The 56025-nt window shown below is 69.4% G+C and carries 61 protein-coding genes and 3 pseudogenes; 21 read left to right on the forward strand and 43 right to left on the reverse strand.

The window, feature by feature from the left end; all coding sequences use genetic code 11:
- The 8 genes from VJT49_RS25240 to VJT49_RS25275 form a co-directional block, all read right to left on the reverse strand.
- Window positions 1-537 (reverse strand): sugar nucleotidyltransferase (locus tag VJT49_RS25240; RefSeq protein WP_324167403.1); only part of this gene is annotated, 537 nt, incomplete at its 3' end.
- A 101-nt stretch (window positions 538-638) separates the two neighbouring features.
- Complete coding sequence (locus tag VJT49_RS25245) at window positions 639-2171, reverse strand: bifunctional uroporphyrinogen-III C-methyltransferase/uroporphyrinogen-III synthase (RefSeq protein WP_324167404.1); 1533 nt, start codon at window positions 2169-2171, stop codon at window positions 639-641.
- A 63-nt stretch (window positions 2172-2234) separates the two neighbouring features.
- A complete protein-coding gene (gene hemC / locus VJT49_RS25250) occupies window positions 2235-3200 on the reverse strand; it encodes a hydroxymethylbilane synthase (RefSeq protein WP_324167406.1) in 966 nt (321 codons plus the stop codon).
- Window positions 3197-4516, reverse strand: coding sequence for a glutamyl-tRNA reductase (locus VJT49_RS25255; protein ID WP_324167407.1), 1320 nt, complete (start codon window positions 4514-4516; stop codon window positions 3197-3199). The genes hemC and VJT49_RS25255 overlap by 4 nt, the downstream gene beginning before the upstream one ends.
- A 56-nt stretch (window positions 4517-4572) precedes the next feature.
- Window positions 4573-5334, reverse strand: coding sequence for a redox-sensing transcriptional repressor Rex (locus VJT49_RS25260; RefSeq protein ID WP_324167408.1), 762 nt, complete (start codon window positions 5332-5334; stop codon window positions 4573-4575).
- 350 nt (window positions 5335-5684) lie between these two features.
- Window positions 5685-7223: a molybdopterin-dependent oxidoreductase gene (locus tag VJT49_RS25265; protein ID WP_324167409.1), complete on the reverse strand. Its 1539-nt coding sequence runs from the start codon at window positions 7221-7223 to the stop codon at window positions 5685-5687.
- Window positions 7224-7275: 52 nt separating this feature from the next.
- The gene (locus VJT49_RS25270; RefSeq protein WP_324167410.1) at window positions 7276-7512 is read right to left on the reverse strand and encodes a glutaredoxin family protein; all 237 of its coding nucleotides are present in this window, start codon (window positions 7510-7512) and stop codon (window positions 7276-7278) included.
- Window positions 7513-7534: 22 nt separating this feature from the next.
- Window positions 7535-8983, reverse strand: coding sequence for an AMP-binding protein (locus VJT49_RS25275; protein ID WP_324167411.1), 1449 nt, complete (start codon window positions 8981-8983; stop codon window positions 7535-7537).
- Window positions 8984-9351: 368 nt separating this feature from the next.
- Between VJT49_RS25275 and VJT49_RS25280 the strand changes: the two genes are divergently transcribed.
- The 3 genes from VJT49_RS25280 (at window position 9352) to VJT49_RS25290 (ending at window position 11928) form a co-directional block, all read left to right on the forward strand.
- A complete protein-coding gene (locus tag VJT49_RS25280; protein WP_324167486.1) occupies window positions 9352-9936 on the forward strand; it encodes a sigma-70 family RNA polymerase sigma factor in 585 nt (194 codons plus the stop codon).
- A 77-nt stretch (window positions 9937-10013) separates the two neighbouring features.
- Window positions 10014-10946 carry a DUF5667 domain-containing protein gene (locus VJT49_RS25285; protein ID WP_324167412.1) on the forward strand — a complete coding sequence of 311 codons (933 nt, stop codon included), beginning with the start codon at window positions 10014-10016 and terminating at the stop codon, window positions 10944-10946.
- An 82-nt stretch (window positions 10947-11028) separates the two neighbouring features.
- A complete protein-coding gene (locus VJT49_RS25290) occupies window positions 11029-11928 on the forward strand; it encodes an HAD-IB family hydrolase (protein ID WP_324167413.1) in 900 nt (299 codons plus the stop codon).
- Here the strand turns inward: VJT49_RS25290 and VJT49_RS25295 are convergent.
- From VJT49_RS25295 to VJT49_RS25355, 13 genes are all read right to left on the reverse strand, one after another.
- Entirely contained in the window at window positions 11925-12896 is a 972-nt protein-coding gene (locus VJT49_RS25295) for a lysophospholipid acyltransferase family protein (protein ID WP_324167414.1), read from the reverse strand. The genes VJT49_RS25290 and VJT49_RS25295 overlap by 4 nt on opposite strands.
- 23 nt (window positions 12897-12919) lie before the next feature.
- Window positions 12920-13957, reverse strand: a complete 1038-nt coding sequence (locus VJT49_RS25300; RefSeq protein ID WP_324167415.1) for an NAD-dependent epimerase/dehydratase family protein — start codon at window positions 13955-13957, stop codon at window positions 12920-12922.
- A gap of 197 nt (window positions 13958-14154) precedes the next feature.
- A complete protein-coding gene (locus tag VJT49_RS25305; RefSeq protein ID WP_017986394.1) occupies window positions 14155-14256 on the reverse strand; it encodes a 30S ribosomal protein bS22 in 102 nt (33 codons plus the stop codon).
- 107 nt (window positions 14257-14363) lie between these two features.
- Entirely contained in the window at window positions 14364-14576 is a 213-nt protein-coding gene (locus VJT49_RS25310; RefSeq protein ID WP_324167416.1) for a helix-turn-helix domain-containing protein, read from the reverse strand.
- A gap of 196 nt (window positions 14577-14772) precedes the next feature.
- Window positions 14773-15579, reverse strand: coding sequence for a pyrroline-5-carboxylate reductase (gene proC / locus VJT49_RS25315; RefSeq protein WP_324167417.1), 807 nt, complete (start codon window positions 15577-15579; stop codon window positions 14773-14775).
- 21 nt (window positions 15580-15600) lie between these two features.
- A complete protein-coding gene (locus tag VJT49_RS25320) occupies window positions 15601-16428 on the reverse strand; it encodes a thioesterase family protein (protein ID WP_324167418.1) in 828 nt (275 codons plus the stop codon).
- Window positions 16425-17351: a proline dehydrogenase family protein gene (locus tag VJT49_RS25325; RefSeq protein WP_324167419.1), complete on the reverse strand. Its 927-nt coding sequence runs from the start codon at window positions 17349-17351 to the stop codon at window positions 16425-16427. Before VJT49_RS25325 ends, VJT49_RS25320 begins: the two co-directional genes overlap by 4 nt.
- A gap of 116 nt (window positions 17352-17467) precedes the next feature.
- Entirely contained in the window at window positions 17468-18256 is a 789-nt protein-coding gene (locus VJT49_RS25330) for a sugar phosphate isomerase/epimerase family protein (protein ID WP_324167420.1), read from the reverse strand.
- Window positions 18253-20076 carry a hypothetical protein gene (locus VJT49_RS25335; RefSeq protein ID WP_324167421.1) on the reverse strand — a complete coding sequence of 608 codons (1824 nt, stop codon included), beginning with the start codon at window positions 20074-20076 and terminating at the stop codon, window positions 18253-18255. Before VJT49_RS25335 ends, VJT49_RS25330 begins: the two co-directional genes overlap by 4 nt.
- Window positions 20077-20269: 193 nt before the next feature.
- Entirely contained in the window at window positions 20270-21313 is a 1044-nt protein-coding gene (locus VJT49_RS25340; protein ID WP_324167422.1) for a Ppx/GppA phosphatase family protein, read from the reverse strand.
- A 74-nt stretch (window positions 21314-21387) separates the two neighbouring features.
- Window positions 21388-22077, reverse strand: a complete 690-nt coding sequence (locus tag VJT49_RS25345; RefSeq protein ID WP_324167423.1) for a response regulator transcription factor — start codon at window positions 22075-22077, stop codon at window positions 21388-21390.
- Window positions 22074-23276 (reverse strand): sensor histidine kinase, encoded by a 1203-nt coding sequence (locus tag VJT49_RS25350; RefSeq protein WP_324167424.1) that lies wholly within the window; start codon window positions 23274-23276, stop codon window positions 22074-22076. The genes VJT49_RS25345 and VJT49_RS25350 overlap by 4 nt, the downstream gene beginning before the upstream one ends.
- A gap of 132 nt (window positions 23277-23408) precedes the next feature.
- Entirely contained in the window at window positions 23409-24269 is an 861-nt protein-coding gene (locus tag VJT49_RS25355; protein WP_324167425.1) for an oxidoreductase, read from the reverse strand.
- A gap of 66 nt (window positions 24270-24335) precedes the next feature.
- Between VJT49_RS25355 and VJT49_RS25360 the strand changes: the two genes are divergently transcribed.
- On the forward strand, window positions 24336-24977 hold the full coding sequence (locus VJT49_RS25360) for a DNA-binding response regulator (protein WP_324167426.1): 642 nt from the start codon (window positions 24336-24338) through the stop codon (window positions 24975-24977).
- Between the two features lie 7 nt (window positions 24978-24984).
- Here the strand turns inward: VJT49_RS25360 and VJT49_RS25365 are convergent, their stop codons facing one another.
- The 5 genes from VJT49_RS25365 to VJT49_RS25385 all read right to left on the reverse strand — a co-directional run bounded on the left by VJT49_RS25365 (window position 24985) and on the right by VJT49_RS25385 (window position 30513).
- Window positions 24985-25734 (reverse strand): phosphoglyceromutase, encoded by a 750-nt coding sequence (locus tag VJT49_RS25365; RefSeq protein WP_324167427.1) that lies wholly within the window; start codon window positions 25732-25734, stop codon window positions 24985-24987.
- A gap of 681 nt (window positions 25735-26415) precedes the next feature.
- Window positions 26416-27264, reverse strand: a complete 849-nt coding sequence (locus tag VJT49_RS25370) for a DUF4349 domain-containing protein (protein ID WP_324167428.1) — start codon at window positions 27262-27264, stop codon at window positions 26416-26418.
- Between the two features lie 77 nt (window positions 27265-27341).
- On the reverse strand, window positions 27342-27857 hold the full coding sequence (locus VJT49_RS25375; protein ID WP_324167429.1) for a YbjN domain-containing protein: 516 nt from the start codon (window positions 27855-27857) through the stop codon (window positions 27342-27344).
- A gap of 66 nt (window positions 27858-27923) precedes the next feature.
- Entirely contained in the window at window positions 27924-29228 is a 1305-nt protein-coding gene (gene mshA / locus VJT49_RS25380; RefSeq protein ID WP_324167487.1) for a D-inositol-3-phosphate glycosyltransferase, read from the reverse strand.
- Between the two features lie 112 nt (window positions 29229-29340).
- Complete coding sequence (locus tag VJT49_RS25385) at window positions 29341-30513, reverse strand: L,D-transpeptidase (protein WP_324167430.1); 1173 nt, start codon at window positions 30511-30513, stop codon at window positions 29341-29343.
- Between the two features lie 51 nt (window positions 30514-30564).
- On the opposite strand from VJT49_RS25385, the gene VJT49_RS25390 reads away from it, so the two are divergent.
- Window positions 30565-31296, forward strand: a complete 732-nt coding sequence (locus VJT49_RS25390; protein ID WP_324167431.1) for an SDR family oxidoreductase — start codon at window positions 30565-30567, stop codon at window positions 31294-31296.
- A 1-nt stretch (window position 31297) separates the two neighbouring features.
- Here VJT49_RS25390 and VJT49_RS25395 read toward each other — a convergent pair whose 3' ends face one another.
- Window positions 31298-32314, reverse strand: coding sequence for a UDP-N-acetylmuramate dehydrogenase (locus VJT49_RS25395; RefSeq protein ID WP_324167432.1), 1017 nt, complete (start codon window positions 32312-32314; stop codon window positions 31298-31300).
- Between the two features lie 92 nt (window positions 32315-32406).
- Here VJT49_RS25395 and VJT49_RS25400 point away from each other — a divergent pair, with 92 nt between their 5' ends.
- The 8 genes and pseudogenes from VJT49_RS25400 (at window position 32407) to purU (ending at window position 37420) form a co-directional block, all read left to right on the forward strand.
- The gene (locus VJT49_RS25400) at window positions 32407-32904 is read left to right on the forward strand and encodes a DUF2505 domain-containing protein (RefSeq protein WP_324167433.1); all 498 of its coding nucleotides are present in this window, start codon (window positions 32407-32409) and stop codon (window positions 32902-32904) included.
- Window positions 32901-33689, forward strand: coding sequence for a class I SAM-dependent methyltransferase (locus VJT49_RS25405; RefSeq protein WP_414636091.1), 789 nt, complete (start codon window positions 32901-32903; stop codon window positions 33687-33689). Before VJT49_RS25400 ends, VJT49_RS25405 begins: the two co-directional genes overlap by 4 nt.
- A 175-nt stretch (window positions 33690-33864) precedes the next feature.
- Window positions 33865-34080, forward strand: a pseudogene (locus VJT49_RS25410) (GNAT family N-acetyltransferase); the annotation flags it as partial.
- A gap of 466 nt (window positions 34081-34546) precedes the next feature.
- Window positions 34547-34792, forward strand: coding sequence for a hypothetical protein (locus VJT49_RS25415; protein WP_324167490.1), 246 nt, complete (start codon window positions 34547-34549; stop codon window positions 34790-34792).
- On the forward strand, window positions 34789-35226 hold the full coding sequence (locus VJT49_RS25420; RefSeq protein ID WP_324167436.1) for a 1-acyl-sn-glycerol-3-phosphate acyltransferase: 438 nt from the start codon (window positions 34789-34791) through the stop codon (window positions 35224-35226). The genes VJT49_RS25415 and VJT49_RS25420 overlap by 4 nt, the downstream gene beginning before the upstream one ends.
- On the forward strand, window positions 35219-35893 hold the full coding sequence (locus tag VJT49_RS25425; RefSeq protein ID WP_324167437.1) for a DedA family protein: 675 nt from the start codon (window positions 35219-35221) through the stop codon (window positions 35891-35893). The genes VJT49_RS25420 and VJT49_RS25425 overlap by 8 nt, the downstream gene beginning before the upstream one ends.
- Complete coding sequence (locus VJT49_RS25430) at window positions 35814-36548, forward strand: maleylpyruvate isomerase family mycothiol-dependent enzyme (RefSeq protein ID WP_324167438.1); 735 nt, start codon at window positions 35814-35816, stop codon at window positions 36546-36548. Before VJT49_RS25425 ends, VJT49_RS25430 begins: the two co-directional genes overlap by 80 nt.
- Window positions 36549-36562: 14 nt before the next feature.
- Window positions 36563-37420 (forward strand): formyltetrahydrofolate deformylase, encoded by an 858-nt coding sequence (gene purU, locus VJT49_RS25435; protein WP_324167439.1) that lies wholly within the window; start codon window positions 36563-36565, stop codon window positions 37418-37420.
- 39 nt (window positions 37421-37459) lie between these two features.
- Here the strand turns inward: purU and VJT49_RS25440 are convergent, their stop codons facing one another.
- Window positions 37460-38224, reverse strand: coding sequence for a hypothetical protein (locus tag VJT49_RS25440; protein WP_324167440.1), 765 nt, complete (start codon window positions 38222-38224; stop codon window positions 37460-37462).
- 143 nt (window positions 38225-38367) lie between these two features.
- Here VJT49_RS25440 and VJT49_RS25445 point away from each other — a divergent pair, with 143 nt between their 5' ends.
- On the forward strand, window positions 38368-39384 hold the full coding sequence (locus VJT49_RS25445; RefSeq protein ID WP_324167441.1) for a phosphatidylinositol-specific phospholipase C domain-containing protein: 1017 nt from the start codon (window positions 38368-38370) through the stop codon (window positions 39382-39384).
- 1 nt (window position 39385) lies between these two features.
- On the opposite strand, the gene VJT49_RS25450 is transcribed toward VJT49_RS25445, so the two are convergent.
- The 3 genes from VJT49_RS25450 to VJT49_RS25460 form a co-directional block, all read right to left on the reverse strand.
- The gene (locus VJT49_RS25450) at window positions 39386-40387 is read right to left on the reverse strand and encodes an NADP-dependent oxidoreductase (protein ID WP_324167488.1); all 1002 of its coding nucleotides are present in this window, start codon (window positions 40385-40387) and stop codon (window positions 39386-39388) included.
- A gap of 326 nt (window positions 40388-40713) precedes the next feature.
- The gene (locus VJT49_RS25455) at window positions 40714-41148 is read right to left on the reverse strand and encodes an SRPBCC family protein (protein ID WP_324167442.1); all 435 of its coding nucleotides are present in this window, start codon (window positions 41146-41148) and stop codon (window positions 40714-40716) included.
- A gap of 55 nt (window positions 41149-41203) precedes the next feature.
- Entirely contained in the window at window positions 41204-42121 is a 918-nt protein-coding gene (locus VJT49_RS25460; protein ID WP_324167443.1) for an ABC transporter substrate-binding protein, read from the reverse strand.
- 88 nt (window positions 42122-42209) lie between these two features.
- Between VJT49_RS25460 and VJT49_RS25465 the strand changes: the two genes are divergently transcribed.
- Together VJT49_RS25465 and VJT49_RS25470 are read left to right on the forward strand one after the other, a co-directional pair.
- On the forward strand, window positions 42210-42893 hold the full coding sequence (locus tag VJT49_RS25465; protein ID WP_414636092.1) for an ABC transporter permease: 684 nt from the start codon (window positions 42210-42212) through the stop codon (window positions 42891-42893).
- On the forward strand, window positions 42869-43600 hold the full coding sequence (locus tag VJT49_RS25470; RefSeq protein WP_324167445.1) for an ABC transporter permease: 732 nt from the start codon (window positions 42869-42871) through the stop codon (window positions 43598-43600). The genes VJT49_RS25465 and VJT49_RS25470 overlap by 25 nt, the downstream gene beginning before the upstream one ends.
- Before the next feature lie 16 nt (window positions 43601-43616).
- Here VJT49_RS25470 and VJT49_RS25475 read toward each other — a convergent pair whose 3' ends face one another.
- The 4 genes from VJT49_RS25475 to VJT49_RS25490 all read right to left on the reverse strand — a co-directional run bounded on the left by VJT49_RS25475 (window position 43617) and on the right by VJT49_RS25490 (window position 45646).
- Window positions 43617-44165 carry a YbaK/EbsC family protein gene (locus tag VJT49_RS25475; protein ID WP_324167446.1) on the reverse strand — a complete coding sequence of 183 codons (549 nt, stop codon included), beginning with the start codon at window positions 44163-44165 and terminating at the stop codon, window positions 43617-43619.
- 35 nt (window positions 44166-44200) lie between these two features.
- On the reverse strand, window positions 44201-44503 hold the full coding sequence (locus VJT49_RS25480; RefSeq protein WP_324167447.1) for a DUF2516 family protein: 303 nt from the start codon (window positions 44501-44503) through the stop codon (window positions 44201-44203).
- Between the two features lie 116 nt (window positions 44504-44619).
- Window positions 44620-45267 carry a hypothetical protein gene (locus VJT49_RS25485; RefSeq protein WP_324167448.1) on the reverse strand — a complete coding sequence of 216 codons (648 nt, stop codon included), beginning with the start codon at window positions 45265-45267 and terminating at the stop codon, window positions 44620-44622.
- Window positions 45227-45646, reverse strand: coding sequence for a helix-turn-helix transcriptional regulator (locus VJT49_RS25490; RefSeq protein ID WP_324167489.1), 420 nt, complete (start codon window positions 45644-45646; stop codon window positions 45227-45229). Before VJT49_RS25490 ends, VJT49_RS25485 begins: the two co-directional genes overlap by 41 nt.
- Window positions 45647-45780: 134 nt before the next feature.
- Between VJT49_RS25490 and tgmC the strand changes: the two genes are divergently transcribed.
- A complete protein-coding gene (gene tgmC, locus VJT49_RS25495) occupies window positions 45781-46947 on the forward strand; it encodes an ATP-grasp peptide maturase system methyltransferase (protein WP_324167449.1) in 1167 nt (388 codons plus the stop codon).
- Between the two features lie 136 nt (window positions 46948-47083).
- Here the strand turns inward: tgmC and VJT49_RS25500 are convergent, their stop codons facing one another.
- The 3 genes from VJT49_RS25500 to VJT49_RS25510 form a co-directional block, all read right to left on the reverse strand.
- Window positions 47084-47737: an AAA family ATPase gene (locus tag VJT49_RS25500; protein ID WP_324167450.1), complete on the reverse strand. Its 654-nt coding sequence runs from the start codon at window positions 47735-47737 to the stop codon at window positions 47084-47086.
- Window positions 47738-48073: a zf-TFIIB domain-containing protein gene (locus VJT49_RS25505; protein WP_324167451.1), complete on the reverse strand. Its 336-nt coding sequence runs from the start codon at window positions 48071-48073 to the stop codon at window positions 47738-47740.
- Window positions 48074-48291: 218 nt separating this feature from the next.
- A complete protein-coding gene (locus VJT49_RS25510) occupies window positions 48292-48663 on the reverse strand; it encodes a VOC family protein (protein WP_324167452.1) in 372 nt (123 codons plus the stop codon).
- An 88-nt stretch (window positions 48664-48751) separates the two neighbouring features.
- Between VJT49_RS25510 and VJT49_RS25515 the strand changes: the two are divergent.
- Window positions 48752-49195: pseudogene (locus VJT49_RS25515) on the forward strand (CGNR zinc finger domain-containing protein); the annotation flags it as partial.
- Window positions 49196-49387: 192 nt separating this feature from the next.
- On the opposite strand, the gene VJT49_RS25520 reads toward VJT49_RS25515, so the two are convergent.
- Window positions 49388-50671, reverse strand: a complete 1284-nt coding sequence (locus tag VJT49_RS25520) for a DUF445 domain-containing protein (RefSeq protein ID WP_324167453.1) — start codon at window positions 50669-50671, stop codon at window positions 49388-49390.
- Window positions 50672-50700: 29 nt separating this feature from the next.
- On the opposite strand from VJT49_RS25520, the gene VJT49_RS25525 reads away from it, so the two are divergent.
- A complete protein-coding gene (locus VJT49_RS25525; protein ID WP_324167454.1) occupies window positions 50701-51867 on the forward strand; it encodes a pyridoxal phosphate-dependent aminotransferase in 1167 nt (388 codons plus the stop codon).
- Between the two features lie 158 nt (window positions 51868-52025).
- Here the strand turns inward: VJT49_RS25525 and VJT49_RS25530 are convergent, their stop codons facing one another.
- A complete protein-coding gene (locus VJT49_RS25530; protein WP_324167455.1) occupies window positions 52026-52577 on the reverse strand; it encodes a sigma-70 family RNA polymerase sigma factor in 552 nt (183 codons plus the stop codon).
- Between the two features lie 377 nt (window positions 52578-52954).
- Here VJT49_RS25530 and VJT49_RS25535 point away from each other — a divergent pair, with 377 nt between their 5' ends.
- Window positions 52955-53731 carry a hypothetical protein gene (locus VJT49_RS25535; RefSeq protein ID WP_324167456.1) on the forward strand — a complete coding sequence of 259 codons (777 nt, stop codon included), beginning with the start codon at window positions 52955-52957 and terminating at the stop codon, window positions 53729-53731.
- A 324-nt stretch (window positions 53732-54055) separates the two neighbouring features.
- Here the strand turns inward: VJT49_RS25535 and VJT49_RS25540 are convergent, their stop codons facing one another.
- Complete coding sequence (locus VJT49_RS25540) at window positions 54056-54619, reverse strand: hypothetical protein (protein WP_324167457.1); 564 nt, start codon at window positions 54617-54619, stop codon at window positions 54056-54058.
- Window positions 54620-54960: 341 nt separating this feature from the next.
- On the opposite strand from VJT49_RS25540, the pseudogene VJT49_RS25545 reads away from it, so the two are divergent.
- Window positions 54961-55280: pseudogene (locus VJT49_RS25545) on the forward strand (YczE/YyaS/YitT family protein); the annotation flags it as partial.
- Here VJT49_RS25545 and VJT49_RS25550 read toward each other — a convergent pair.
- Together VJT49_RS25550 and VJT49_RS25555 are read right to left on the reverse strand one after the other, a co-directional pair.
- A complete protein-coding gene (locus VJT49_RS25550; protein WP_324167458.1) occupies window positions 55277-55816 on the reverse strand; it encodes a Clp protease N-terminal domain-containing protein in 540 nt (179 codons plus the stop codon). The pseudogene VJT49_RS25545 and the gene VJT49_RS25550 overlap by 4 nt on opposite strands.
- Window positions 55816-56025, reverse strand: a complete 210-nt coding sequence (locus tag VJT49_RS25555) for a sigma factor-like helix-turn-helix DNA-binding protein (protein ID WP_324167459.1) — start codon at window positions 56023-56025, stop codon at window positions 55816-55818. The genes VJT49_RS25550 and VJT49_RS25555 overlap by 1 nt, the downstream gene beginning before the upstream one ends.

The raw sequence follows: 56025 nt of genomic DNA on the forward strand, positions 1-56025 counted from the left end.
GTCGTTGTCGTAGAAGTACAGCCCCGTGATGGCCCGGTTGGACCGCGGGTTTGCGGGCTTCTCCTCGATCGAGACGAGGTTGCCGTCCTCGTCGGCCACGCCGACGCCGTATCGCTCGGGGTCGGAGACCGGGTACCCGAACAGCACACAGCCCTTGATGTCGTCGGTCTTGCTCTGCAGCAGTCGCGAGAAACCGGGCCCGTGGAAGATGTTGTCGCCGAGAATCAGCGCCGCGGAGTCGTCGCCGATGTGATCGGCTCCGATGCGGAAGGCCTCGGCGAGACCGTTCGGCTCGGGCTGCTCGGCGTAGCTCAGGTTGATGCCGAGCCGGCGCCCGTCGCCGAGCAGCCGCTCGAACGCGGACCGGTCGACGGGTGTCGTGATGATCAGGATGTCGGTGATCCCGGCCAGCATGAGCACCGACAGGGAGTAGTAGATCATCGGCTTGTTGTAGACCGGCACCAGCTGTTTCGACACGGCGAAGGTGACCGGATGCAGCCGGCTGCCACTCCCCCCGGCGAGGACGATTCCCTTCATGCCGCAAGTGTTTCCGAACGCAGGACGCCACGGCAGGAGGTGACCTCCGACATAAAAAAACAGGCCCCGGCACGAAAACCGGGGCCTGCTTTCGAAGAACCTCAGGAACGACGCGTCCGCTTCGCCTTCCGGGGCGGCGGCAGGGCGCCTTCGGCGCGGAGCTTCGCGGCGTGCGCGGCCAGCGCGTCGACCAAACTGGGGATGTCGGCCTTGTCCGGCTGGACGTCCACTCGCAGGCCGAACTCCACCGCCGTCTCCGCGGTCTTCGGACCGATGCACGCTACCAGCGTCCGCGTGTGCGGCTTTCCGGCGATACCGACCAGGTTCCGGACGGTTGACGACGACGTGAAGCACACCGCGTCGAACCCGCCGGTCTTGATCATCTCGCGGGTCTCGGCGGGCGGCGGTGCGGCACGGACGGTCCGGTACGCCGTCACGTCGTCGACCTCCCAGCCCCGGTCCACCAGGCCGGCCGACAGCGTCTCCGTGGCGATGTCGGCGCGCGGCAGCAGGACCCGGTTCACCGGGTCGAGCACGTCGTCATACGGCGGGAACTCCGCCAGCAACCCCTCGCCGGACTGCTCGCCCTTCGGCACCAGCTCCGGGTTGATGCCGAACGCGCGCACGCGTTCCGCGGTCGCCTCGCCGACGCACGCGATCTTCACGCCCGAGAACGCCCGGGCATCCAAGCCGAACTCCTCGAACTTCTCCCACACCGCGCGCACCGCGTTGGCCGAGGTGAACACGATCCACTGGTACCGGCCGTCCACCAGGCCCTTGACCGAACGCTCCATCTGCGCCGGGCTCCGCGGCGGCTCGACGGAGATGGTCGGCACCTCGTGCGAGGTCGCGCCGTGCTGGCGCAGCCGCTCCGCCATCTCCCCGGCCTGTTCCTTGGTCCGCGGCACCAGGACCTTCCAGCCGTACAGCGCCCGCGACTCCCACCAGGACAGCTTCGCGCGCTGCCCGGCCGCCTCACCGACGGTCACCACCAGCGGGCCGACCAGTTCCCCGGCGTCCTGCGCGAGCGTGGCCAGGGTGCTGTCCAGGGTGCGCTGGGTGTTGACGGTGCCGTTCGAGGTCACCGCGACCGGGGTCTGCGGGGTGAGCCCGTGCTCCACCAGCGCTCCGGCGGCCTCGGCGAGATGGCTCGACGTCGCGTGCAGCACGATCGGGCCCGGCGTTCCGGCGAGTCCGGCCCAGTTGACGTCGCCGCGGACGTCCACCTCGACATACGTGCCACCCAGCGCGATACCGGCATAGGCCGGCACGGCGGTGCCGGCACTGACACCGGGCACGATCTCGAACACGGCGTTCGTCCTGGCCACGGCGTGCACCTCGGCCACGGCGGCGGCGCTGGTCAGGGGGTCACCACTGACCAGCCTGAGCACCAGCCGACCGGACTTGGCCTCGCCGGAAAGGTCCCTGGCCACGTCACCGGGTTCGCCGACCGCAGGCCGGACCTCGGCGTCCGCGCTGGCCTGCGCGAGTACCGCGGCCGGCACATCCGGGTCGGTCACCACGACCTCGGCACCGGCCAGCAGTTCCTGGGCACGAACAGTCAACAGTCCCGCGTCGCCGGGGCCGGAGCCCACGAACGCGACGCGCCCAGCGGTTTTCCGCGCGGGGGTCATCGCACTAAGTCTTTCTCTTGTTGTCGATCAGTGTTGTTCACTGGTGCCCACGGGTGCGGGCAGTCAGCGTGTTTTGCCGCCGGGGCCGGAAAGCGCGCCGGCGCCCAGGTCGAGCAGCTCCGCGGCAAGGTCACGACCGAGTCGCTCCGCGTCGCTCTTGTTCGCCACCGCCGAGGCACGAATCAGCACCGGCGCGTTCCCCGGCTCGTCGTCGAACCCCGCGGCGGCGACCCCGCGCAGCGAGACGCGCTCGACGATCGAGCCATCCGCTTCGAGGTCCTCCACCACGTCGGCAAGCGCGCCTACCGGCGCATTGCACCCGGCTTCGAGCGCGGCCAGCATGGCCCGCTCGGCCGTCACCGCGGCCCGGGTGGCTTCATCGTCCACAATGGACCGAAGGAGATGTTCGATGTCCACGTCGTCCACGCGGCACTCCACCGCCAGCGCACCCTGCGCGGGGGCGGGCAGCATCTGGATCGGGTCCAGTGTTTCGGTGATCTCGGCGTCCCGGCCGAGCCGGACCAGCCCGGCCCTGGCGAGCACGACCGCGTCGAGCTCGCCGTTGTGCACCTTGCCCAGGCGAGTGTCGATGTTGCCGCGGATCGGCACCACCTCCAGCCCGAGGCCGAGCGCACGCAGTTGCGCCGACCGGCGCGGCGAACCGGTGCCGACCGTCGAGCCCGGCGGCAGCTCACCGAGGGTCAGCCCGTCCCGCGCGATCAGCGCGTCACGCGGATCCTCCCGCGGCGGCACGGCGGCCAGCACGATGCCCGGCTGCGCGGCCGTCGGCAGGTCCTTGTACGAGTGCACGGCGACATCGACGTGCTTGTCCGCCAGGGCTTCGCGCAGCGCCGAGGTGAACACTCCGACGCCGATCTCGGCGATCGGCGCGCTCGAGCGGTCGCCGGGTGTCGAAACCTCGACGATCTCGACGTCCTGCCCGGCTCGGCGGAGGGCGTCGGCGATCGTCTGAGTCTGTGTCAGGGCGAGAGCGCTACCTCTCGTCCCGATCCTGATGATTCGTGTCACTGAGTTTCACCGTTTGTCTGGGGATTCGGGGTCGGGCTGGAGACCACCACCGGCGACGCCGGATCGAGCCCGAACAGTTCGCGCAGCGCGTTGGCGTAGTCCGTACCCTGGGTTTCCGCCGCGAGCTGTTTCACTCGCACAGTGGGCGCGTGCAGCAACTTGTCGACAACTCGCCGCACCGTGCACGCGAATTCGTCGCGCACGCCCGCGTCGAGCTCGGGCAGCCGGTTGTCCAGCCTCAGGAGTTCGGCTTCGACCACCTCCGCGGCCCGCTTGCGCAGCGCGGTGACGGTCGGGGTCACCGCGGCGCTGCGCTGGGCCGCCAGGTATTCGCGCACCTCGTCGAGCACGATGCCGCTGGCCCGCGCGACCTGCTTGGCGCTGCTGCCGCTGCCGGAGGTTTCCATCCGGCGCTGCACGGTTTCCAGGTCGACCAGGCCGACCGACGGCACCTCGGTCACGGCGGGGTCGACGTCACGCGGCAGGCCGAGGTCACAGATCACCAGGGGGCGCCCTGCCCTCGGCAGCACGTCGTCGGCGGTGAGCACCGCGTTCTTCGCGCCGGTGCAGCAGATCACCACGTCGGCCTCGGCCACCGCGGCGGCGAGGTCACCGAGCGGCACGGCCGTGGCGGGCACGCCCTGCTCACGGATGTTCGCGGCGAGCCGTTCCGCGCGGGCCAGGGTCCGGTTGGTCACCGTGATCCGGCCGACGCCCGCCTTGCGCAACCGGCTCGCGGACAGCGCACCCATCGACCCGGCGCCGAGGACCAGCGCATGCCTGCCGGTCAGTTCACCGGCGGTGGCCAGCGCCTCGGCGACCACGGACGCGCCCAGCTGGTCCAGGCCGGTCTCGGAGTGCACGCGCTTGCCGACACGCAGTGTGGTCTGGATCAGCTCGTGCAACGTGCGGCCGACCGTGCCCGCGTCACGCGCGGCGGCATAGGCGTTGCGGACCTGGCCGAGAATCTGCGTCTCGCCGACGACCATCGAATCCAGGCCCGAGACGACGTTGAAGACGTGCTCGACGGCGGCGCCCGCGTAGTGCACGTACAGGTTGTCGTAGAGCGCTGTCGCCGGGCAGCCGGCCTGGAGGGCCAGCACCTCGGACACGTCGGCCAGACCGCCGTGGAAGGTCTCGACGACCGCGTAGACCTCGATCCGGTTGCACGTGGAGAGCAGCATCACCTCTTGCACGTGCGGGGCCTGCTGCAGCTGGTGCAACACCTTGTCCTGCTCCCCCGCGGGCACGGCGACCCGTTCGAGGGTGCGGAAGTCGGCGGTGCGATGGGACAACCCGACTGCCAAGACGCTCACCTAGCTCCACCTTCCCCGCGCTACGCGTGCGATAACGTGCGGGGCGCGCTCAGTGTTCACCGCACCACCATTCCGTTGCGCCGTGCCACGTAGAACGACAGGATCTGCAGTTCCACCGCAAGGTCCACCTTTCGCACCTCGACGTGGTCCGGGACCTGGAGGACCACGGGGGCGAAGTTCAGGATGCACTGCACCCCACCGGCGACCAGGCGGTCGCAGACCGACTGTGCCGCGGGCGGCGGGGTGGCGATGACGCCGATCGAGATCCCGCGTTCCCGGCACACCTGGGGAATGTCGTCCAGGTGTGAAACCGGGATGCCACCCACCGGGACTCCGATCAGGTCAGGGTCGACGTCGAACAGCGCGTCGACGGGGAACCCTCGCCCCGGGAACCCGCCGTAGTTCGCCAACGCATGTCCCAGGTTACCGATTCCGGCCACGGCCACCTTGTGCTTACGGGTCAGGCCGAGGGTGCGCTCTATCTGCCCGACCAGCACGGCGACTTCGTAGCCGACCCCGCGGGTGCCGTAGGAGCCGAGGTAGGACAGGTCCTTGCGCAGCTTCGCCGAGTTCACCCCGGCGGCCGTCGCGAGCTCCTCGCTGGCAACCGTGGTCGCGCCCTGCTCGGCCATGGCGGAGAGCACCCGCAGGTAGACCGCGAGCCGGGCGACCGCGGCCTCCGGGATGGCGCGCGCGCGAGCCGGGTCGTCGCCGTCGGTGACGGCGGGCATCTCCGCGGTCGGCGCGTTGTCGGCGTCGGGGGTGCGCAGGTTGCGCGCGACGGCGGAGCCGTTTCGCCGGCCACGCTGTACCGCCACCCTGGCCTCCTCGTTCGACACCGTTAATCGTGAATTACCACTTGACCCGGCAAGCCTTCTCCGGTTTGATGCCGGCGCCGCGCGGTGGGTACCGCACTACGGTAGCCATTTGTGAACGCAGGCACAAAGTAGCTGGTCAGCGCGATGACGGAAACCACACACCCAGGATGAGAAAGCCGGCCTGGCGAACTTCGGCACCCGGATCAGCGCTGCCTACGCGCTCGGCCCGCGCGGAGCCTGCGCGGGATCGCTGATCGCCTCGACCGGGGCAGCGGCACCCGGAACAGCCAGCGGTCGGTGCTCACCGAATGACACCCCGAACCTCGGCGGCCGCGACGTAGGCCGAGGGGTCACTGGGTGGTGAAGGTGATGGTGTGCCAGCCGGTCGCGCCGTCCGGGACGACGTCGGCGACCTGGTCGGTCTGGGTGTAGCCGGACCGGTCGGTGGCGCGGACGGTGGCCGTGTGGCTGCCGGGGGTGGCGTCGAACACGGTCCACCACATCCGCCAGGCGTCGTCGGTGACCTCGGCCGACAGGGTGGCCTCCTGCCACGGCCCGTTGTCCAGGCGCGCTTCGACCTTGGCGATCCCGGTGTGCTGGGCCCAGGCGATCCCGGCGACCCGCACCTTGCCCGCGGGCGCCGCGCCACTGGGCGCGTCGATCCGCGACTCGGTCTTGATCGGCGCCTGCTCGGCCCAGCCGCGCTGCAGCCAGTACGCCTTTCGCGCGTCCCAGGTGGTCAGCTCCAGATCGGTCACCCACTTCGTCGCCGAGACGAACCCGTACAGCCCAGGCACCACGAGGCGTGCGGGGAAGCCGTGCTCGACCGGCAACGGCTCGCCGTTCATGCCGATGGCCAGCATCGCGCCCCGGCCGGGGTCGACTACGGCGGGCACCGGGGTGCCCGCGGTGAAGCCGTCCACGCTGGTCGAGAACAGCTGTTCGGCGCCCGGCCGAACCCCGGCCTCGGTGAGCAGGTCCGCGAGGTCCACGCCGATGAACTTCGCGTTCGAGATGTAGGAGCCGCCGACGGGGTTCGATACGCAGCAAAGGGTCAGCACGCGTTCGACCAGCGGCCGGTCGCGGATGTCGGCGTAGGAGTAGGTGACCTCCTTGTCCACCATGCCGTGGATGCGCAGGCTCCAGTCCTCGGCGCGAACCTGCGGGACGACCAGCGCCGTGTCGATCCGGTAGAAGTCCCGGTTGGAGGTGATGAAGGTCGGGGTGCCGAGCCTGGCGAAGTCGGCGTCGGCGGGGATGGCGGGCGCGGTCCGCGCTGGAACGAGCGGGCCGACCGCGCCGCGGGAGCCCTCCACGTCCTTACGGGAACCGAGCAACTGACCACCACCTCCGGCCAGGCCGGCGCCGAGCGCGACACCCGCGAACAGGAACCGCCGCCGGCTCGACGACGGCGCGATGGGCGCGGACGCGGCGCGGTGCAGGGCACGGAACACCAGCACACCGGCGAGCAGGCTCACCACTGGCGCGATCAGCGAGACCTGCCCCAGGTCCGGACGGGTGTAGACGGCGATGATCCCGAACACCCCGAACACGCCGATGAGCAGTTGGCCGGGCATGGGCTTGCTCCGCGAGATCAGCCCGGCGACGATCGCCAGCAACCCCATCACCACGGCCATCCCGGCGAGCAGCACGGTCTTGTCGGCCGTGCCGAAGGTGCCGGCCGCGAAGTCCTTGAGCCAGGTGGGCGTGAGGTCGATCGCCGCGTTGCCCACCGCGAGGTACGGCGAGGCGTTGATGCCCACGAACGCCGCTGCCAGGTGACCAGCGCCCAGTGCCGCGACCAGCGCCAGCACCCCGATCAGCGCGGCGGTCGGCTTGGACGGTTTCGACGGCGCTTCGGCGGGCGCTTCGCTCAGCTCGGTGGTCACGCGTCCATTCTTCGCGCCCAAGGAGTAAGCGGGGCTTACGAGTGGCTTACGCTCAGGACAGCGCTTTCCGGAACCGGTCTTCCTCGACCCTCCAGTACCCGTGCTCGGCGCCGTCGATCAGGATCACCGGGACGTAGTCGCCGTACTCCGCCAGCCACTCCGGGTTGGTGTCCACGTCGGCCGTGGACCACGGCACGCCCAGTTCGCCGCAGATCCGCTCGACCTCCTCCTCCGCCTTGACGCAGAGAGAACAGCCTTGCCTGGTCATCACCAGTACCTCGTGCGCCACCACGGGCCTCCCTTCCCGGGAATTATCCCCTGAGCCGCACCCGCCGCAGCTTGCCCGTGGCCGAATGCGGCAGCGAATCCGCGAACTCCACTGTCCGCGGCACCTTGTAGCCCGCCAGCATCGCGGCGCAGTGCGCGACGACCTGCTCCTCGGACAGCGACGCTCCGGGCGCGGGCACCACGACCGCCTTGACCGCCTCGCCGCTGCGCTCGTCGATCACCCCGACCACGGCGGCTTCGGCAACCTCGGGCAGTTGCGAGACAACCTCCTCCACCTCGTGTGGGAACACGTTGAAGCCGTTGACGATGATCAGATCGTTCGCGCGGTCGACCAGGTGCAGGTCGCCATCCGAGTCGAGGTAGCCGACGTCCCCGGTGCGGAACCAGCCCTCGGCGTCCGGCCCGTGGGCGCCGTCCGGCCAGTACCCGGAGAACAGGTTCCGGCCGCGCACGGCGACCAGGCCGGTGCCACCGTCCTCGTCGAAGGTGTCGACGAGATCGTCCGGATCGAGCGGAACGGGCTCGGCCACGCCGTCCGCGTCGACGAGGCGTATCTCGACGCCCTGCAGCGGGCGGCCGACCGAACCGGGCTTCGGATACCCGGTGACCAGGGTGGAGGTGACGACCGGCGCGGTCTCGGTGAGCCCGTACCCCTCGAACACACCGAGCCCCGTCTTCTCCCGGATCGCGGCCAGCACCTTGGGATGCAGCGGAGCGGCGCCGGAGTTGAGCAAGCGCACACTGGCCAGCCCCTCCCCCAGTTCGTCCTCCGACAGCGCGACGAGCTCGGTGTACATGGCGGGCACGCCCCCGATGACGGTGACCCGGTGCCGGGCGCAGGCCTCGAGGGCTTCACGAGCGTGGAACCGTTCGGCGAGCACCATGGTCGCGCCGACGGACGCCGACTGCAGCAGCCCGGGACCCAGCCCGTAGACATGGAACAGCGGGATCGCGATGAACAGCCGGTCCCGGTTGGTCAGCGCGGGCGGGTGGATGGCGGCGAGTTGCTCGAGGTTCGCCAGCAGAGCGCGGTGCGACAGCATCACCCCGCGGGCGGGTCCGGTGGTGCCGGAGGTATACGACAGCACGGCGATGTCCTCACCGTCACCGACGCTGGTCACCGGCGCGCCCGGCTCGATCTCGCCCAAGGAGTCGATAGCGACCTTGGCGCCACTGTGCTCGAGGACGATGTTCAACTCGTTGTCGGGAGCCAGCGGCGAAACCGGCACGGCGACCGCGCCGGCCCGGGCCACCGCGAACAGCGCGATCGCGAAGTTCGCGGAAGTCGGCAGCCGCAGCAGCACCCGGTCCCCTGGCGCCACCCCCTGCCCCGTGAGGTTCCGCACCTGGCCGTTGACCAGCGAATCGAGCTGCGACCAGGTGAAGGTGGTGCCCGCGGTGGTATCGATCACGGCGACGGCGCCGGGCCACTGCCCGGCCGCGCTGGCGAGGAGGTCCGCGATGTTGCCCATACCCGCAGTCTCTCAGGACTTCGTGGCCGGCGGGTGCCGTTTCTCCGGGCGACGGCGTCACGAGCGGGGAGGGCGTCCGTTGCACTACCACAACGCCGACACTACCTACTATCGGGTAACTACCCGTATGCTCTTGCGCGTCGGACGAAGGAGTCGCCCATGCCGCCCCTTGGGTCATGCCGCGGCAGCCAAAGTGGCCACACGGCGCGCGTTCGTGCGCTGTCGGAGCGGCAGGGCGCCCATGAGCACGACGTCGCCCGAGCTCGGGGGGAGCGCCTTGTCGACACGATCGCGCCGGCGCGCGAACTCGCGGAGGAACCAAGGTGACCAACTGGCTTGCCGCCCGCCCGCTGGGCCTGCGTGTCAGCATGGCCACAACTGAGCAGTCCGACGCGTGGGACCTGGTCAGCGCCGCACAGAAGGGCGACAGCGCCGCCTTCGGCGAGCTCTACGACCGTTATGTCGACACGGTCTACCGCTACGTCCTGTTCCGGCTCGGCGACCGCGAACTGGCCGAAGACATCACCAGTGAGACCTTCCTGCGCGCACTGCGGCGGATCACCTCGGTCAGCTACCAGGGCCGGGACGTGGGTGCCTGGTTCATCACCATCGCCCGGAACATCGTGCTCGACCACGTGAAGTCCAGCCGCTACAAACTCGAGTTCGTCACCGACGAGGTGTCCGAATCCGGTTCGGCGCCCTTCGTCGGGCAGAGCGACGGGGAGGACGGCCCCGAGCAGCGCGCGCTGGCGGGCGCGACCAGGGCAGCACTGCTCCGCTGCATCGCCGAACTCGGCGACGACCAGCGCGAATGCATCATCCTGCGGTTCATTCAGGGGTTGTCGCTGTCGGAGACCGCGCAGATCATGCGCCGCAACGAGGGCGCGGTGAAGGCGCTCCAGCATCGCGCCGTGCGCAAGCTCGCGCAGCTCCTTCCACCGGCCTGGCGTTGATCATCGGGTCCTGGTTCCGCTGAAAGGCGAACATCGCACGGCGTAACAACAGTCGCATTTCCGTCGTTAATGATGGCGTGGACGTGCCCGAGTGGACGGCGCGCGAGCTGGAGATCGTTTCCGGGTTGCGCGAACTCGGTGACGCCGCGAGACCTGGCGAGGACACGCGGGACCGGATCCGGCGCGAGATCTACCGGCGCCTGACGGAGGAGCCCGCACCGAGCAGGCGGCGGCGGGTGCTGGCGAACGTGCTGGCCGCCGCGGCCGCGCTGGTCGTCGCGCTGGGCGGGCTGGGCATGGTGCTGTCCAGGAACGCGATGCCCGGGGATCCGCTCTACGGCGTCAAACGGGCCGCGGAATCCGCCGAACTCGGGCTCACCTTCGGTGACGCGGCCAAGGCCAGCAAGCACCTGCGGTTCGCCGCGACGCGACTCGACGAGCTCCTCGCGCTGGGCTCCCCGGACGCCCCGCTCGTGGCGGACTTCGAGCGCGAGGCGCGCGCCGGCGCCACCGAGCTGACCACGCTCGGGGTCCGGGGAACCGGGCGGGAACTGCTCGACCTGCGCGCCTGGGTGGCCGAGCAGACCGCGAAGAACATCCCGTTCCCGCAGGTGACCGACCTGCTCAGGCGGATAGACGGCCGGGTGCAGGCGCTCTCGGGCCGGCTCCACTGCTACCGGATCACCAGTTACCAGGCTGACGACCTCGGGCCGCTGCCCGCTGCCGACCCCTGCACACCGGTTCCCGGTGCGGTACCGGAGGTTCCGGGACCGGCAACGCGGGCGCCCAAGCTCACCCAGTCCGGCGCTGCCCGATCGGCGGAATCCCCGTCGACGCCCACCCCCACCGGACCGGTCCCGCCGTCCGGTGGCGGCGTCGCGCCGACCGTGATCAACCCGCCGATCCCCGCCCCGACCAGCACGCCGGCCCCGGCAACCACCTCGGCACCACCGCCGTTGATCTCCATTCCGCCGCTGCTTCCGGGGCTTCCGGGGATCGGAATCGGTTGAAGCACACGTATCCGTTGTTGAACCGCTCCCGAGTCGGGTCGCTACGCTGAGCGGCAGACACTCTGGTGCTGGTCAGGAGGCGGTGTTCGTGTGGCGCGGCAGGAGTAAGGGCTCGGAGCTGGAGCGGCTGGCCGCGCTGGCCGGGGAAGCCTCGGCCGAGGCAGCCGTCGCCATGGAGTCGGTGCCGCTGGACGGGAGCAAACCGGCCCCGCCCGCGCCCCCGGACCTCACCGCGGCGGCGTTCTTCGACGTCGACAACACGATGATGATGGGCGCCTCGATCTTCCATTTCGCCCGCGGGCTGGCCGCGCGCAAGTACTTCACCGCCTCCGACCTGGCCGGGTTCGCGTGGCAGCAGGTGAAGTTCCGGGTCGGCGGCAAGGAGGGCAACGTCAGCTCGATCCGCGAGCAGGGCCTGTCCTTCGTCGCGGGGTACAGCGTCGAGGAGCTGACCAGGGTCGGCGAGGAGATCTACGACGAGCTGATGGCGGACAAGATCTGGTCCGGCACACGCGCGCTCGCCCAGATGCATCTCGACGCGGGCCAGCGGGTCTGGCTGGTCACCGCGACACCGGTCGAGCTGGCGGCGATCATCTCGCGGCGGCTCGGGCTGACCGGCGCGCTCGGCACGGTCGCCGAGCACGTCGACGGGGTCTACACCGGGCGTCTGGTCGGCGACCTGCTGCACGGCCGCGCGAAGGCGCACGCGGTGCGCGCGGTGGCCGCGCGGGAGGGCCTGAACCTGCGCCGCTGCACCGCGTATTCGGACTCCTCGAACGACATTCCGATGCTGTCCGTGTGCGGCACCGCGGTGGCGGTCAACCCCGACACCGGCCTGCGTGAGGTCGCCCGCGCCCGGGGCTGGGAGATCCGCGACTTCCGCACCGGGCGCAAGGCGGCCAAGATCGGCGTTCCGTCGGTGCTCGGCGCCGGTGCCCTCGCGGGCGCCGTCGCCGCCGGCCTGGCCTACCGCCGTCGTTAGGAAAATACGCGTTTTCGCTGTGCGAGCCGGTGATAGAGCGACTGCTGGATGGACTCCCGTACCTGGTCGGTCAGGTTGAACATGACCATGGGGTCGTCGGGGTCCTCGCCCGTGTGTGCGGCGGTGTCGATCGGCTCGCCGAACTCGATGTACCACTTCGTCGGCAGCGGGATCGCGCCCAGCGCGCCGAGCAGCGGGAAGAACGGCGTCACCGGGAAGTAGGGCAGGCCGAGCGATCTGGCCAGCGGCTTGATGTCGCCGATCTTCGGATAGATCTCCTCCGCACCGACGATCGAGCAGGGGATGATCGGCACTCCGGCGCGCAGGGCGGCGGCCACGAACCCGCCGCGCCCGAACCGTTGCAGCTTGTACCGGGCGGAGAACGGTTTTCCGATGCCCTTGTAGCCCTCCGGCCACACGCCGACCAGTTCACCCGAACGCAACAGCCGTTCCGCGTCGGGGTTGGAGGCCAGGGTCTGGCCCGACTTGCGCGCGATCATGCTGAGCAGGGGAGTGCGGAACACGAGGTCCGCGCCCAGCATCCGGAGGTACCGGTGCGCCGGATGCTCATCGTGCACGGCCACCGCGGTCATCACGGCGTCCAGCGGCAGCGTGCCCGAGTGGTTGCACACGATCAGGGCGCCGCCTTCGGCCGGCAGGTGCTCCACGCCGTACGTGCTCACCCGGAACCACTTTTCGTACAGCAACCGCAGCGGCGGCAACAGCAGCGTCTCGGTGAGCTCACGGTCGAAACCGAACTCGTCGACGGTGTAGTCACCGGTGAGCCGGTTGCGCAGGAACATCAACACCTTGCCGAGCAGGCCCGGCTCGGGGACGGGAGGCGCCTGCGGGGTGGGCAGGGACACCACCGGCGCTTCGACCGGCTTCACCGTCACGGGCGGCTTCTCGCGCCCCGGCCGGTGCAGTGGGATGACCTGTGCTTCAACTGTTTCAACGGTCGTCGTCATCAGTTGTCGTCGCTTTCCGCTGGTTATCGGGGCACCTGACCGGTCGCGGACAGCACCTTGCCGGCCAGGCCGGCCACCTGCTCACCATCGAGGACAGGGCGTAGACCACGACCGTGGACGTAGTCGTCGAACGCCGCCTCCGTAGTCCACTGTGGACGGTAACCGAACTCCTCCTTGAGCCGTGTCGTGTCCACGACGCGGCCGAAGTTGAGCAGCCTCACCTGGTCTTCGGAGAAGTCGACCACCCGGGCGCCACGGAGGAACCTCGCCACCGAGGGCACCACGGAACGCGGCACGGGCAACTCGACCCGGCCGGCCCGCCGGATCGCCTGGGACAGCGTCAGCACGCCGTCCGCGCCGACATTGAACACGCCTGGCTTGTCCTCCAGCGTAGCCAACTCCAGCACCGACAGGGCATCGGAAGAATGCAGTAATTGCAGCCGCGCGTCGAACCCGAGCACCGTCGGCACGACCGGCAGCGCGAAGTACCGGGCCAGCACGGTGTCCACGTCGGGACCGATGACATTGGTGAACCGGGCCGTCGTCACCGTGATGTCCGGCCTGCGCCGGGAAAACCTGCGCACGTACTCTTCCATCTCGACCGCGTCCTTGGCATAGCCGCTGGAAGAGGTCGGGATGAGCTCCGAGTCCTCGGTGAAGACCGCGGGCGAGGCGGGCCCGGCACCATAGACGGCGGCCGTGGACTTGACCACGAGCTTGCGCATCCAGGGGGAGCGCTGGCACGCGGCGAGCAGCCGCATGGTGCCGATGACGTTGACTTCCTTGATCGCCATCCGCCGGGCGGGTCCGGCCGGGTGGCAGGTGGTCGAGCAGTGCACCACCGTGTCCACTTTGGCGTCCGCGATCACCTTCGCGATCAAAGGATTGCGGATGTCGGCACGGACGAACTCCGCGTTGCCCAGCTTGCGCGCCACCTTGCGCGGCGCGGTGGTGTCCACGCCGATCACCCGGTCGAGCTCGATGTCGGTGCCGAGCCGCGCGAGCAGCCGCCCGCCGAGCTCACCACCGACTCCGGTTACGAGGACGACCTTGGACGGCATCCGACCCCCTCGCAGGGTTGGGTTGGTTTGCACGGCGGTGCGAATGCTACTCCGGACTGGGTGCCGAGTCAGGGGGCCGACGACTCTGTTTACCGGGGCCGATGACTCTGTTTACCGAGGTCAAGCCATATCACCCAAAAGGGTGCAACCCGCCCGGGATACCGGACGGGTTGCGACACATGCCGTTCGCCTGAGCGTTACTTGCCCTGCTTCCGACGCTGCATCCGGGTGCGGCGCAGCAGCTTACGGTGCTTCTTCTTGGACATGCGCTTGCGGCGCTTCTTGATCACCGAGCCCACAGGTGCTCCTTCACGTTTCGACTCTCAGGCGCTCGAGCCTGCCGCGAGCGCTCGTTGGTCGCCTTGGCGCCGCGGCTTCACTTTCGCGGCAAACTCGACCTCCCAGGTTACCCCACGTCGAAATAAGCACCTTCGAGGTAGGTGTGGACGGCCTTTTCCGGCACCCGGAACGACTTGCCGACCCGAACGGCCGGCAGTTCACCCGAGTGCACCAGGCGGTAGACGGTCATCTTGGAGACCCGCATCAGCGAGGCCACCTCGGCGACCGTCAGAAACTGGACCTGCCCGAGTTCGGGCACGTCCTTGGAGTTCGACGGCATAGGTCACCGTGCCCTTCGACGCGTGCCGTTGCCGCTCGGCTTCCCCACCCGCGGTCCCGGCACACACGTGCTTTTCCCCTGAGGGTAGCGGGACAGGTGGGGCGAATGCGACCACGCGCCGAACTTCCCCCGGCCCGGGCAAGTGCTTGCCTCGCGGAGCGACTCCGTTGAAAGCGGTGGTGGGCGACGGGCTGGGTTATTCGTGGGCCTTGCCGAGCTCCACGGAACGGTCACGCGCGGCCTCGATGGCCGCCAGCAGCGCGGCGCGGACACCGTGCCGCTCCAGCTCGCGGATGGCGTTGATCGTGGTACCCGCCGGTGACGTGACGGCCTCACGGAGGATCACCGGGTGCTCACCGGTTTCGGCAAGCATCTTGGCCGCACCCACCGCCGACTGGATGATCAGCTTCTCCGCCACCGCCCGCGGCAGGCCGAGCAGGATGCCCGCGTCGATCATGGCTTCGACCAGGTAGAAGAAGTACGCGGGCCCGGAGCCCGACAGCGCCGTCACCGCGTCCTGCTGTGACTCGGGCACCTCGATGACCTGCCCGACACAGGAGAGCAGTTCGGTCACCAGCGCCAGATGCACGGCGGTGGCATGGCTGCCCGCGGAGATCGCGCTCATCGCCTCGCCGACCACCATCGGGGTGTTCGGCATGACCCGCACCACCGGCACCCCGTCGGCGAGCCGCTGCTCGAACAGCGAGGTGGGCAGGCCCGCGCACAGCGACACGACCAGCGAGCCAGGCCCGAGCGCCGGCCCCAGTTCGTCCAGCAACGGATCGATGTCCTGCGGCTTGACCGCGACGACCAGCACGTCCGCCCGCTTGGCCGCCTCGGCGATCTCGACCCCGGGGATGCCGTAGCGGGCGGTCAGCTCGGCGGCCCGCTCCGGATGCCGCTCGGTGAACAGCAACTCGTCGGGCTTGCGGCCGCCGTGCAGCAACCCCGACAGCAACGCCTCACCGATCTTGCCCGCGCCCAGCACCGCGATTGTGGTCATGCCCCGAGACTAAAAGATGCCTCAGTGTGCGGGGGCGAGGGCCAGTTGGCGTGCCTGGCACACCAGCCGGCCCGCGGAGTCGATCACTGTCGCGTCCGAGTCGAACCAGGACTCCTGGAACGACCGGCATTCCACGTGCACGCGCAACCAGCCCGGCGCCGGCCTCGCCCGCACGATCGCGGTGAGCTGCGCGGTCGGGCTCCAGCCGGCGCGGCCCAGGTTGAACACCACGGGCGGGTTCACGTCGGCGGCGACCAACGCGAAATACGGGTCGGGCAAGCTGCGCCGGGGCTTGACCCACAACCGGAGCCGCGGTGGGTCCCCGGTGCGGCCGGACAGGTAACCCGCGGTCGCCGGGTCGAGGCGCACGTCGCATCCCTTGGCCAGGTTGAACGCGCCTTCGGCGGTCTCCCCGCCCAACTGGATCGCGCGCGGCGGCGGCTCGATGGACATCGACGGCAGATCCGCCCACTCCGGCCGGCGGACCGGCAACCGTCCCGCGGTCACGGTCGCCTCCACGCAGCTACGTCCCCGCTGCTCGAGCCGGACCGCGACCACCGTGGTGCGCCGGCCGAGTTTGCGGACATCGGTGCGCAGCAGGACCGGTCCGATCGCGGGCGTCCACAGGAACTCGGCGCTGACCACCAGCGGGTCGGCCGACGGCTCTCCCCGCTCCACGAGCACGGTCAGTGCGGCCTTGGCCATCAGCGCCAGCAAGAACCCGCCATGGGGATGGTTGCCGATCGACCATTCCGGACGGAGGTCGGCGGTGAGCGTGCCGTCGCCCAGTGAACGGACCGAAGTTGCGAACGCGAAGTCCGCCGGATCAGGAATTTCGAGCGCGCTCACGAACGGCTGGCCAGGGCGCGCAGGAAAAAAGTCAGGTTCGCCGGACGCTCGGCGAGCCGCCGGACCAGATACCCGTACCACTGCTCACCGAAGGGCACATAGATCCGCACGGTCTCCCCCCCGGCCGCCAGCCTGCGCTGCTCGTCCGGCCGGACCCCGAACAGCATCTGGTATTCATATCCGCCCCGCTTGCGACCGTACCAGCGGGCACGCTCGCCCAGAACGGCGATGAGCCGCGGGTCATGCGTGGCGAACATCGGATAGCCGCCCCCGCCGAGCAGGAGGTTGGCGCACCGGACGTAGCTCAGATCCACTTCGTGCGGGGATGGGTGGGCGATGGTTTCGGGCGCGGCGTAGGCGCCCTTGCAGAGCCGGACCCGGGAGTCGGCGACGGCCAGCGCGGCCGCGTCCGCCTCGGTGCGCCTGAGGTAGGACTGCAGCACCGCGCCGACCCACGGCCAGGTCCGCCGTAGCTCGGCGAGCACGCGCAGGGTCGAATCGGTGGTGTGGTGGTCCTCCATGTCGAGGGTGACGGTGGTGCCGCACCGCTCGGCCGCCTCGCAGATCCGCCGCGCGTTGTCCAGCGCCAGTTTCTCGTCCAGGGACTGGCCGACGGCGGACAGCTTCACGCTCACCTCGGCACGGGGCGCCAAGCCCTCCTCGTGCAGGCGGTCGAGCAGGGCGAGGTAGGTCCGCACGGTCTGCTCGGTCTGCCGGGCATCCCCGGTGTATTCGCCCAGGTAATCGAGAGTGACGTGCAGGCCGTCGTCGATCAGGCGAGCGGCGGTGGTGACGGCGTCGGCGATCGTTTCCCCCGCGACGAACCGCTCGACGACACCTCTGGTTCCCGGCGTGGCGGCCACCGCACGGCGAAGCACGTCGTTCCCGGCAGCGGCGAGGATCAGGGAGCGCAGCGGGTTCACGTCGCAGACTTTACGGCCTGTACATATCGGACGCCCATGATTGAGCACACGCTCTGACCGCAAATACTTGATCTTGTCCAGTTGTTGTCCACTTGCGATTTTGCTGGTCGGAACGGTCACTGACCGAGGTGAAATCGAGTGAACAACAGCGCCTCGGCGAGCGCCTTCACGCGGTGCGCGGCACTGGGTGCGCGGCGAGTGTTCACCTCGAGCACGACCTGCCCGTGGAAGCCGCCCGGCGCCAGCCGTTCCAGCAATTCGGCACACGGCTGGTGTCCGTGTCCCGGGATCAGGTGCTCGTCCTTCGGGATGCCGGTGCCGTCGGCGAGGTGTACGTGGGTCAGGCGCGGGCCCATCCGCTCGGCCAGCGCGAGCGCGTCCATCTGCGCCGCCGCCGCGTGGGAGAGGTCGAGCGTGTAATGCGCGTAGCCGACGTCCGTCGGGTCGACCGATGATCCGAAGGCGGAAACCCGCGAATCCCGCTTCCCGCCAGGCGGGCGCACCTTGAACATGTTCTCGACCGCGATACACACCCCGCTGACGCTCTCCAGTTCGTCGAGCAGGTCGGGAAACGCTTCCCCGTACCGGCGCTGCCAGCGGAACGGCGGATGCACGACGACCGTGCGCGCGCCGAGTTCGAGCGCCGCGTCGACGCTGCGCCGCAGGCGGATCACCGGGTCCGGCGACCAGACCCGCTGGGTGATCAGCAACGACGGCGAGTGCACCGAAAGCACCGGCATGCCGGTGCGCCGCGACCATTTGCGCAGCGCGGCGACGTCCTGGCTCACCTGGTCGACCCAGACCATCACCTCGACCCCGTCGTAGCCGAGGTCCGCGGCCAGCTCGAACCCGTCACCGGCGCGCAGCGGCCAGACGGATGCCGTGGACAGACCGATCGGGATCAACGTGAAAGCAGCAGCAATGCCGCCGGTGAGACGGTGACCACGAGTCCGACCAGCACGGCGAGCACGGTGGTCTGCATGTCGTCGGCGCGCCGGATCTTCCGCACGATCCAGACCAGCCCGGCGATCACCACGACCGCGGCGACCAGCGCGGCGGCGGGCAGCTTGCCCCACAACCAGTTGAACCCGAGCCACACACCGGCGCCGCCGATCACGCCGAGCGCGAGCTGCACGGCCATGGCCAGCCACTGCTTGGCGGGCGACGGCTCAGGTGCCGTGTGCTCGTCCTCGTGCTCGACCGGTTCGTGGTCGGTGTCGTACTCGTAGTCGTCCAGGTGCTCGGCCTCGGCCTCGCCGAAGGCGTCGAACTCGTCGCCCTCTTCGTCGGCGGCGAACGGGTCATGGAAACCGGTGGCCTCCAACCCGTCACCGGGATCCGCCGGTGCGGGAGGCACCACCGGCATGACGCCGACCTCGGTGTCCTCGGCCGCGACCGGATCGGGCCGGCCACGCCAGTTCGACAGCCCCGCCGGTGGCGCGTCCGGGGCGGGATCCGCCGCCACCTCGGCGTCCACCGGCTCGAACTGCTCGGTGTGCGGCTCGGGCGGGGCCGGCGGGGCCGCCCTGCGACGCCGGCGCGGAGGTGCGGGGAAGGCACCGCTGGCCATCCCGCCCGGCTCGGGCGCGTCCTCCTTGGCCGGTACCACGTCCAACCCGTCCAACCGGGAGGACAGCGTGCCCGGCGTCCCCGCCGCGGGAGGCGGTGGGGACTGCGGAGGACGGCGCATGGGCGGCGGATCCTGCGGGTGGGCCCGGCGCTGCGGCGGCTGGGCCGGGAACGTCCCGGGCTCCTGGACGCCGGCACCGTTCGGGCGCTGGAACGTCCCCGATTCCTGTGGCACCCCGTTCGGGCGGGGGAACGCCCCCGACTCCGGAGCCGGCGGACGCTGGAACATTCCGGATTCCTGTGCCGGATTCACATTCGACCGCGGAAAACCACTGGAATCCTGGGGAAGCGGGCCATTCGGCCGCGGAAACGCACCAGACTCCTGCGGCGGCGCCGGATTCGGACGCGGGAAAGCCGCCGATTCCTGCGGCGGATTCACATTCGGACGGGGAAAACCACCGGAATCCTGGCCAGGAGCGCCATTCCGGCGCGGCGCCCCGCCCGGTTCCGGGGCAGGTTTGGCGTTCGGCCGCGGATACACGCCGGATTCCGGGGCGGGCACGCCGTTCCGGCGCGGCGGTCCGCCCGGCTCCTGGGCAGGCGCACCATTCGGCCGGGAGAACGTCCCGGATTCCTGCGGCGGGGTCGCGTTCGGACGCGGGAATCCACCGGAATCGGGCGCACCGTTGGGCCGCGGGAAGCCGCCGGACTCCTGCCCGGGCGTCGGCCAGGCGAACGCGCCCGACTCCTGCGGCGCCGCGGGCCCCGGCCGGGAGAAGAAGCCCGAATCCTGGGCAGGCCGCGCCCGCTGCGGATGCGCGGGCGCGTCGGTACCCGACGGCCGGGGCATGGCCGCCGAGTCCTGCTGACCGGCGTCGGGGGCCTGACGGCGCGCGGGTGGGGCGGAGTCCGGCTCCGGCAGGGCGCGGCGGCCACCTTCACGCCTGCCCGCCGGCGGGTTCGGCGCTGATGGCGGGTTCGGCGCGTCGCCGCGTACGCGGTCGATGATGGCCTGACTGTCGCTGCCGCCGCGCTCCCGTGGGGAGATCTCGGTGACGTTGCCGCCGCCCTGCTCGTCGTCTTCGTCCGCCGCCCGCCGATGCCGGCGACGGCCGCCGTCGACGTTCCCGCCGTGCTGAGCGAGCAGCTCAGCCACGGTCTTCTGCGACCGGTCTTGTCCGCTTTCTCGACTCATCTGTGTCAGTCCCAACCGCGCGTAATTGTTCGCGTAGCCGGGGTGCCCCCGACCTCGTCAACTCGCGTCTGGCCGGCACGGCGGCCCACCACGCCCCCGTGACCTCCGGCGAAGGCGCGGTGCTTTGGCCGCCGCGTGCCGAGCATCGTCTGGTTCATCCTTTCCCGCCCTTCCACCGTGCCTGTTCAACTTCGCCGTCGTCCAGCCGGGTGCTGTCACCGGTCCGATTCCGCGACGAACTGCTCTCGTCCGTGAGCGCGGTCTCACCCGAGCTGTTCGAGTGGTCCAGTCGCCGCAAGATCACGCCCTCTCGCAGTGCCCAAGGGCAGATCTCGAGTTCCTCGAGGGACAGCACCCGCATCGCGGCACGAGCCACCAGCGCGCCCCCGACGAGCTGGTGCGCCCGGCTCGAGCTGACCCCTTCCAGCTCGGCCAGGTCGGCCGCCGTCATCCGGGAGATGAAGGCGAGGAGCTGCCGCAGTGCGGTTTCGGACAGGGTACGGCGTACCCGGGGTCCGGCGGCAGAGGGCGCCGCCCCGGTCAGCCTGGCCAGGGACCGGAAGGTCTTCGAGGTGGCCACCGCGCGGTCCGGCCTGCCCACCTTGGCAACCCGCTTGGCCAGCCCGGCCAGCTGGTCCTCCAGCCATTCGGAGGTCTCCTCCAGCTCGGCCCGGCTCGGCAAGTCACCCCTGAACCGGGTCCGGGTGATCCGGCCGGCACCCAGCGGCAGCGACTCGGCCAGTGCGGGTTCCTCGTCCAGGCCCATCGCGACCTCGAGCGACCCGCCGCCGATGTCGAGCACCAGCAGGTCGCCCGCCGACCAGCCGAACCACCGGCGGACCGCGAGGAAGGTCAGCCGCGCCTCCTCGACCCCGGACAGCACCCGGAGCTCGACACCGGTCTGCTCGGCGACCTTGCGCAGCACCTTCGGCGAGTTCTCCGCCTCCCGGACCGCCGAGGTGGCGAACGCCATCAGCTCCTCACAGCCGAGTTTCGCCGCCGACTCGCGGGCCGCGGAGACCGCACGGATCAGGGCCTCCGCGCCCGACTTGCTCAGTTCACCGTTCCGGGTGATCTGCTCGGCCAGCCGGAGCACGGTCTTCTCGGAGTGCATGGGCGTGGGGTGGCCACCACGATGGGCGTCCACCACCAGAAGATGGACGGTGTTCGACCCCACGTCGAGTACCCCTAGGCGCACAAAGCCCTACGGTACCTGTCGTGCAGACCCCAAGGATGTGAAACAGTGGCCCGCCTCACTTAATCGAACCGTGATCAGGACTCGAACTTGTAGCCGAGCCCGCGGACGGTGACCAGGTGCCGCGGCGACCCGGGATCGGGCTCGATCTTCGACCGCAGGCGCTTGACGTGCACGTCCAGGGTCTTGGTGTCGCCGACGTAGTCGGCACCCCAGACCCGGTCGATCAGCTGGCCGCGAGTGAGCACCCGGCCCACGTTGCGAAGCAGATATTCCAGCAGGTCGAACTCCTTGAGCGGCAGCGAAACCTCGCCACCGTCGACGGTCACCACGTGCCGCTCGACGTCCATCCGTACCGGACCGGCGCTGAGCACCGGCGGCGCCAGTTCGCCCTCGGAGCCGGCTTCGCCGCCGCGACGCATCACCGCCCGGATACGGGCGATCAGCTCGCGCGCCGAGTAGGGCTTGGTGATGTAGTCGTCCGCGCCCAGTTCCAGACCGACCACCTTGTCGATCTCGCTGTCCCGCGCGGTCACCATGATCACCGGCACGGCCGAACGCTGGCGCAGTTGCTTGCACACATCGGTGCCGCTCATCCCCGGCAGCATCAGGTCGAGCAGGACGATGTCGGCACCGTTGCGGTCGAACTCCTCCAATGCCTGCTGACCGGTGCTCGCGATGGCGGCGGTGAAACCCTCCTTGCGAAGCAGGAAGGCCAGCGGGTCGGCGAACGACTCCTCGTCCTCGACGATGAGCACCCTCGTCACGGCATTCCTCCCTGTTCTTGCGTGGTCGCCACGAGCCGGGGCATCCGGTCGGGCGTCTTCTCCTGCCGCGGCTCGGGCGCGGACTCTCCGACCTCGTAGGCCGGGATGCGCAGGGTGAACGTCGAGCCGATCCCCGGCCGGCTCCACAGCTTCACCTCGCCCCCGTGGTTGGCGGCGACGTGCTTGACGATCGCCAGGCCGAGACCGGTACCCCCGGTGGCCCGGGAGCGGGCCTTGTCGGCGCGGTAGAAGCGCTCGAACACGCGGTGCTGTTCGTCCTCGGCGATGCCGATGCCCCGGTCGGTGACGGCGATCTCGACCATACCGCCGTTCAGCCGACGGCTGATGGACACCGGGCTGTGCGCGGGCGAGTACGCGATGGCGTTTTCCAGCAGGTTGGACAGCGCGGTCACGAGCAGCGTGCGGTCGCCCTCGACGAGCAGGCCGCTGGGGTTGTCGGTGGTGACGTTGATGTCCGCGGACTCGGCGGACAGGCGCGTGCGGCCCAGCGACTCGCGCACCACGGCGTCCACGTCGACCACGTTGAGGTCGGGCAGCCGTTCCGCGCCCTGCAGCCGGGAAAGCGCGATCAGCTCGGTCACCAGCGTGCCCAGCCGGGTGGATTCGTGCAGGATCTTGCTGCCGAACCGGCGGACTTCGTCCACGTCGTCGGCCGCGTCGAGCACGGCCTCGGTGAGCAGCGCGATCGCACCCACCGGGGTCTTCAGCTCGTGGCTCACGTTGGCGACGAAGTCGCGGCGGACCGCCTCCAGGCGCGTGGCCTCGGAGTGGTCGACCGCCTCGACGACGGTGAACCCGTCACCCAGCGGGCGGACTTCGCCGACCACGGCCTCCGGCTGCCGCCCACGTGCCTCCAGTGGCGAAAGGTCGATTTCGAGCGGATCATCGGTTTCCACGACCTGCTCGGCGGCTTTGCGGGCGCGCGGGTCGGCACGGTTGTCGACGACCAGGCCGAGCGTTTCGGCGCGGCGGTTGTGCAACACCATGTCGCCGAATTTGTTCAGCACGAGCACCCCGTTGTTCGAAGAGCGGACGAGGCGGAGCAGCAGCTCGGCCACCGTCGGCCCGGTGGGCTGCCGCTCCGCCTGACTCCGCCGGAACCGGGTGAACAGGAAACCGGCCGTCGCACCGATCAGCAACGCGCCGACGGCAAGGGCGAGTGAAGCAGGCACGCTCACGGCTGAATCGTAAGCATGTGGGTGACACTCCGGCCTAGTCCCGGCGGCCGTCTCGTGATCGCTGTGACACTTTCATGCGGAAGTGTTCAGGCGGTGTTCACACGCGGTCTTCCAGAGCGTGACCGACCGGATTCAGCCGAGTGTGGCCAGGTCGCCTTCGGACAACTCGAGCGCGCCGGCGGCGACGTTCTCCTCCAGGTGCGCGACGCCGCCTGTGCCCGGGATGGCCAGCACGTTCGGCCCCTGGTGCAGGGTCCAGGCCAGCCGCACCTGGGCCGGGCTCACCCCGTGTTCCCGTGCCACCGCGGCCACCTGCTCGTTCTCGCTTCCGCCGGCGATGGCGAAGAACGGCACGAAAGCCACGCCCTGTTCGGCGCACAGCGTGATGAACTTGTCGTCCTCACGCCGTGTGGTGAGCCCGTACTGGTTCTGCACGCAGACCACGGGCGCGATCGTCTGCGCCTCTGCCAGGTGCTCCGGCGCCACGTTGGAAATCCCGAGATGCCGGATCAGCCCCTCCCGCTGGAGTTCGGCCAGCGCGCCGAAACGGTCCGCGAGCGACCCCGTGCCGCGCTCGAGCGCCTCGCCGATCCTGAGGTTGACCACGTCGAGGTGGTCGCGGCCGAGCTGGCGAAGGTTCTCCTCCACCTGGCCACGAAGCTGGTCCGGCCGGGCCGGGAGCAGCCAGTTACCCGACGGGTCGCGCCCGGGACCGACCTTGGTGGCGATCACCAGGTCCTCCGGGTAGGGACGGAGCGCTGAGTTGATGAGCTCGTTGGCCGCGCGGAGCGAACTGAAGTAGAACGCGGCGGTGTCGATGTGGTTGACGCCCAGTTCGACGGCGCGGCGGAGGACGGCGATGACCTGGTCACGGTCGCTCGGGCTGCCGTCCGCCTTCGCCATCAGGCGCATCGCGCCGTAGCCGAGGCGGTTGACGGTGAGGTCGCCGAGGGTCCAGGTGCCCGCCGCGGCGGCGCTGATCGTTTCGGTCATGTGCCAACCTTGCCGCGCGGCGGCGATCGGTGCCCCCGGTTGGCAACTTCCTGCCACACTGGCGATGTGAAGCTGGCCAGCGATGTCGCCGTGGTGCACGGTGAGGAGGAACTGTTCGCCCGCACCGCGCACCTGTTCGCGGGCGCCGAAGAGGTGATCTGCGCGGCGAACACCCTGAACACCTGGGCCGTGTCGCGACAACGGCGGGTCCCCAGCGGCGAGGCCACCGGGCGACGGGTGCGCAAGCTGTACCGGCCGGGGGTACTGCTGGAGCCGGGGCCCGCCGCGCACCTGCGCGAGTTGGAGCGGCTCGGCGCGGAGATCCGGATCACCCCGGACGAGATCAACGAGACGATCATCCTCGACCGGCGAACCGCGATCCTCGCCGGCGACCTGTCCTACGGCGAACGCAGCTTCAGTGTGGTCACGCGGCCAGAAGTGGTGCAGAGCGTACTGTCGCTGTTCAACGCCGCCTGGCGGGGCGGGACCCCGGTTTCCGCGTTCGACGCGGAATTCGCCGAAGTCCGCGCCCTGCTCCCGCGAATTCTCGACGCGCTCGCCTCCGGCTGCAAGGACGAGACCGCTGCCCGCACGCTCGGGCTCGGCCTGCGTACCTACCGCCGCCGCGTCGCCGAACTCATGTCCGCCCTCGGCGCGACGTCCCGCTTCCAGGCCGGTGCCCGCGCCCGCGAGCTCGGCCTGATCTGAGCAGGGCTCAGCGGCCTTGGGCGGCGACGCCGGCGACCGCCACTTCGGCGGCGTCAGGGTCGAGGTAGGCGCCGCCCGGGGTGACCGGCGTGAAGTCGGGTTTCAGGTCGTAGCGGAGCGGGATGCCGGTGGGGATGTTCAGGCCCACGATTTCTTCCTCCGAGATCCCGTCGAGGTGTTTGACCAGCGCGCGCAGCGAGTTGCCGTGCGCGGCGACCAGCACCGTCCGGCCCGCCCGCAGGTCCGGCACGATGGCGGAATCCCAGTACGGCAGGAGCCGCGCGACCACGTCCTTGAGGCACTCGGTCCGCGGGATCTCGTCGCCCAGCTCGGCGTAGCGCGGGTCGCCGTCCTGGCTGAATTCGCTGCCGGGCTCGATCGGCGGGGGCGGCACGTCGTAGGACCGGCGCCAGAGCATGAACTGCTCTTCGCCGAACTCGTCACGCACCTGCTTCTTGTTCTTGCCCTGCAGCGCGCCGTAGTGCCGCTCGTTGAGCCGCCAGTCGCGACGGACCGGGATCCAGTGCCGGTCGGCGACGTCGAGCGCGATGTTCGCGGTCGAGATGGCGCGCCGGAGCAGGGAGGTGTGCACCACGTCGGGCAGCAGGCCGGTTTCGGCGAGCAACTCGCCACCGCGCCGCGCCTCGGCCTCGCCCTGTTCCGACAGTGGCACGTCGACCCAGCCGGTGAACAGGTTCTCCGCATTCCACGTGCTCTGCCCGTGCCGCAGCAGCACGAGGGTCCCTAGTTCGGCCATGGCGCCAAGCCTGCCAGAAGGCTCCGGCGCGGGCACGACGGGCCAGGTCAAACGGGTGATCTACGGAAAGTGGGGCCTCGCGGGCGCGATGCTCACTCGACAGCGGAACAGGCCGCCAACAAGCCCGAGCGAAAGTGACACTTGCTGCGGTTAGTTAACTCGACAGTCAAAAATCACTCGATTGGAGTATTCAGTAGTCTTGTGATTACTGGAGGAAATCTGGGAAGTTGGCTACGTCCCGCGAAGCTGGAAAGCACGCACTCCCCAGCGGTCGCGGGGTACGACCGCAGCTCGTCTCCCCCCTGCCGGGCTGCGGCCCCGCCGGCCCCGTTGGCACTCCCCCTCGCCACCGGGTCCACACAGCGGCGGGAGCGTCAGCGGGGCGGCCTGAGTTCGCGACTCCCCCTCCCTCAGGCCGCCCCGCCTTCATCCGGAGCGCTTCGCTCTCTACGCCTTCCGCGGCGAGACGGCACTATGTTGGGGGCCGAGCCCCCCATACCCCGCGCGATGCGAGCTCCCACCCTGGCGAGCGCTGGGCACGTTGCCGTTGAACCAGCGCCGGATGACGTAGACCAGGGCGATTAGCTGGATCAGCTGGAGCTGCGTGCATGTGGGTTGGACCGACGGCGGTATGTGCAGGCGCGCCGGAACGGAGGACGCGGATCAGGGCTGTTGGCAGGATCAACTGGAGCTGCGTACGTGTCGTTTGGACCAGCGGCGGTACGCGTAGAGCAGGGCGGTGAACGGGATGCCCAGGATTGCCACGAAGGGGAGGATGGCGCCCAGGAAATTCAGTAGGGTTTTGCCGAAAGCTTGGAAGGCGTGCCAGCCGGAGGCCAGACCGACGAGGAAACCGCTTTCCGGGTCGGGCGCGGCGGCGGGGGTCGGCGTGATGGTCAGAGCCAGTGGGGACATGGCAACCTGGGCGGAGAGTGCGTCTTGTCTGGCTTCCAGGGATTCCAAATCGGATTCTCGGGTGGTCAGCTGGGATTCGATGGACGTGATGTCCGCGATGCTGGTGGCCCTGCCCAGCAGGGTGCGGATCCGGTCGACGCTTTCGCGGGCGTTCGCCAGGCGTGCGTTGACGTCCACGACCTGATCGGTGACGTCCTGGGCGGTTTGCTGAGTGTTGGTCACGTGACCCAGAGCGGACAGTCGGGTTATCACGTTGTCGAGGCGATCGCTGGGGACCATCACGGTCAGCGATGCCAGTGTCCGGTCGGTGTGTTCCGAGCCCGAGTAGCCGCCGGCGGTGGATGCGATCTGGCGGGCCTGGTCGGCGGCCGCCGTCACATTCGCGGCGGTCAGGGTCAGCTGGGCGGTACGCGCCAGCTGACGGGATTGGGGAGCGAGGGGGACGGCGGCTTCCGCCTTGCCCTGTGAACCTTGCGAGTCGGCTTGCGGGCCGGACTGTGAGAGGCCGGGTGCGGCGGGAGTGGGAGCGCGCATGTCCGTTCCGCTTGACGGCGACACGCCGGTGCAGGCGCCCGCCAGGGCGAGTAGGGCGGCTCCGGTCAGCAGGGCCGGCAACAGATGTCTCACGGTCGTCTCCCTCCAGTGATGGCCGGAAGACGAGCAGGGCGATCAGTTGGGTTGCACCTCGCCGGTCACTGTTCGGTCAAGGAGCCCGGCTCGTGCGGCTCGCCCGGTTCGACGAGATGTTTGAAGGCCTCGAGATTGGCCAGCGACTCGCCCCGGGAGACCCGCCAGTCCCACTCTCGCCTGATGGAAGTGGCGAAGCCCAGTTCCAGCAGGGTGTTGAAGTCGTTGTCGGCCGCGTCGAGCACCTGGCCGAGGATCTTGTCCAGTTCGGACTCCGTGATGGCGTCCAAGCCGAGCCTGCCGGCCAGGTAAATGTCTCCCAAAGCGTCCACAGTGTAGTGCACCGCGTAGAGCTTCGCGTTGCGGCGCAACAGGAAACGGTAGACCTGTTCGTGTTCTTCGTCGGGCCGGCGGCATACGAAGGCTTCGACGGCGAAGGCGTGTTCGCCGATGATCAGCCAGCAGTTCGTTTGCAGCTTCTTGGTTCCGGGCAAAGTGACGAAATACCGGCCGTCGCCCTTCTTGTCGTACTTCAGCCCAGCGTTGTCCAAACTGGATTCAACAACGTCCGCGAGACTCAAGCTGTCCCCTCCGCGACTTTGCGCGCGACCGCGTTGTGGTCACCTTGGTTACCGACACAGAGCGGCTCAAACCGCCACCCCCGAGCGCAGGGCGGAGAAGGAGTTCGATGCCGCCGCGTACGTTTTCAGGAGGGCGTCCGTGGTGCGACTCCAGGAAAAGCGGTGCGCGTGCCGCACGGCGTTCGCGGCCAGTTCCGCCCGGCGCTCCGGCCGCAGCGCCACCGTCGCCAGTGCCGCCGACCAGTCCTCCGCCGTATGCGAAGGCACCAGCAGCCCGGACGCACCGTGCGCGACGGCGACCGGCAGGCCGCCGACCTCCGCCGCGACGACCGGCGTGCCGCACGCCTGCGCCTCCAGCGCCACCAGCCCGAAGGACTCGTTGTAACTCGGCACCGCCACCACGTCCGCGGCCCGGTAGACCTCCGCCAGCACCTCACCCGGCTGCGGCGGCAGGAACCGCGTCTGTTGCTCGATACCCAGTGTCACCGCCAGTTCCCGCAAGGCCTGCGGCTGCTCCAAGCCGGTCCCGGACGGCCCGCCGACCACCAGCACCACCAGCCGGTCGCCCAGTCCGGGCTGTGCTGTCGCGAGCATCCGCGCGGCCGCGTGCAGCAGCACGTCGGGCGCCTTCAACGGCTGGATACGGCCGGCGAACGCGAGTACGACGGCATCGCGTGGCAGGCCAAGCTTGTCGCGCGCCGCGGCCTGCGACCCGGGCGTGAACCGGTTGAGGTCGACGCCAGGCGACACGGTGTGCACGGTGCGCGGCTCCGCCGAGTACAGGTTCACCAGCTGACGCGCCTCGACGGGGGTGTTCGCGACCAGGCAGTCGGCCTCGGCGACGACCTGCTCCTCACCGATCACCCGGGTGCGCGGTTCGGGCTTGTCCCCATCGGCCAACGCGGCGTTCTTCACCTTCGCCAGCGTGTGCGCGGTGTGCACGAGCGGGACGCCCCAGCGGTCCCTGGCCAGCCACCCGACCTGCCCGGAAAGCCAGTAGTGCGAGTGGATCAGGTCGTAGTAGCCGGGCTCGTGGAACGCCTCCGCCCGCAGCACGCCCGAGGTGAACGCGCACAGCTGCGCGGGCAGTTCGTCACGGGCCAGCGGCTCGAACGGGCCGGCCGGGATGTGCCGCACCAGCACGCCGGGGGCGAGTTCGGCGACCGGGGGCTGCTCGGAGGACGTCGCCCTGGTGAAAACCTCCACGCTGATCCCCCGCCGAGCCATCTCGACGGCGGTATGCGTGATGTAGACATTCATGCCACCGGCGTCACCGGTGCCGGGTTGCTCGAGCGGCGAGGTGTGCACGGACAGCACCGCGACTCTGCGCGGCCATAGCGTCGTGATCCGTCGAGAACCGCGCGGCGAGATCGTCACTTGAGTTCACTCCTGAGGTACTCCGGCGTCCGCCAAGACCTAACGCCTGCGGGCCCCCGCAATCTTCCCAAGCGGTCAGGCGGAGGAGCCGGCACCCCAGCGCCGGCTACTGGAGCGTCGACTTCGCCTTCCAGGTCGGCCAGTCCACCAGCCAGTCCATCACATCCGAGTTGACCGGTGAGCCCAGGCGGGATCCGCTGACCTCCACCGGGTCTCCGATCAGGGCCGAGTCGAAGAAGTCCTTCGCGTCGGCCTCCAGCAGGTTGACGCAGCCGTGCGAGTTGTTGGTCCGCCCGATCGCGGCCGCGTTGTCCTGGTTTTCGTGGATGAACTCGCCGTGGTTGGAGAACCGGCAGGCCCACTTCTTGTTGACGTTGGTGTAGCCGTAGCGGGCGTTGTCGAAGACCGCGTGCGGCTCCCTGGTCATGATGATGAAGGTGCCGTTGGGCGTGTTGCGGTCGATGTCGGAGTCCAGGCCGTTGCTGCACGGGTAGCTCTTGTACAGCGCGCCGTTACGGTAGACGTTCATCTTGTGGTCGGGGGTGTGGATCTTGACGACCTGGTTGCGGCCGATGGTGAACTTCGTGGTCACGTCGGCCTTCGGGTACGCGCCGCCGCCGAGGTCGACCCCGTAGAGCCTCGCGCCCACGGTGATGGTGACGCCGGCCGGCCAGTACTCCTTCGGCCGGAAGTCCACCTGCCGGTCGGACAACCAGCCCCAGGATCCCTCCACCGGCTTGGACGTCTCCAGGGTGAGTGCCTTCTCCACCGCGGCCTTGTTCTTCACGTCGCCGGTGAACTTGACGCTGATCGGCATCGCGACGCCGACCTGCGCGTTGTCCGCCGGGTTGAGCGTGACGCGGACCTGCTGGGCCGGCTTGACCGTGATGAAGGTGCCGTTCAACTGGGTCTGCTTGTTGTCGGTGCCGTTCGCGGTGGCCGCGTAGGTGTACGTCCTGTCGTAACCGAGAGCCTCGGTACTGGTCCAGACCGTGCGGCCGGCGTCGAAGGCGCCCTCGACCGCCTTGCCTTCCGAATTGGTGACCTTGACGTCGGTCAGCGTGCCCTCGGCGACCTTGATGGTGATCGGCTGGCGCACGGGCACGTCCTTGGTGTCGACCGCGGGCTCGGCCGTGATTTTCGCCACCGGCCGCGCGGGAGCCGCCGGGCCGTCCTGCCCACCGCCGTTGGTCGTGCCGCCGCTGTCGCTACAGGCCACCGCCAGCAGCGCGGCACTGGAAGCGACCCCGGCTCGGACCACCGTCCGTCTGTCGATCACGCTCAACCTCCACCCCGAACAACGAAGTTCGCCTACTGCGAGTATGTGTGCATGACCAAGCAAACCGCTGTGATCACCGGTGCCAGCGCGGGTATCGGCGAGGCGACCGCCCGGGCGCTGGCCCAGTCCGGCTTCCACGTCGTGCTCGGCGCCCGGCGCCTCGACCGCCTGGAGAAGCTGGCAGCCGAATTGTCCGGAACCGCACACCTTCTGGACGTCACCGACCCCAGCTCGGTTGCCGCGTTCGTCCAGCGAGTTCCACAATGCCACGTCCTTGTCAACAACGCCGGGGGCGCGCGGGGTCTCGAACGTGTCATTGACGCCGATGAGCGGCACTGGCACTGGATGTGGGAGGTCAACGTCCTCGGCACGCTCCGGATGACCAAGGCGTTGCTGCCCAAACTGATCGAATCCGGTGACGGCCACGTGATCACCGTGACATCGATCGCGGGATACGAGGTGTACGACGGGGGTTCGGGCTACACCTCGGCCAAGCACGCGCAGTCGGCACTGCACCGCACGTTGCGGTCCGAGCACCTGGGCGATCCGGTGCGGATCACCGAGATCGTGCCGGGCATGGTGGAAACCGATTTCTCCGCCAACCGCTTCGACGGGGACACCGAGCGCGCGGCCGCCGTCTACCAGGGACTGACCCCGCTCACCGCCGAGGACGTGGCCGACGTGATCGCCTTCGCGGCCACTCGCCCGTCGCATGTGAATCTGGACACGATCGTGCTCAAGCCACGCGCCCAGTACAGCGCTTCCCGGGCGCACCGCGAGTGAGTTACCACACGCAGTTGATCAGGAGCGGCTCCGGAACGAGAGTGACACCAAAGCGCGCGTAGACGCCGTCGCGGACTTCCCTGGCGAGGGTGAGCAGGTCCGCCGTGGTCGCCGACCCCCGGTTGGTCAGGGCGAGGGTGTGCTTGTGGGACAACGAAACCCGGCCGCCGGGCCCCGGGTAGCCTTTGGCGAACCCAGCGTGCTCGATGAGCCACGCCGCCGACAGTTTCACCCCGCCGTCGGCCGGGTACCGCGGAGCGTCCGCGGGCATCCCCTCGACGGTTTCGGGCACCACGATCGGGTTGGTGAAAAAGGAGCCGGCGCTCCACGTGTCGTGGTCCAGCGGATCCAGCACCATGCCCTTGCCCCGGCGCAGTTCCAGTACGGCCTCGCGAACTCGCGCCGCGGGCACTCGCGCACCCGGTTCGACGCCGAGCTTTCGAGCCAGTTCGGCGTAGCGGATCGGCGCGGACAGGCCATCCTCACGCAGCGCGAACCGCACGCTCAGCACGATTCCCCAGTCGGCCCCCTTGAGCACGCTGGTGCGGTAGGCGAAGCCGAGCTCCTTCGCGGTCGCCGTGTGAACCTCGCCGGTACGCCGGTCGAAGCACTCGATCGAGGTCAGCAGGTCCGCCACCTCACACCCGTACGCGCCGACGTTCTGGATCGGCGTCGCGCCGACCGAACCCGGGATGCCCGACAGGCACTCCAGCCCGCCGAACCCGGCGTCGACCATGGCCGCGACGAATTCGTCCCAGTTCTGGCCGGCGGCCACGTCGACCTGGCCGCCGTCAATCCGCCAGCCGTGGGTCGCGATCTTCACCACGGTGCCGGAGAACCCGCTGTCGCCCACGACGAGGTTCGACCCACCGCCGAGCAGGAGCACCCGGTCCTCGGCCCCGCGCACCGCGGACAGCAGGTCGGCGGTGGACTCCGCGACGACGAACGCGCGCGCCGGCCCGCCGAGCCGGAGGGTGGTGTGCTCGGCCAGAACGGTCCGGGTTTCGACAGGGGTCACGGGGAGAAACGGTAGAACAAGGTCCGTCCCCGCTCCCTTACCCCCGCGCTCATCCGCTCGAGGACGCGCCAGGTGAAGTAATGTTTGGCTTCATGGCACTCCGTATCGAGCACCGGGCCAGGTTCGACCAGGACATCGCCGAGGTGTTCAAGGCCGTGTCCGACGAGGACGCGTGGCGGGCACGGCTGGACGCGATCGGCGGCCCGAACGCCCGGATCGAGTCGTACTCCCAGTCCGGCGACCAGTGGCGGTTCGTGCTCTACCAGGGCGTGAGCGCCGAGAAGCTGCCGGCGTTCGTGCGGGCACTGTATCCCGGCGACCTGGTCGTCGAGCGTGAGCAGACCTGGGAAAAGGCCGACGAGGGGTATACCGGCACCGTGACCGCCACCGTCAGTGGCATCCCGGGTCAGATCACCGCGCGCACAGAACTTTCCACCAAAAGTGGCGAGACCGTCCTGAGTACCGACGGTGAGGTCAAGATCCGCATCCCGCTGGTCGGCGGCAAGGTCGAGGGTTTCGTGGCCGATCAGGTCACCAGGTTGCTGCAGAGCGAGGCCGAGTACACCGCGCGGTGGCTCGCCGATCGGTGACGCGCACGGCCGTGGGCTCCCCCACCAGGGGGACGACCAATCCGAACCGTCTCCGCCGGGTCGATCGCTGGCTCACCGGCGCTCCCGAAGTGTGGGCGCTGCTCCGGCGGACTCCCGACCCCCTGGTGGTGGACCTGGGGTACGGCGCTTCCGGAATCACCACCATCGAGCTGGCCGAACGGCTCGGCGAGGTCCATCCCGGCGTCCGGGTGCTCGGGCTGGAACTCGACCCCGATCGCGTGGCCGTCGCCCGGCCCGCCGCCGACCCGCCCCGGCTGGACTTCCGCCGGGGCGGTTTCGAGCTGGCCGGCACCCGGCCGGTGCTGGTTCGCGCGTTCAACGTGCTGCGCCAGTACGGCGAGGACGAGGTGCCCGGGGCGTGGCGGCTCGTGCTCGACCGGCTCGCGCCCGGTGGGCTGCTGGTGGACGGCACCTGTGACGAGATCGGGCGGCTCGGCTCGTGGGTCACCCTGGCCGCGGACGGACCGCGGAGCCTCACCCTGTCCTACCGGCTGAAGTCGCTGGAACGTCCGTCCATTGTGGCCGAACGACTGCCGAAAGCGCTGATCCACCGGAACGTGCCCGGCGAGCGGGTGCACGAGTTCCTGTCTGTTCTGGACAAGTGCTGGGCGGCCGCCGCGCCGCAGGGGGCGTTCGGTGTGCGGTTTCGGTGGCGGGAAGCCGTGCGCATGCTCACCACGCTCGGCTGGCCGTTTCTCGACGGTCCGCGCCGCTGGAGGCTCGGTGAGCTGACCGTCCCTTGGCACAGCGTCGCGCCGCGGTAAATAGGGCCAACCCGCCAAAAAGGTGGAGGCGGCAGCTAAGGGCATACCCGGAGTTATCCCTGGAACCGGCCGGAATTCCTGGTGCGGCACCGATTCCCGCCCGACGATCGACGCATGACGGCAACCCGTACCGGAAACAGCTGTATCGCCACTTCTCACCTCGGCTCCGGAAGTCGTGCGCGCCCGTATCGAGCTGCGGAAACGTTTCTTCGCGGACGAATTCGGCGCGGCCGAGGACGCCGACGAATTCGACGATATCTGTGATCACCTCGCGGTGCTCGCGGATGGTGAGGTGGTCGGCACCTGTCGGATACTGCCGCCGGAGGCCGGAACCCGGCTCTATTCGCGGGGCGAATTCGCGCTCGCGCCACTGCGGCCCGCGCTCGCCGAGATCGGCCGGTCCTGCGTGCACCCGGAGCATCGCACCGGCGCGGTGATCAACCTCATGTGGACCACAATGGCCCGCCATGTGTTCGCCGCCGGGCATCGCCACCTCGCCGGGTGCGCTTCGGTCTCGCTCGCCGACAGAGGTTTCGCCGCGGCGAACACCTGGGAACTGATCCGGCCGAAACACCTTCGCCGCCCGGACTGCGCGTCCGGCCGCACCGGCCATGGGCGCCGCTCCCCGCCGGCTCTCCCAGTTACGCACTCGTCCCGCCGCTGCTGCGCGGCTGTCTCCGCTCGGCGCCTGGGTCCGCGGGCCGCCGGCCCACGATCCCGCTGTCCTTCGACCAGATCGGCGAGCGTTACCGCCGCTACTTCTTCGGAGACGGCGAATGAATCTGTGGGCCGTCTGTTCACCCTGTACACCGCGCTGTGTCACCCGCGCGCGACCTCCGGTGACCAGAATTCAGGTTGTGCGGCGACGGGCGGCGGTGGCCTCGGGTCTGGCCCGCGTGTCGCGGCTCGAACCGGGTTTGGCGGCACGGCAGGTGCTTTCGGCACTGGAAGTCGAGGTGACGGTGAACTCTCCGCTCCGCCTGCCGGGTGAGCGCGGCGCCCTGATCGTGGCGAACCACGTGTCCTGGCTGGGCATCATCGCTCTCCAGGCCTTGGCACCGGTCGGCTTCCTCGCCAAGGTGAACTGCGGCGATGGCCGGTGATCGGCGCGCTCGCGGCCAGGCACGGCACGCGGTTCATCGACCGTGGGCAGCTGCGGGGACTGCCGGCGATCGTCCACGATCTCGCCGGGGCGTTGCGTTCCGGCCGATCGATCGCGGTCTTGCCCGAGGGCACGACCTGGTGCGACGGAGCGGGCCACGACGGTGGGCGGTTCCGCCGGGCGACGTTCCAGGCCGCGCTCGACGCCGGCGCGCCGATCCAGCCGGTGACAATCGAATACTTCCAGGGCGCAAAGCCCGGCACGGTCACCGCGTTCGTCGGGAACGACACGCTGCTGGCCTCCCTGCGGAGGGTGGTGCGGGCCCGCGACCTGCGCATCCAGATCACCGCCCAGCCCGCCCTGAATCCCGTGGAAGACCGGCGCGAACTCGCGGCACGGGCACCGGCGAGCATCCGCCAGGTCGCGCATGTTTGATCTGCTGAACGAGATCACCGAAGTCCTCCGGGGCACGCTCGGTTCGCCGTGGCTGTGGCTGATCGTCTTCGCGGTCGCCGGCCTCGACGCGCTCCTGCCGTTCATGCCGAGCGAGACGACCGTGGTCACGGTGGCCGTGCTGCTCGGTCCGGACCTGAAGAGGCTGACACTGCTCGCCGTAATCGCGACAGCGGGGGCGTGGGCCGGCGACTGCGTGTCCTACCGGATCGGCCGCCGCGCCGGGCCGGCGATGCTGACCAGCCTCCAGCGCCGCAACCGCGAGCGCTACGAGTGGGCGCGGGCCAGGGTCGAAGCGCACAACACGCTGCTGATCATCGCCGCGCGGTACCTGCCCGGCGGGCGGGTGGCCAGCGGGCTCGCGACCGGCAGCATGGGCGTCTCCTGGCCACGGTTCGCGCTGCTCGACCTGCTCGGCTCAGGAATCTGGGCGGTGTACAGCGCGTGTGTCGGCATGATCGGCGGCGCGAGCTTCGCCGACGAGCCGGGCAAGGGCCTGCTGCTGTCATTCGCGATCGGATTGCTGATGGTCGGCGTCCTCGCCTTGCTCAGGCGATTACGCTCACGTCATGCAGCACGAACAGTTCGTATCCGCGATCCGGAGCCAGTGCGCCGCCCTGCGCTCCGCGGCGATCGAGGCGGGGCCTGAGGCCGATGTGCCCACGTGTCCGGGGTGGACCGTCCAGGGGCTGGTCGCCCACCTGGCAAGAGTGCAGTCCTGGGTGCGTGCGGCACTGCGGGACCCGACCGAGCAGGACCTCGCCGCCGCCCGCCCGCCCGAGCACTGGGACGACCTGCTGACCTGGTGGGACGAGCAGTTGAACGGTCTACTCGAGGGCGTCGCCGATCCGTCCGCGCCCGCCTGGCTCCCGTTCGACCGGGCGCCACAGACCGCCCGCTCCTGGGCACGGCGGCAGGCGCACGAGGCGGCCATCCACCGGCTGGACGCCGAGCACGCCCGCGCGGGCAGCGCGGATCCGAACTCGGTGCCGGCCCTGCTGTTCGAGCCCGGATTCGCCGCGGACGGCGTCGAAGAGCTGATCTACTGGGTAGTGTCGTCGCTGGCCGGATGGAAGGCGTCGAACGTCTCGGGCACGGTCCTCCTGCACGCCGCCGACGCCGGCCAGACCTGGACCGTGCGGGTCGAACCCGGCGCCCCGCCGAAGGCGGAACCCGACGGGCTAGCGGTCGACGTGACGGTCGAGGGCACGGCGGACGCGGTGTACCGGCGGCTGTGGGGCCGGCCGAGCCACGCTTCCGTCACCGGTGAGGTCGGAGTGCTGGAACCGCTACGAGCGCCGTGAGTCAAGATGGCAGGGTGCCCGAGCGACGTTATGTGATCACCTTCGGCTGTCCCGACAGGACCGGCATCATCGCCAGGGTCGCGTCCTTCCTCGCCGATGCCGGCGGCTGGATCGTCGAGGCGGCCTACCACACCGATCCGGACACCAACTGGTTCTTCACCCGCCAGGAGGTCCGGGCCGACTCCCTGCCCTTCGACGCCGACGAGTTGCGCGCGCGGTTCGCCGAGGTCGCCGCCTCCCTGTCCGCGGAGTCGAACTGGCAGGTCGAGGACACCGGAGTCCGGCGGCGGGCGGTGATCCTCGTGTCGAGGGAGGGCCACTGCCTCTACGACCTGCTCGGCCGGGTCGCTTCGGGCGAACTCGACGTGGACGTGCGCGCGGTGATCGGTAACCACGAAAATCTCGCCGACATCACGCGCGCGCATGGCATCCCGTTCCACCATGTGCGTTTCACCGAGGACAAGGGCGCGGCGTTCGACCAGGTGCGCAAGCTGGTCGCCGTGCACCAACCCCACGCGATCGTGCTGGCCCGGTTCATGCAGATCCTGCCGCCGGAACTGTGCACGGAGTGGGCCGGGCGAGCGATCAACATCCACCACAGCTTCCTGCCCTCGTTCGTCGGCGCGCGGCCCTATCACCAGGCCCACCACCGCGGCGTCAAGCTGATCGGCGCCACCTGCCACTACGTCACCGCGGACCTGGACGCCGGGCCCATCATCGAGCAGGACGTGATCCGGGTCGACCACGGCGACTCCGTGCACGACCTGGTGCGCAAGGGCCGCGACATCGAAAAGATCATTCTCGCCCGCGGCCTGCGCTGGCATCTGGAAAACCGGGTCCTCGTGCACGGAAACCGCACCGTCGTGTTCTAGGACCGACCCCTCTCAACGGAGGCGCCGCGTGCTCGCTGTCTAGAACACCGCCCAGACCGCCGCGATGAGCACGAGGTAGCTCCCGATCACGGTCCAGATGACCCGGGTCCGGCGGCTCTCCGGCCAGTCCGTGAACCGCAGCAGCCAGGCCAGCGCGGGGACGAGGAGGATCGCGTGCATGGTCACCGCGTGCACGGGCTTGAGCCCACCGGCGGTGGTGTAGGCGAGTTGCGGATCGCCGCCACGCGAGAGGGTGACGCCGTCCGCGATCATGACCGCGCCGACGGCGAGCGCGCCCATCAGCACCACCAGACCGAACCGCAACGCCAGCAACATGCTCGGCGCGAGCCCGCTCGTCCCGCGCAACGCGGCGATGGTGAAGCCGATCACGGTCGCGATGATCACCGCGCCACCCCCGGCGAGGGTCATCGACACGGCCGAGTCGAAGCCCGTCTCGAAGTTGAAATGCGACGGCACACCGCGCCAGACCTGCATCGTGACCAGCGCGACCTCGACCACGCTGGTTGCCGTGAACGCGCCGAGGAGCACATTGCGTGTGCGGCGCCGCAGTTGGAGGAACGACGTCGCCCAGGCCAGGGTCGCCAGCGTCAGCCCGAAGGAAAGGCCGAACGTCATCGCCTTCCGATAGGACAACGGGCCTTCCCAGGTCGTGCCGGAAACGACCAGTACCCCGAGGTGCACGAGGCCGCTGGCGAACAGGACGGCGGCCACCAAATACGCGATGCGTTCCACTGGGCGCCCGGTCCGTATCCGGGCGAGGGATTCCTGTGCGAGCACTACCATGCCCTGATCCTGTCGCCGTCGTGACGCCAAGTCGTCGGACCAGATTCGTCTCTTCGCAGTACATCCTGCGCCGTATCCCGGCGTTAGTCTCCCGGACGAACGTGAATCGTTTTCCCGTCATGCCGATCGGACAGGGTGTGCGTATGAGGATCATGGTGGCGTTGGTGGCGCTGTTACTCCTGGTCAGCCCGCAGGCGGCGGCCGCGGGCACCGGCTCGCCAAAGCTGTCGCGGGCGACGACCGTCGGCGTACACAACACCTACGCCAAGGACGCCTACACCTATCTGGCCCAGTCTCTCGACGCCGGCACTTCCCTGGTGGAACTGGACGTGTGGGACGACGTCGTGAGCAAGCGGTGGCGGGTCAGCCACAGCAATCCGCTCGGCGACGACAACAACTGTGTGGCCGCCTCGACCGCCGCCGACCTCTACACCGGCAACCGGAACCAGAACCTTGGCTCCTGCCTGTCCGACATCAGGGTGTGGCTGGCCGCGCATCCCGGCGCGGGCCCGATCGTGATCAAGATCGAGATGAAGGCCGGGTTCGCCAACAACCTGGGGATGGGGCCGGACGAGTTCGACGCCTACCTCAAAGCCAATGCCGGTGACGCCGTGTTCCGACCCGCCGACCTGCTCGGCTCTTACTCCACTTTGGACAGTGCTGCGCGGGCGAACGCCTGGCCCTCCCGGAGCGCACTCACCGGAAAAATGATCATCGAGGTCATCCCCGGAACCTTCGAACTGGGCAATCCGACCGACAGCCTGCACACCGACGTCGAATACGCGACCTATCTGAAGGACCTGCACGCCGCGGGGAACATCGGCAGTGCGATGGCGTTCGCGAGTGTGCTGGGCGCCGCCTCCGGCGACCCACGAACGCAGTACTCCGACACCTCGATCCGCCCGTGGTTCGTGTTCTTCGACGGTGACGCCGGCAAGTACGTCGACGGCGGCATCGACACGTCGTGGTACGACACCAACCACTACTTCCTGATCATGACGGACGCGCACGGAGTTTCGCCGGCGATCTCCAACACCACCCCCACCGTTGACGAGGCGAGCGCTCGCGTGCGGTTGCTGGCCACTCACCACGCGAGCGTCGTCACCTCCGACTGGGCCACCCTGACCCCAGTCCTGTCTCTCGTCCTCCCCCGCGGCTGACTCAGAGACGGACGAGCATCTTGCCGGTGTTGCCCCCGGCGAGGAGGTCCAGGAAGGCCTGCGGCGCGTTCGCCAGGCCGTCGACAATGGTTTCCTCGTAACGCAGTTTGCCTTCCTTGACCAGCGGTGCCACCTCGGCCAGGAACCGTGGCTGCAGGTCGTTGTGGTCGCCGACGAGGAAACCGCGCATGGTCAGCCGCTGCTGGATCATCCTTATCAGGTTCCGCGGCCCGGGAGGCGGCTCGGCTGCGTTGTACTGGGAGATCATCCCGCAGATGGCGATGCGGCCGTTGAGGTTGGCCGCGGCGATCGCGGCCTCCAGGTGCTCACCGCCGACGTTGTCGAAGTAGACGTCGATGCCGTCGGGCGCGGCCTCCGCCAGCTGCGCCGCGACCGGGCCGTCCTTGTAGTTGAACGCGGCGTCGAAGCCGAGGTCGTCGATCAGGTGCTTGACCTTCGCCTCGGACCCGGCGCTGCCGATGACTCGCTTGGCCCCCTTCAACCGGGCGAGCTGGCCCACGACGGAGCCGACCGCGCCGGCCGCGCCGGACACGAAGACCGTGTCACCCTCCTTGAACTCGGCGACCCGCACCAATCCGGCGTAGGCGGTCAGGCCCGGCATGCCCAGTACGCCGAGATAGGTGGTCAGCGGCGCGGCCTCCGGATCCACGCGCGCGGCCTGCCCGGCGGGCACGATCCCGTGGGACCGCCAGCCCTTGAAGTGCAGCACCATGTCACCGGGCTGGAACGAGTCCGAATTGGACTCGACAACCTCGCCCATCGCGCCTCCGTCCATGACCTTGCCCACCTCGTACGGCGCGACGTACGACTTGGCGTCGTTCATCCGGCCTCGCATGTACGGGTCGAGGCTGAACACCAGGTTTCGCACCAGGAGCTCGCCCTCGCCCGGGACGGGCAGTTCGGTGTCCACAATGGAAAAGTTGGCCAGGGTCGGCCAGCCTTCGGGGCGTGAGGCCAGCCGGATTTCGCTCGCGGTCGTCAATGTGCTCACCAGTGAACTCCCATGGTCTGCTTCGGCACGGACAGGACGGGTTTCCCCCTCCCCGCGGGCCAACACCTAATTCGGGGGGCGCATTCCGCTTCGTGACGACCACTACAGGTGCGCCGAGGCGGAACTCACCCACCCGTCACGAAAGCCCGACTCACCCGTCACGAAAGCCCAACTCGCGCGACACGAAAGCCCAACTCACCCGTCACGGAAACCCGACTCGCGCGTCACGGAAACCCGACTCGCGGGTCGCGAAAGCCCGACTCACCCGACGCGGAAGCCGGACTCGCGGGGTGGGGAAGCCGGACTCGCGGGGTGGGTCAGGCGAGGTCGGACAGTTTGGCCAGGACGCCGTCGTAGATGCGCTTGAGGCCGGCCGGGGCGAACGTCTTCTCGAAGAAGCCGCCGATGCCGCCGGCTCCTTCCCAGCTCGTCTCGATTCGCACGAGGCTGCCGCCCCCGGCGGGCTGGACCGTCCACTTCGTGACCATGCTGGAGTTCGCGTCGGTCTCGACGAGGACACCGGACTGCGGCTCGGTCACCGTGGCCGCCACGTCGCGCACGCGCTTCGAAGTGGCCTGCAACTTCCACTTCGCCTCGGTGCCCGCGCCGACACCGCCTTCAACCACCTCATAGTCCCGGTAGTGCTCCGTGAGGATCTTCGGGCGGGTTTCCGAGTAGTCGGCCACGAGCGCCCGCACCTTGTCGACTGGCGCGTCGATAGTCCGTTCAGCCTGAGCATGAACCTTTGCCATGCTCGCGACTCTAATCCGTCTCTGTCCCACAACGTGCCCACGGGGTGCGGGCGCGTCAGCTGCGCAACCCCTGCTGCGACAGCCAGTCCTTGGCGACGTCGGCGACCGCGTCACCGTCGGCGTCCACGCGTTTGTTGAGGTCACGCAGCTGCTCGGTGGTGAGTTTGGCGCTGACCGCGTTCACCGTGGCCTGGAAGTCGGCGCCGCGTTCGTCGAGCACCTTCTTGTTCACCGCGGGCACGATGTTCTCGGTGGCGACGATGCCCAGGTCGTCCTGCAGGGCCGTGTATTCCGGATCCGCGGTGGGCGGGCTGACCGAGTCCACGGGGATCACCGTCACCGCGCCCGACTTCAGTTGCTGCAGACGGGGCCCGGCCTCCTGGACACTCTGGAAGGTGACGTTCAGCTTGTAGGTGTCACGGAATCCGACGAAGCAGTTCGCCCGCGTGCCGCACTCGGGCGGGCCGGCGAGCACCACACTGGGCAGCTTCTTCAGGTCGCTGATCTTGGTCAGGCCCTGCGCCCTCGCCAGGTCGGACTTGACGATGTAGGTGTTCTTGTTCTCCGCCGGCGCGTAGTCCAGCAGCGCGATACCCGACGGCGCGAACAGTTCCGCGAGCTTGGCGTGCTCGGAATTGGCGTCCTTCGGCGCCTGCTCGTTGAATCCGCTGCTGATCGCCGCGCCCTGGTACTCCGGGATGAACTGCAGCTCACCGGACTTCAGCGAGGGGTAGACCAGCTCCCGTGAGCCGATGTTGAACTTCCGGGTGACCGGATATCCCTTGGCCTCCAGTGCCTGCGCGTACAACTCGGCGAGGATCTGGCTGTCGGTGAAGTTGAACGACGCCACCACGATCGGATCGCCGCCCTTGCCCGGCGCGGCCGACTGCCCGCCGCCACCGCCGCACGCGGCCAGCCCCAGAACCACGGTCGCGAGCATCGCCCCGACCGTCAAGCCTCGTGTCCAGCGCACCGATCCGCCTCCCTTTCTCGATGATGAGCCACCCTAACGGCAACCACCGACAGAAACCACGATGTGGAACGGAGCCTATGCTGTGCGGGTGCCTGGGGTAGTGCTGGCCGAGGCAAGTCGGCCATTGTTCGAGTGGCGCTGGGTGCAGCGCAACGCGGACAGCATCCTGCGACGGCTCGGTGAGCACCTGTCGCTGACCGCGACCGCGCTGCTGACCGGGTTGATCGTGTCGGCGGCGCTGGCGGTGCTCTCGTTGCGGTGGCGCTGGTTCTATTCGCTCTCGCTGGCCGGCGCCGGCGCACTGTACGTGATCCCCAGCCTCGGTGCGTTCGCCCTGCTCGTACCGTTCTTCGGGCTTTCGTTCACCACCGCGGTCATCCCGCTGGCGACCTACACCCTGCTGATCCTGCTGCGCAACATCGTCACCGGGATCGAGCAGGTGCCCACGGAGGTCCGGGAGGCGGCGATCGGGCTGGGCTTCACCCGGACCAGGCTCTTGCTGCGCGTGGAGCTGCCGCTCGCCCTTCCGGTGGTCATCGCGGGGCTGCGGGTCGCGGCGGTCACCACGATCGGGCTGGTGACGGTCACCTCGATGCTCGGCATGGGCGGACTGGGGTTCTTCATCCGGCAGGGCATCCAGACCACCACCCCCAACCCGACCGCGATCATCGTCGGGGTCGGCTTGTCCATCGTGCTGGCCGTGGTGGTGGACCTGGCGCTGTGGCTCTCGGAACGGGCGCTCGCGCCGTGGGCCAGGAAGGTGCGCGCGTGAGTGTCTGGGACCAGACCAGGGACTGGCTCACCCAGCCGAACCGGTGGAGCTGGAGCGACCCGGCGGGCATCCCCTACCGGACGCTGGAACACCTGGGCTTTTCCGCGCTTTCCCTGGCGGTGGCGGCGGTTCTGACGATCCCGCCCGCGATGTGGCTCGCGCACTACCGCAAGGGCGCGCTCCTGGCGAGCAGCGTGGTGAACATCGGACGGGCGATCCCGAGTTTCGGGTTGATCATCCTGGTCTGGTACCTGGCGAGCCGGTGGGAGCTGAACACGTCCTTCTGGCCGCTGCTGGTGTCGCTGGTCGCGTTGGCGCTGCCACCGCTGTTCACCAACGCCTACGCGGGCGTGGTCTCGGTCGACGCCGAAACGGTGGACGCCGCGCGCGGCACCGGATTCACCGAAGGCCGGATCATGCGCTCCATCGAACTCCCGCTGGCACTGCCGGTGATGCTGGCCGGCGCGCGGGTCGCGTTCCTGCAGCTCATCGCCACCGTGGCGATCGGCGCGATCGTCAACGACGGCGGCGGTCTCGGCCGATACATCGTGGACGGGTTCGCGCAGGGCGCCGGTGGTTACGGCGAGATCCTCGGCGGCGGGATCGCGGTGGTCGTGCTCGCGCTGCTGTGCGAAGGCGCGTTCGGCCTGATCACGCGGTTCGCCGTGCCGAAGGGGCTGGCCGCGCAAGCACGAGCCACGCGGTAAGCGCTTCCTTGTTTCGTCAGACCGGCCTGGCGAGGCCCTCCATGACCTCGGCGCCGGGGAGGGAGGCCAGCAGGGCCCCGGTCACCAGGAGCTTGCCGCCCCGGATCCCGCTGCCGATCACCAGCTCGGGCGAGTCGGCCACGGCCTGGTCGATCAGGATCGGCCAGTCGGCGGGCAGGCCGACCGGGGTGATTCCGCCGTAGGCCATGCCGGTGAGCCCGACGGCCTCGTCCATCGGCGCGAACGACGCCTTGCGCACGTCCAGCCGCCGCCGGATGACACCGTTGACGTCGGCACGGGCGGTGGCGAGCACGAGAGCGGCGGCGTACCGGAGTTCCCCGGCGCGCTTGCCCGACACAACCACACAGTTCGCCGACGCCGACAGTGGTGACGAATACGCCTCGCAGAAGGCCGCGGTGTCCGCCAGCCCGGGGTCGATCTCCACCACCCCGAGGTCGGACTCGCCGAGCATGGCAAGAGCCTTCACCACGGGCTCCGCGAGCAGGTCCGCGCGCTGCGCCGCGGGCTCGACGGCCAGGGTTCCGGCGATGGTCCAGTTCCGCATGTCCGCGAGACTAGCCGTGGTGTGACAGGTGGCCGCTACCAGTTCTTCCCGCCGCGCTGGACTTCGATCAGCTTCGGCCGGACGTCCACGATGTACACCAGCACCGCCACTATCCCGGCCAGCCAGAACAGTGTGCCCGGCCGGTGTGTGCCGAATCCGAACAGTCCCATCGCCACCGTGCCCGCCGCGGTGATGCCCAGCCAGAACGGCTTGGTCTTGCGGTCGGCCGCGGTGAACGCGTCGGAACGCTGCGTCAGGGCGTGCACGAACGCGAAGACACCGGCCAGGGTCCCTGCCCAGCTGATGACCAGCTCGATCCACGCTGCGATCCACGCCACGCCTACAGCCTACGTCCCTTCCGCACGGTCAACCCCTCCACTGCGACCAGCATGCCACGGAGGGCTCGCCCTGCGCACCCGTGCGAGGACGAGCCCGTTCGAGGCGATCCGAGCGACTACTTGGCGCTCGTGGTGCCGCCGGACGGCTTCCTGGTCGCGGCCGAAGTACGGCGTGTGCTGGCCGCGGTGCGCGCGGGCGACGTCTTCGGGGCGGTCTTCACGGGAGACGGCGCGGCCGCCTTCTCCTCCTCGATCTTGTCCGCCGCCGCGTCAGCGGCCTCGGCCACCTTCTCACCGCCGACGCGGGTCTTCTTGGAGATGGTGCCCAGTACCTCTTCGACCTTGTCGCGAGCCTCGGCGCTCACCTCGCCGACGCGATCCTGCGCGGTGTGCAGCACGTCCTCGACCTGCTTGAACACGTCCTTGACCCGCGGCTCGGCGAGGAACTTGTCCCAGGCCTGCTCGCCGGTCTCGGCCAGCTTGTTGTACAGCTTGAGCGCGGCCTCGGTGTAGTCGTCGATGACCCTGCGCAGCTCGGCCGGGTCGAGTTTCTCGCGGAGGGTGGTCACCTCGCTGGGCAACTCCTCGATGTTCTTGCGCGCGACCTCGCTGGTCTCGGTGACGCGCTCCTTGGCCTTGGCGACGCCGTCGACGACGGCCTGGGTGGCCAGGTTGCCGGCGCCGAGCGCGGCGAGCAGCGGGGTACGAAGCTGCTCGGCGGCGTTACTCACGGCCTTGCGCACTTCCTCGGTCCTGGTGGTCATGATCACTCCCTGGGTTGGCTTCGGTGCCGTTCATGGCGGTGTTCTCGCGTCGGAAGGATTCGTACACGTCGAGCAGAATCTGCTTCTGCCGCTCGGTGAGCTCGGCGGCCGCGCGAATCGCTTCCGGCACCGGGCCGCCGGACGGCAGGTCGAGAATCCCGGCCTGCACGTACAGCGCCTCGGCGGAGATCCGCAGCCCCTTGGCGATCTGCTGGAGGATCTCCGCGCTGGGCTTGCGAACCCCACGCTCGATCTGGCTCAAGTACGGATTGGACACTCCGGCGAGCTTCGACAGCTGCCGCAACGAGATCTTCGCGTTGCTGCGTTGCTGCCGGATGTACTCGCCGATGCCGGAAGCGAGGTGACCGACCTTTTCGATCGGTCCCGCTTGGTTGTCTTCTTCGGCCACCTTGGCTCATCCCCTCCCGACAACACCGACGGTACGCGCCACTGCTAGCTTTTGCAAGCACATGGCTTGCATCGATCGGGTGTGATCTGGATTACCCTGGGCACATGCAGAGTCCCGGACGCCAGCGGCGGCGACTGGTGGAGGCCATGCTCCGGGACGGCGCCCTGGCGGACCCGGCCTGGATCTCGGCGTTCCGCCAGGTCCCGCGACATGCCTTCGTGCCGAGGTTCTTCGCGCCGACGGACCGGCACTGGACGGCCGTCCACCGCGGCGACACCGACTGGCTCGCTCGCGTCTATTCCGACAACGTCCTGGTGACGCAACTGGACGACGACCCGTCCCGCTGGGCGACCGCGCGCCGCGACGGCCCCGTGCCCGGCACGCCGACCTGCTCGTCGAGCATGCCGACCATCATGGCGATCATGCTCGAGGAACTGCTCGTCGGCAACGGGAACCACGTGCTCGAGATCGGCACGGGTACGGGCTACAACGCCGCGCTGCTCTGCCACCGCCTCGGCTCCGCATGTGTGTCCACAGTAGACATCGACGCGGATCTGGTACGGGCGGCGAAGATCCGGCTCGCCACCTGTGGTTACCACCCGGCCTGCGCGGTGGGCGACGGCGTGAAGGGGTTTCCGGACAACGCGCCGTACCAGCGCGTGCTGAGCACCTGTGCGGTGTCGGCCATCCCGGCCGCGTGGCTGGAGCAGACGGCGCCGGGTGGTTTCATCGTCACCACGCTGAACCGGCCGATCGGGGCAGGTCTGGTGCGTATCGAGGTCGGTGCGGGCGCGGTCGGCCAAGGCCGGGTACTCGCCAGGGACGGCCGCTTCATGCCGCTGCGCGCGCACCGCGTCGCCGACCCCGACGGCCTGGTCACCGCCATTCACCGTGACCACGGCTCGCCACGCCGGACCCACCTGCCGATCCGCGAAGTACTCGATCCGTCGCACCCGTTCGAGTTTTTCGCCGGCCTGGCCCTGCCCGAGGTCTCCGCGGCGCTCGACCCGGCCCAACCGAGCGTGGCCTTCCTCGTGCACGCGGACGGCTCCTGGACCAGACACCAGTCGCGCGACGGCGAGCATCTGGTGACGCAGGGCGGGCCGCGGCGGCTGTGGGACCTGGTGGAGACGGCTTACCAGGAGTGGCTGGCGCTGGGCGCGCCCAGCCGGGACCGGTTCGGCATCACGGTGTCCCCGGATCGCCAGGTGCTCTGGCTCGATTCGCCCGGCTCACCTCATCGCTGGCCGCTCGCGAGTGCTCGAACCTGATCACCGGCGAGACCTCCGCCTCGCCTTCCGCGACCAGGAAAGAGAAGTAGCCGGGGCGGGTGACATACGGCGCCGGATGACGCGGTCGGCGGCGTCCCGCGGGTAGGCCACAGTGGACAGATGCTGGTGCCCGGCACTACCGGGGGAAGGCGGCGGTCTTGGACGCCAGGGGCACATCGAGGTAACCGCGGATCCAGGCGGCGGCGTGCTCGACCGCGGCATCGAGGCTCGTGTCGGTGGTGTCGAAGAGATCGACGCCGAGCGAGGCGGCGTTCTGCTGGAGCCAGTCGTTGAACGCCAGCATTTCGGCGATCCTCGGCTCGTCCCACTGCCGCCAGGCCGGCCGGGCACGGAGCCGGGATGCCAGCACGTCGGCGTCCGCGACCAGTGCCAGGTAGTGGACGGCAGAGAACAGCGAACGCTCCGGCAACCGCTCGAACTCCGGGGGCACGACGGTGCCGCACAACACCACCGGGCGGCCGTTCTGGTGCAGCATCGCGGCCATCCGCAGCCAGGTGGACCGGAACGCCGGATGGCCGTCGACGTCGTCACGCAGCCCGGCCACCCACAGGACGTCCTGCTCGAGCACCAGCACCTGCCCGCCAAGGCGCGTGAGCAGCGCCGGTCCGACGGTCGATTTACCGGCGCCGCTCGGCCCGGTCAGCGCGAACAGCGGTAACCGGTGGAAAGGCCAGCGATGGCCACACCAATCGCACACCCGCACGTCGCCCTCGACGACAAGGCGTTCACCGATTTCAGCGCAGGCCGGGCAGATCCTGGGGTCCAGCATCTAGTCGAACAGGTTTTCGAGGAAACTCCGCTTGCGGTGGCCGCGATACGGCCGGGGCGAATCCCCATGGTGCGGCCGCGGCGAGTCGGGATAGTGACCACGATAGGGCCGGGGCGAGTCGGCATGACCACCTCGGTACGGCCGTGGCGAGTCCGCCCGGTGCTGGGCTGGACCACCGTAGTACGCGCTTTCCGCACCGATGATCTGTTCCAGTTCGCCCCGGTCCAGGAAGACCCCGCGACAGCCTTCGCACTGTTCGATGCGCACGCCGTTCTTGTTGACCGTCACCATCATGTTCTGACATTTAGGACAAATCACATCCGACAGCGTACGCATCCCTGGCCGATGCCAGGTCACTCCATCCGAACGGCCTCCAACCGGGTCGCGACGCGCGAGCGTGGGCTACGTCGCCGCCGTAACCGGCCGATACACCCTGGTACATGCGGCTAGCCCCGTTTTCCGCAGATGAACACGTTTCGGCTGGTCAGCGGGCAGCCCCAAGATGATCTCCTGGGTATCACCGCAGGTCAGCGGCTCATCTGCGGAATACCCGGCTAGCAGCGGCAAAGGCAGAACGGATGACCGGCCGGGTCGGCATAGACGCGGAAGGTCTCGCTGCTGTCGTCGATCAGCTTGGCGCCGATCTCGAGCGCCCGTCGTTGCCCGGCGTCGAGATCGGAGACATAGAGGTCGAGATGCAGTTGCTGCGGCACGACCTGGCCCGGCCACTCCGGCGGCCGGTAGTCCGGCACCCGCTGGAACGAGATCGCCTCGCCCTTCGGGCCGCGCAGGTCGACCCAGTCGCCGTCCTCGTCCACCACGGGCTCGGGCCATTCGAGCAGCGCGGCGTAGAAATCGGCGAGCCGCTCGGGCTCGGGGCAGTCCAGCACGACGGTGCCGTAGGTGGGAACCGCGGGTCCGGTCACGTCGACTCCTTCTCGTTGAGTAACCACTGAACTGAGTATGCGAGTTACGAGATCCAAGCGCAACCGGTATTCCGCCTACACTGGTTAGGTGGACGATTGGCGGCTCGTGGTGGACTTCCTGAATACCCTCGACATCGAGGGAAACACGGACGTCCTGGCCCGGGTCGCGGACTGGCACCGGTGGGCCGCCGAACGCGGTCTCCGGGCGGACCCGCCGAGCGAGGCGGTCAAAGTCCGGACGGCGCTCCGCGCGGCCGTCGGTGATCCCGATTCCGCCGGCGCACCGCTGCGCGTCCCGGTGCACGTCGAACTGTCCCCGGACGGCCCGTCCCTCGTCGCGGCCGGCGCGGTCGAAGCCGTCATGGCCGCCGCCGCGCGGCTCGCGGTGCTGGGCGACTGGGTGCGGGTGAAGATCTGCCCGGCCGACGACTGCCGGTGGGCCTTCTACGACCAGTCGCGCAACCGGTCCCGCACCTGGTGTTCGATGCGCGTCTGCGGCAACCGGGAGAAGGCCCGCAACTGGCGCCAGCGCACCGAAGGAGCGGCAGTTTCACACCGCGAAGCAGCCACCGCGTTTCCCGGCCGGGACAAGTCCGGGCCGAACTGCCCGATCGAGTTACCCACAATCGAGCCTGTGGATAACCCTTTCGCTGTGGATAACCGCGGTAAACCGCAGGTCAGCGCGGCACCCGATGGTGTGATTGACAGATCCGCGGGAATTTGATCAAAACAGGAGCTGGGCCACGGCGTAGATGAGCAACCCGGCGAGCGAGCCCACCACCGTGCCGTTGATGCGGATGAACTGGAGGTCCCGGCCGACCTGCAGCTCGATCTTGCGGGAGGTCTCCTCGGCGTCCCAGCGCTCCACCGTGTCGGTGATGATCGTGGTGATCTCCCGCGAGTAGTTGGTGACCAGATAGACGGCCGCACCCTCCACCCAGTTCTCCACCTTGGTCCGGAGCGAGTCGTCCTCGACCAGACGCACGCCCAACGAGCGCAACCCCTCCCGGACCCTTCGCCGCAGCTCGCTCGACGGATCTTCGGCCGCGGTGAGCAGCATTCCCTTCGCCGTCGCCCACGTCGAACCGATCAACCGCTTCACGCCGGGGTGGTCCACGAGCTGCTCCTTGACCAGCTCGGCCCGGGCCATCGTCTCCGGATCCTTCTGCAGATCCTGCGCGAACTCGGCGAGGAACTTGTCCAGCGCCAGCCGCATCGGGTGGTTCACGTCCGTCTTGACCGCCCAGGCGAAGGACAGGACCTCGCCGTAGACCTTGTCGGCCAGCATCGCGTCGACGAACTTGGGCGACCAGCTCGGCGCGCGGTCGGAAACCACCCGGAGCACGGTCGAGTGGTTGTCGCGAACCCACTCGTAGGAGCGGTCGCACATCAGGTCCACGAGCTTGTAGTGCGCACCGTCGGCGAACACCTGCTCCAGCAGCTTGCCCAGCGGTGGCCCCCACGGCTGCTCGACGACCCGGCGCACCACGGCCTGCTCCAGCACCGCCTGCACGTCCTCGTCACGCAGCACCGTGACCAGGCCCTTGACCACCGTGGACAGCTCGGAAGTCACCCGTTCGGCGTTCTCCGGCTGGGAGAGCCACCGGCCGAGCCGCCCCGCGATTCCGATCCGCCGCAGCTTGTCACGCACGACCTGCCGGGACAGGAAGTTGGTGCCGACGAACTCGCCCAGACTGCCGCCGAGCTGGTCCTTCTTGTTCGGGATGATCGCGGTGTGCGGGATCGGCAGCCGCAGCGGGCGCCGGAACAGCGCGGTCACCGCGAACCAGTCGGCGAGCGCGCCGACCATACCCGCCTCCGACGCCGCCCGCACATACCCGACCCATCCTGGCCACCCCGCGGCCTGTGCCCAACTGGTCAGCAGGAACACCACTGTCGCCCCGAGCAGGAACGACAGTGCCACCAGTTTCATCTTGCGCAGGCCCCGCCGTTTGGCCTCGTCGTTGGCGAGGCCGCCCGGCGGGTCGGCGAGCGTCGGTTGCTCCACACGGCCATTGTCCTCAAGGATCGGCAATTATGCGCGTACCTGCCCTCGTCCCCCGGCTGCGGCCGTTCACCTCGACCATCTTCGCCGAAATGACCGCGCTCGCCGTGCGCACCGAAGCCGTCAACCTGGGCCAGGGTTTCCCTGACACCGACGGCCCGGCGGGCATGCTCGACGCGGCGAAGGAAGCGCTGTACGGCGGCGCGAACCAGTACCCACCGGGGCCTGGACGCCCCGAGCTGCGGGCCGCCGTCGCACGGCACCGCACGCGCTACGGGCTCGAATACGACTCCGGCACCGAGATCCTCGTCACAGCGGGGGCGACCGAGGCGATCGCGGCGGCGCTGCTCGCGCTCGTCGAGCCGGGCGACGAGGTGATCGTCATCGAGCCGTACTACGACTCGTACGCCGCGGCGGTGGCGATGGCCGGTGCCACCCGCCGGGTGGTTCCGCTGGTCGAAGGCGAGGGCGGCCGGTTCGCTCTCGACCTTGACGCGCTGCGTGCCGCCGTGGGCCCCCGCACCCGCGCGATCCTGGTCAACTCTCCGCACAATCCGACCGGCACGGTGTTCACCCCGGCCGAACTCGCCGCGCTGGCCGAGTTGTGCGTCGAACACGATCTGCTCGCCATCACCGACGAGGTGTACGAGCACCTGGTCTTCGAGGGCGCCGAGCACCTGCCACTGGCCACCTTCCCCGGTATGTGGGAGCGGACCGTGTCGATCTCCAGCGCGGGCAAGACGTTCAACTGCACCGGCTGGAAGATCGGCTGGGTCTGCTCGACCCCCGACCTGGTGGCCGCGGTGAAGGCGACCAAGCAGTTCATCACGTTCGTCTCGGGCGGCCCGCTGCAGCCGGCGGTGGCGCACGCGCTCGACCATGAACTGGATTGGGTCGCCGGGCTGCGTGAATCGCTGGAGGTCAAGCGCGACCGGCTGTCGGCCGGCCTGGCCGAAGCCGGCTTCGGCGTGCGATCGAGCGCGGGCACCTACTTCGTCTGTGCGGACGTGCGGCCGCTCGGGTTCACCGACGCCGCCGAACTCGCGTGGCAGTTGCCCGAACGGGTGGGCGTCGCCGCGGTTCCGGTCAGCGTCTTCACCGATCACCCGGAAGAGTGGAAGCACGTGCTCCGATTCGCGTTCTGCAAGCGGGACGAGGTGCTCGACGAGGCCGTCACCCGGCTCCGCAAGCTCGGTTGACCGAAGATCACCGAAGATCACCGTCACCTTGCGGTGGCAGCGGGGGATCACCGCGGCGCTGACCCGCTGGGCCCCACCCTCGTGATGACACGATTCGGCTGCTGCGCGGGCTTACCGGCGACCAGACGAGTCGCGCGAAGCGCGTCCGTTGAGGGGGCTCAAGCATGGTCGTAGCCCTCGGCGATCAGGGCTTGGCGAAGCCGGTCGAGAGCGCGTCGGCGCAACGGGCCCACGCTGCCGGGCGGAATGCCGAGCCGGGCGGCGAGTTGCCGGTGCGTCAGGCGAGGCTCGCCTGCCAGCAAGCGAATCAGCTCGCGATGCGGTTGCGGCAGGCGGGCGACGGCCCGCCAGAGCGCCCGGTCGCGTTCGGCGTCAAGGAAAGCGAGCTCGGGCGACGGTTGGCCGCCAACGATTTCCGTATGGACCGTGGGGACTTCGCGTTGAGAGTCGGTCAGCACCCGCAGCGCCTGGCGCCGGGCGGTGGTCCGCAACCAAGCCGGCAGCCGAGCGGGCTCGCGGAGGTTCACGATCTGCTGGGCCAGCTTGAACCAGGTGCTCTGGCAGACGTCGAGCGCGTCGGCGTCGCCGAGCCGGTACGTTCTCGCGACCCCCATGACCAATGCGGAAAGTCCGCGCACCAGTACCCGCCAGGCCTGCTCGTCGCCGCCGAGCGCGCGGGCGAGCAGCTCGCCGAGGTCGGATTCCGTCACGCTGGCCCCCTTTCGCCTACTTTTCGCGACTGGGACGCGACGATTCGGATACGAGATCCCCGGGAAAGGCAAGTTGCGTAGTTGTACTCAGAGCTGTTTGGTCTAACCGAACCGCCCGATCTCGCCGAAAATGCCTTACACAAATCAGGTGAAGATCCCGCGAACTGACACTGAGTGATCAACTTCTGGTTGGCTACGGGCAAGCCGGTCGGTGTATTCCGCCTTCTGGGGTGGATAGAACGCTTCAGAGGTGAAAGACTCGACCCCGCGAGACGGAACTTGGCCGGCCGCGGCGGGACGTGTGCTCTGGCCAGAACTCGGCAGGATCAGGTCAGCAGCAATTGGCCGGCGTGGAGTCGTGAACCCGGATGGTGGTGATGGCGGTGAGGGACGCGGGGATCACGCACCGCGTCGCGCGCCTGGGACTGCGGCTGCTGGTGGCCGCCGGTTTCGCTGTCACCGCCTGGTTTCTCGGAATTCTGCTGGGCAACTTCACCGCGTCGGCGGAGGAAACGCCCCGGCAGCCCGGCACCCACCCCGCGAGCGCTACCGAACCGCGGCTGCTGTCCACCGTCACCACGACAGTGGCCGGCCTGCTCGGTACCGTCGACCAGGTCGCCGGCAAGGTCGACCAGGTGGCGAGCAAGGTCACCGAAAGCGTGGTGCGGCCGGTCACAACGGCGATCGAGAAGTCCGTAGTCGCCCCGGCCAGGGAAGTAACCCAGGCCAAGCCGAAAACCGGTGTCGCCACATCGCGCCTCGACTCTTCGCTGCCGAGCACAACGGAAAGCGCGGTAGTCGCCACCGCCCCGGTGTGGCAACCACCCGCGGCACAGCCTGCCCGCGCGAGAAGCACGATCCCGGAACCGGTCTCCTACCGGCACCCGGTGCCACGACCGTCCATTCCGGACACCGGCAGGCCCGCCGCGGGCGAGGCGCTGCGGGGTGGCCTTCCCGCCCCGCCACCGGCCAGGAGCGGTGACCAGATCGTCGGGGTCGCCACGGCGCACGACAGCGGTGGCGGCAAGCATCCGCTCGCCGTGCTGGATTCGGGTTCGGCCACGGTCGATCTCCGGCCCAGCGGCGGGACGGCGGGTCAGTGCGTCCTGGACTACCGCAGGAACGCGGCGCTGCCCAGCACCTCGCCGGACTGATCCGGTCCGGGCGCGGGGTGACCGGTAGCCAATACAAGATCAACTTCACGGGTTTCCCGATCCGGCCGACCGCGCCTGGCCGGACGGGTCCTGGTCCCGGTGACGCGTTGCCCCCGCAGCGCCGGGACCGACCGGGCACGCGCACGGAGCTCCTGTTCACCGCGCCGAACAGGAGCTGCAACGCCCGATGCGCGAGCCCAGCCGCGGGGCCGCCGGCACGTCGAGGGGCGGTGCCGGTGCGGCCCCGCGGTCCCGGCGGCCGGTGCGGTGAGATGAACTCCCTGGACAGAGCAGTCACTCATCCGCCGCACCGGCCGCCCACACTCAAGTAACGACCCAGTCGGCACCTGGCGCCCGCCGCACGGACGCGGCCGCGGTGGCGAGCCGCCGGACGGCCTCCTCCAGCCGGTCCGCGGGCTGGGCGAACGGCAGCCGCAGCCACCGCTCCAACGCGTCGTTCATGCCGAGCCGCAAGCCCGGCACGAACGACACACCGTGCCCCGCCGGGGCGACCGCGAGCCGGGCGCTCATCGCCTCCGGCAGCCGACAGCGACAGCCCGCCGCCTGGTATCGCGAACTGCCACTCCGGGCAGTAGACCCGAAGCGCTTCGACCAGCGTGTCCCGCTGTCCGCGCACCTGTTCCCGGCGCTTGTGCAGCGACTCGGGGCCGGTCGCAGCTCCGCCAACACAAGCTGCTCGAACACGGGCGAACCGAGGTCCATCCCGACCCGCACGCAAGCCAGCCCGGAGATCAGCTCCTCCGTCGCCCTGATCCAACCGATCCGCGGCCCGCCCCAGTGCGACTTCGACGCCGTCCCCACCGTGATCACCCAGTCCCCGACGAAGGACGCCACCGGGAACGGCCACTCCTCGTTCGTCAGGTCCAACTCGACGAGCGTTTCGTCGACGACCGTCGGAGTCCGCGATCGGGTGAGCAGAGCACCCAGACGCTCCCCGGCCCGCGTTGTCCAGCCGCCGCCCCGTGGGATTCTGGAAGTCGACGTTCAGGCGGACCAGCCGGGGCGAAGCCTGGTGCGGCACCGCTTCGATCCCGTCGAAGTCCCACCCGTGTGGGCCGAAGGCCGAGACTCCGGTGGTCACGGGCAACACGTGCGCGGCACGCCGACTTCCAGGGTGTTGGGGTAGGTCGGCTGCTCGACGAGCACGCGGTCACCCGGTCCGGTGAGCATCCGCAGCGCCGTTCGTGATCAGCACCTGGGCCGGTTCGGTCGGCAACGCGACCTACGTCGGCGCCCGGCTCGGCTCGGGCGCACGCGACGGTCTGATGACCGGGCTGGCGGCACGCACCCGGAGGTCGGTCAGCTCATTCGCACCGGGATCGAACCCGCCGTGCTGGCCTCGGGCTGGCTGTTCGGCGGCACGGTCGGTGTCGGCACCGTGCGGTACGCCTTCGGGATCGGGCCGCTCACGCAGGCCTTCCTGCCTGTGTCGGTAGTCCGCCCGCGATCGGATTGGGGTGGCCAGGCCCAAACTCTCCGCGCGGTCACCACGAGCGGGAACACGACTTCCCGACCTGGTCCACTCTAATGGCCTGACAGGACCTGGCGTAGCCGGTTGGCATCGACGTCGAACCGGGCCAGCACGTCGGCCGCCGGACCGCGCTGGACGGCGAGCGCCAGCAGGATGTGCTCCGAGCCGAGGTGCCGCCGGCCGCCCATGTCGATGATCTCCTTCAGGCAGAGCTGGAGGGTCTTCTTCGACTCGTCGGCGAACGGGACGTGCCTGCGCTTGGGGAACCGCCCCTGGTTCCCGGCCAGTGCGTTCGGGCCGTGCGTCTGCTCGATCCGCTCGATGATCCGGTCGACGTCGATGCCGAACTCCTCCAGCGCCGCAGCGTCGGCCTCGGTGATCCCGCCGCGCCGCCGCACGCGTCCGGCCTCGGCGGCGAGGTCGTCGAGGGACACCCCGAGTTCGGCGAGCACGCGGGCGGCACCGCTTCCGGGAAACCGCAGCAGTGCCGCGAGCAGGTGCAGTGGGGTGATCTCGGACGCGTCGAGCTCGTTCGCGTCCCGCGACGCCTCGACGACGACGGCCCGCGCATCCTGCGTGAACCTCTCGAACATCAATTCCTCCCGTATTTCTTGTGCACCGCCTGCCGGCTCACTCCGAGCTCGGCGGCGATCTCCTGCCAGGACCAGCCCTGCACGCGCGCGCTGCGCACCTGCACGGCCTCGAGTTGCTCCAGCAGCCGCCGCAGCGCGCTGACGGCCCGCAGCCCCACCCGGGGGTCACGGTCGCCCGCCCTGGCGGCCAGATCGGTTGCTTCGGTCAT

The organism is Amycolatopsis sp. (assembly GCF_035276945.1).
Classification (GTDB): Bacteria; Actinomycetota; Actinomycetes; order Mycobacteriales; family Pseudonocardiaceae; genus Amycolatopsis_E.

What these genes read in the sequence shown, in the direction of transcription:
- VJT49_RS25245 (WP_324167404.1), bottom strand. Translation starts at nt 2,171, where the DNA reads ATGACCCCCGCGCGGAAAACCGCTGGGCGCGTCGCGTTCGTGGGCTCC.
- VJT49_RS25275 (WP_324167411.1), bottom strand. Translation starts at nt 8,983, where the DNA reads ATGGGCAACATCGCGGACCTCCTCGCCAGCGCGGCCGGGCAGTGGCCC.
- VJT49_RS25280 (WP_324167486.1), top strand. Translation starts at nt 9,352, where the DNA reads ATGGCCACAACTGAGCAGTCCGACGCGTGGGACCTGGTCAGCGCCGCA.
- VJT49_RS25295 (WP_324167414.1), bottom strand. Translation starts at nt 12,896, where the DNA reads ATGACGACGACCGTTGAAACAGTTGAAGCACAGGTCATCCCACTGCAC.
- VJT49_RS25300 (WP_324167415.1), bottom strand. Translation starts at nt 13,957, where the DNA reads ATGCCGTCCAAGGTCGTCCTCGTAACCGGAGTCGGTGGTGAGCTCGGC.
- VJT49_RS25310 (WP_324167416.1), bottom strand. Translation starts at nt 14,576, where the DNA reads ATGCCGTCGAACTCCAAGGACGTGCCCGAACTCGGGCAGGTCCAGTTT.
- proC (WP_324167417.1), bottom strand. Translation starts at nt 15,579, where the DNA reads ATGACCACAATCGCGGTGCTGGGCGCGGGCAAGATCGGTGAGGCGTTG.
- VJT49_RS25355 (WP_324167425.1), bottom strand. Translation starts at nt 24,269, where the DNA reads ATGACCGAAACGATCAGCGCCGCCGCGGCGGGCACCTGGACCCTCGGC.
- VJT49_RS25365 (WP_324167427.1), bottom strand. Translation starts at nt 25,734, where the DNA reads ATGGCCGAACTAGGGACCCTCGTGCTGCTGCGGCACGGGCAGAGCACG.
- VJT49_RS25390 (WP_324167431.1), top strand. Translation starts at nt 30,565, where the DNA reads ATGACCAAGCAAACCGCTGTGATCACCGGTGCCAGCGCGGGTATCGGC.
- VJT49_RS25400 (WP_324167433.1), top strand. Translation starts at nt 32,407, where the DNA reads ATGGCACTCCGTATCGAGCACCGGGCCAGGTTCGACCAGGACATCGCC.
- VJT49_RS25425 (WP_324167437.1), top strand. Translation starts at nt 35,219, where the DNA reads ATGTTTGATCTGCTGAACGAGATCACCGAAGTCCTCCGGGGCACGCTC.
- VJT49_RS25430 (WP_324167438.1), top strand. Translation starts at nt 35,814, where the DNA reads ATGCAGCACGAACAGTTCGTATCCGCGATCCGGAGCCAGTGCGCCGCC.
- VJT49_RS25440 (WP_324167440.1), bottom strand. Translation starts at nt 38,224, where the DNA reads ATGGTAGTGCTCGCACAGGAATCCCTCGCCCGGATACGGACCGGGCGC.
- VJT49_RS25445 (WP_324167441.1), top strand. Translation starts at nt 38,368, where the DNA reads ATGAGGATCATGGTGGCGTTGGTGGCGCTGTTACTCCTGGTCAGCCCG.
- VJT49_RS25455 (WP_324167442.1), bottom strand. Translation starts at nt 41,148, where the DNA reads ATGGCAAAGGTTCATGCTCAGGCTGAACGGACTATCGACGCGCCAGTC.
- VJT49_RS25475 (WP_324167446.1), bottom strand. Translation starts at nt 44,165, where the DNA reads ATGCGGAACTGGACCATCGCCGGAACCCTGGCCGTCGAGCCCGCGGCG.
- VJT49_RS25485 (WP_324167448.1), bottom strand. Translation starts at nt 45,267, where the DNA reads ATGACCACCAGGACCGAGGAAGTGCGCAAGGCCGTGAGTAACGCCGCC.
- tgmC (WP_324167449.1), top strand. Translation starts at nt 45,781, where the DNA reads ATGCAGAGTCCCGGACGCCAGCGGCGGCGACTGGTGGAGGCCATGCTC.
- VJT49_RS25500 (WP_324167450.1), bottom strand. Translation starts at nt 47,737, where the DNA reads ATGCTGGACCCCAGGATCTGCCCGGCCTGCGCTGAAATCGGTGAACGC.
- VJT49_RS25505 (WP_324167451.1), bottom strand. Translation starts at nt 48,073, where the DNA reads ATGCGTACGCTGTCGGATGTGATTTGTCCTAAATGTCAGAACATGATG.
- VJT49_RS25525 (WP_324167454.1), top strand. Translation starts at nt 50,701, where the DNA reads ATGCGCGTACCTGCCCTCGTCCCCCGGCTGCGGCCGTTCACCTCGACC.
- VJT49_RS25535 (WP_324167456.1), top strand. Translation starts at nt 52,955, where the DNA reads ATGGCGGTGAGGGACGCGGGGATCACGCACCGCGTCGCGCGCCTGGGA.
- VJT49_RS25550 (WP_324167458.1), bottom strand. Translation starts at nt 55,816, where the DNA reads ATGTTCGAGAGGTTCACGCAGGATGCGCGGGCCGTCGTCGTCGAGGCG.
- VJT49_RS25555 (WP_324167459.1), bottom strand. Translation starts at nt 56,025, where the DNA reads ATGACCGAAGCAACCGATCTGGCCGCCAGGGCGGGCGACCGTGACCCC.